Origin of the sequence: Streptomyces sp. NPDC007971, from assembly GCF_042958635.1 — a bacterium.
In the GTDB taxonomy this organism is placed as follows: domain Bacteria; phylum Actinomycetota; class Actinomycetes; order Streptomycetales; family Streptomycetaceae; genus Streptomyces.
In genome coordinates, this window is the sequence record NZ_JBIBJK010000030.1 from 1 (window position 1) to 55,625 (window position 55,625).

Annotated in this window: 51 protein-coding genes and 1 pseudogene (1 of these 52 running past the window's edge); 25 read left to right on the forward strand and 27 right to left on the reverse strand. The window is 70.2% G+C overall.

Annotated elements, in window-relative coordinates; genetic code table 11:
• Positions 1-91: 91 nt before the first annotated feature.
• Positions 92-637, reverse strand: coding sequence for a DoxX family protein (locus ACFZCP_RS41020; RefSeq protein WP_362679274.1), 546 nt, complete (start codon positions 635-637; stop codon positions 92-94).
• Between the two features lie 173 nt (positions 638-810).
• Here ACFZCP_RS41020 and ACFZCP_RS41025 point away from each other — a divergent pair, with 173 nt between their 5' ends.
• The 3 genes from ACFZCP_RS41025 (at position 811) to ACFZCP_RS41035 (ending at position 3,964) form a co-directional block, all read left to right on the forward strand.
• Positions 811-1,137 carry a nuclear transport factor 2 family protein gene (locus tag ACFZCP_RS41025; RefSeq protein ID WP_391441085.1) on the forward strand — a complete coding sequence of 109 codons (327 nt, stop codon included), beginning with the start codon at positions 811-813 and terminating at the stop codon, positions 1,135-1,137.
• A gap of 201 nt (positions 1,138-1,338) precedes the next feature.
• Positions 1,339-2,334 (forward strand): aldo/keto reductase, encoded by a 996-nt coding sequence (locus ACFZCP_RS41030; protein ID WP_391441310.1) that lies wholly within the window; start codon positions 1,339-1,341, stop codon positions 2,332-2,334.
• 382 nt (positions 2,335-2,716) lie between these two features.
• Complete coding sequence (locus ACFZCP_RS41035; protein ID WP_391441088.1) at positions 2,717-3,964, forward strand: serine hydrolase; 1,248 nt, start codon at positions 2,717-2,719, stop codon at positions 3,962-3,964.
• Between the two features lie 333 nt (positions 3,965-4,297).
• Here ACFZCP_RS41035 and ACFZCP_RS41040 read toward each other — a convergent pair whose 3' ends face one another.
• On the reverse strand, positions 4,298-5,056 hold the full coding sequence (locus ACFZCP_RS41040; protein WP_391441090.1) for an SDR family NAD(P)-dependent oxidoreductase: 759 nt from the start codon (positions 5,054-5,056) through the stop codon (positions 4,298-4,300).
• Positions 5,057-5,254: 198 nt separating this feature from the next.
• Between ACFZCP_RS41040 and ACFZCP_RS41045 the strand changes: the two genes are divergently transcribed.
• The 5 genes from ACFZCP_RS41045 to ACFZCP_RS41065 all read left to right on the forward strand — a co-directional run bounded on the left by ACFZCP_RS41045 (position 5,255) and on the right by ACFZCP_RS41065 (position 10,779).
• Positions 5,255-6,550: a multidrug effflux MFS transporter gene (locus ACFZCP_RS41045; RefSeq protein ID WP_362679286.1), complete on the forward strand. Its 1,296-nt coding sequence runs from the start codon at positions 5,255-5,257 to the stop codon at positions 6,548-6,550.
• Entirely contained in the window at positions 6,487-7,677 is a 1,191-nt protein-coding gene (locus tag ACFZCP_RS41050) for a serine hydrolase (protein ID WP_391441095.1), read from the forward strand. Before ACFZCP_RS41045 ends, ACFZCP_RS41050 begins: the two co-directional genes overlap by 64 nt.
• 198 nt (positions 7,678-7,875) lie before the next feature.
• Positions 7,876-8,886 carry a small ribosomal subunit Rsm22 family protein gene (locus ACFZCP_RS41055; protein ID WP_391441097.1) on the forward strand — a complete coding sequence of 337 codons (1,011 nt, stop codon included), beginning with the start codon at positions 7,876-7,878 and terminating at the stop codon, positions 8,884-8,886.
• A gap of 20 nt (positions 8,887-8,906) precedes the next feature.
• Positions 8,907-9,521 (forward strand): TetR/AcrR family transcriptional regulator C-terminal ligand-binding domain-containing protein, encoded by a 615-nt coding sequence (locus tag ACFZCP_RS41060; RefSeq protein WP_391441101.1) that lies wholly within the window; start codon positions 8,907-8,909, stop codon positions 9,519-9,521.
• Positions 9,522-10,035: 514 nt separating this feature from the next.
• A complete protein-coding gene (locus ACFZCP_RS41065; protein WP_391441103.1) occupies positions 10,036-10,779 on the forward strand; it encodes a bifunctional DNA primase/polymerase in 744 nt (247 codons plus the stop codon).
• Between the two features lie 95 nt (positions 10,780-10,874).
• Here ACFZCP_RS41065 and ACFZCP_RS41070 read toward each other — a convergent pair whose 3' ends face one another.
• From ACFZCP_RS41070 to efeO, 4 genes are read right to left on the reverse strand one after another with little or no spacing between them, the layout of a single operon-like run.
• Positions 10,875-11,867, reverse strand: coding sequence for a hypothetical protein (locus ACFZCP_RS41070; RefSeq protein ID WP_391441106.1), 993 nt, complete (start codon positions 11,865-11,867; stop codon positions 10,875-10,877).
• Positions 11,827-12,699: an iron uptake transporter permease EfeU gene (gene efeU / locus ACFZCP_RS41075; RefSeq protein WP_391441111.1), complete on the reverse strand. Its 873-nt coding sequence runs from the start codon at positions 12,697-12,699 to the stop codon at positions 11,827-11,829. The genes ACFZCP_RS41070 and efeU overlap by 41 nt, the downstream gene beginning before the upstream one ends.
• A gap of 3 nt (positions 12,700-12,702) precedes the next feature.
• On the reverse strand, positions 12,703-13,956 hold the full coding sequence (efeB, locus tag ACFZCP_RS41080) for an iron uptake transporter deferrochelatase/peroxidase subunit (RefSeq protein WP_391441119.1): 1,254 nt from the start codon (positions 13,954-13,956) through the stop codon (positions 12,703-12,705).
• A 16-nt stretch (positions 13,957-13,972) separates the two neighbouring features.
• Positions 13,973-15,109 (reverse strand): iron uptake system protein EfeO, encoded by a 1,137-nt coding sequence (gene efeO / locus ACFZCP_RS41085; protein WP_391441123.1) that lies wholly within the window; start codon positions 15,107-15,109, stop codon positions 13,973-13,975.
• A gap of 399 nt (positions 15,110-15,508) precedes the next feature.
• On the opposite strand from efeO, the gene ACFZCP_RS41090 reads away from it, so the two are divergent.
• Together ACFZCP_RS41090 and ACFZCP_RS41095 are read left to right on the forward strand one after the other, a co-directional pair.
• Positions 15,509-16,399, forward strand: a complete 891-nt coding sequence (locus ACFZCP_RS41090; protein WP_391441126.1) for a hypothetical protein — start codon at positions 15,509-15,511, stop codon at positions 16,397-16,399.
• Complete coding sequence (locus ACFZCP_RS41095) at positions 16,392-17,036, forward strand: PhzF family phenazine biosynthesis protein (RefSeq protein WP_391441130.1); 645 nt, start codon at positions 16,392-16,394, stop codon at positions 17,034-17,036. The genes ACFZCP_RS41090 and ACFZCP_RS41095 overlap by 8 nt, the downstream gene beginning before the upstream one ends.
• 110 nt (positions 17,037-17,146) lie before the next feature.
• On the opposite strand, the gene ACFZCP_RS41100 is transcribed toward ACFZCP_RS41095, so the two are convergent.
• Positions 17,147-17,794 (reverse strand): biliverdin-producing heme oxygenase, encoded by a 648-nt coding sequence (locus ACFZCP_RS41100; protein WP_391441133.1) that lies wholly within the window; start codon positions 17,792-17,794, stop codon positions 17,147-17,149.
• A 134-nt stretch (positions 17,795-17,928) separates the two neighbouring features.
• The gene (gene map, locus ACFZCP_RS41105) at positions 17,929-18,786 is read right to left on the reverse strand and encodes a type I methionyl aminopeptidase (RefSeq protein ID WP_391441137.1); all 858 of its coding nucleotides are present in this window, start codon (positions 18,784-18,786) and stop codon (positions 17,929-17,931) included.
• Positions 18,787-18,844: 58 nt separating this feature from the next.
• On the opposite strand from map, the gene ACFZCP_RS41110 reads away from it, so the two are divergent.
• Positions 18,845-19,084, forward strand: a complete 240-nt coding sequence (locus tag ACFZCP_RS41110; protein ID WP_391441140.1) for a hypothetical protein — start codon at positions 18,845-18,847, stop codon at positions 19,082-19,084.
• Here ACFZCP_RS41110 and ACFZCP_RS41115 read toward each other — a convergent pair whose 3' ends face one another.
• Positions 19,085-20,362 carry an MFS transporter gene (locus ACFZCP_RS41115; protein ID WP_391441146.1) on the reverse strand — a complete coding sequence of 426 codons (1,278 nt, stop codon included), beginning with the start codon at positions 20,360-20,362 and terminating at the stop codon, positions 19,085-19,087.
• 617 nt (positions 20,363-20,979) lie between these two features.
• Positions 20,980-21,576 carry a hypothetical protein gene (locus ACFZCP_RS41120; protein ID WP_362679331.1) on the reverse strand — a complete coding sequence of 199 codons (597 nt, stop codon included), beginning with the start codon at positions 21,574-21,576 and terminating at the stop codon, positions 20,980-20,982.
• 235 nt (positions 21,577-21,811) lie between these two features.
• On the opposite strand from ACFZCP_RS41120, the gene ACFZCP_RS41125 reads away from it, so the two are divergent.
• From ACFZCP_RS41125 to ACFZCP_RS41135, 3 genes are read left to right on the forward strand one after another with little or no spacing between them, the layout of a single operon-like run.
• The gene (locus tag ACFZCP_RS41125; RefSeq protein ID WP_391441151.1) at positions 21,812-22,921 is read left to right on the forward strand and encodes an exo-alpha-sialidase; all 1,110 of its coding nucleotides are present in this window, start codon (positions 21,812-21,814) and stop codon (positions 22,919-22,921) included.
• Between the two features lie 38 nt (positions 22,922-22,959).
• Complete coding sequence (npdG, locus tag ACFZCP_RS41130; protein ID WP_391441154.1) at positions 22,960-23,673, forward strand: NADPH-dependent F420 reductase; 714 nt, start codon at positions 22,960-22,962, stop codon at positions 23,671-23,673.
• Between the two features lie 25 nt (positions 23,674-23,698).
• Positions 23,699-23,968 carry a hypothetical protein gene (locus tag ACFZCP_RS41135; RefSeq protein ID WP_391441156.1) on the forward strand — a complete coding sequence of 90 codons (270 nt, stop codon included), beginning with the start codon at positions 23,699-23,701 and terminating at the stop codon, positions 23,966-23,968.
• Here ACFZCP_RS41135 and ACFZCP_RS41140 read toward each other — a convergent pair.
• Positions 23,958-24,758, reverse strand: a complete 801-nt coding sequence (locus tag ACFZCP_RS41140) for a site-2 protease family protein (RefSeq protein WP_391441158.1) — start codon at positions 24,756-24,758, stop codon at positions 23,958-23,960. The genes ACFZCP_RS41135 and ACFZCP_RS41140 overlap by 11 nt on opposite strands.
• A gap of 108 nt (positions 24,759-24,866) precedes the next feature.
• Between ACFZCP_RS41140 and ACFZCP_RS41145 the strand changes: the two genes are divergently transcribed.
• Positions 24,867-25,328, forward strand: a complete 462-nt coding sequence (locus ACFZCP_RS41145; RefSeq protein ID WP_391441162.1) for a DUF6578 domain-containing protein — start codon at positions 24,867-24,869, stop codon at positions 25,326-25,328.
• 14 nt (positions 25,329-25,342) lie between these two features.
• Positions 25,343-28,714: a BTAD domain-containing putative transcriptional regulator gene (locus ACFZCP_RS41150; RefSeq protein ID WP_391441164.1), complete on the forward strand. Its 3,372-nt coding sequence runs from the start codon at positions 25,343-25,345 to the stop codon at positions 28,712-28,714.
• An 11-nt stretch (positions 28,715-28,725) separates the two neighbouring features.
• On the opposite strand, the gene ACFZCP_RS41155 is transcribed toward ACFZCP_RS41150, so the two are convergent.
• The 3 genes from ACFZCP_RS41155 to panB form a co-directional block, all read right to left on the reverse strand.
• Positions 28,726-29,553: an ABC transporter permease gene (locus ACFZCP_RS41155; RefSeq protein WP_391441168.1), complete on the reverse strand. Its 828-nt coding sequence runs from the start codon at positions 29,551-29,553 to the stop codon at positions 28,726-28,728.
• Complete coding sequence (locus ACFZCP_RS41160; protein ID WP_391441173.1) at positions 29,550-30,575, reverse strand: ATP-binding cassette domain-containing protein; 1,026 nt, start codon at positions 30,573-30,575, stop codon at positions 29,550-29,552. The genes ACFZCP_RS41155 and ACFZCP_RS41160 overlap by 4 nt, the downstream gene beginning before the upstream one ends.
• A gap of 548 nt (positions 30,576-31,123) precedes the next feature.
• The gene (panB, locus tag ACFZCP_RS41165) at positions 31,124-31,990 is read right to left on the reverse strand and encodes a 3-methyl-2-oxobutanoate hydroxymethyltransferase (RefSeq protein WP_362679359.1); all 867 of its coding nucleotides are present in this window, start codon (positions 31,988-31,990) and stop codon (positions 31,124-31,126) included.
• A 195-nt stretch (positions 31,991-32,185) separates the two neighbouring features.
• Between panB and ACFZCP_RS41170 the strand changes: the two genes are divergently transcribed.
• The 4 genes from ACFZCP_RS41170 (at position 32,186) to ACFZCP_RS41185 (ending at position 37,026) form a co-directional block, all read left to right on the forward strand.
• A complete protein-coding gene (locus ACFZCP_RS41170) occupies positions 32,186-33,772 on the forward strand; it encodes a DHA2 family efflux MFS transporter permease subunit (RefSeq protein WP_391441179.1) in 1,587 nt (528 codons plus the stop codon).
• Positions 33,773-33,846: 74 nt separating this feature from the next.
• Positions 33,847-34,476 (forward strand): TetR/AcrR family transcriptional regulator, encoded by a 630-nt coding sequence (locus tag ACFZCP_RS41175; protein ID WP_362679366.1) that lies wholly within the window; start codon positions 33,847-33,849, stop codon positions 34,474-34,476.
• A gap of 268 nt (positions 34,477-34,744) precedes the next feature.
• Positions 34,745-35,713: an endonuclease/exonuclease/phosphatase family protein gene (locus tag ACFZCP_RS41180; RefSeq protein WP_391441314.1), complete on the forward strand. Its 969-nt coding sequence runs from the start codon at positions 34,745-34,747 to the stop codon at positions 35,711-35,713.
• 92 nt (positions 35,714-35,805) lie between these two features.
• Positions 35,806-37,026 (forward strand): MFS transporter, encoded by a 1,221-nt coding sequence (locus ACFZCP_RS41185; RefSeq protein WP_362679372.1) that lies wholly within the window; start codon positions 35,806-35,808, stop codon positions 37,024-37,026.
• 85 nt (positions 37,027-37,111) lie between these two features.
• Here ACFZCP_RS41185 and ACFZCP_RS41190 read toward each other — a convergent pair whose 3' ends face one another.
• Entirely contained in the window at positions 37,112-38,152 is a 1,041-nt protein-coding gene (locus tag ACFZCP_RS41190) for an FAD-dependent monooxygenase (RefSeq protein ID WP_391441186.1), read from the reverse strand.
• 107 nt (positions 38,153-38,259) lie between these two features.
• Positions 38,260-38,703, reverse strand: coding sequence for an Rrf2 family transcriptional regulator (locus ACFZCP_RS41195; protein ID WP_391441191.1), 444 nt, complete (start codon positions 38,701-38,703; stop codon positions 38,260-38,262).
• Positions 38,704-38,842: 139 nt separating this feature from the next.
• On the opposite strand from ACFZCP_RS41195, the gene ACFZCP_RS41200 reads away from it, so the two are divergent.
• The 3 genes from ACFZCP_RS41200 to ACFZCP_RS41210 all read left to right on the forward strand — a co-directional run bounded on the left by ACFZCP_RS41200 (position 38,843) and on the right by ACFZCP_RS41210 (position 42,302).
• Positions 38,843-39,520 carry a DUF3105 domain-containing protein gene (locus tag ACFZCP_RS41200; RefSeq protein ID WP_391441195.1) on the forward strand — a complete coding sequence of 226 codons (678 nt, stop codon included), beginning with the start codon at positions 38,843-38,845 and terminating at the stop codon, positions 39,518-39,520.
• Positions 39,517-40,149: a DUF305 domain-containing protein gene (locus ACFZCP_RS41205; protein WP_391441198.1), complete on the forward strand. Its 633-nt coding sequence runs from the start codon at positions 39,517-39,519 to the stop codon at positions 40,147-40,149. The genes ACFZCP_RS41200 and ACFZCP_RS41205 overlap by 4 nt, the downstream gene beginning before the upstream one ends.
• 209 nt (positions 40,150-40,358) lie before the next feature.
• Positions 40,359-42,302: a protease pro-enzyme activation domain-containing protein gene (locus ACFZCP_RS41210; protein WP_391441200.1), complete on the forward strand. Its 1,944-nt coding sequence runs from the start codon at positions 40,359-40,361 to the stop codon at positions 42,300-42,302.
• Between the two features lie 100 nt (positions 42,303-42,402).
• Here the strand turns inward: ACFZCP_RS41210 and ACFZCP_RS41215 are convergent, their stop codons facing one another.
• The gene (locus ACFZCP_RS41215) at positions 42,403-43,206 is read right to left on the reverse strand and encodes a HEAT repeat domain-containing protein (RefSeq protein WP_391441204.1); all 804 of its coding nucleotides are present in this window, start codon (positions 43,204-43,206) and stop codon (positions 42,403-42,405) included.
• Positions 43,207-43,401: 195 nt separating this feature from the next.
• Positions 43,402-44,586 carry a globin domain-containing protein gene (locus ACFZCP_RS41220; protein WP_391441208.1) on the reverse strand — a complete coding sequence of 395 codons (1,185 nt, stop codon included), beginning with the start codon at positions 44,584-44,586 and terminating at the stop codon, positions 43,402-43,404.
• Positions 44,587-44,892: 306 nt separating this feature from the next.
• On the opposite strand from ACFZCP_RS41220, the gene ACFZCP_RS41225 reads away from it, so the two are divergent.
• Entirely contained in the window at positions 44,893-46,254 is a 1,362-nt protein-coding gene (locus tag ACFZCP_RS41225) for a glutamine synthetase beta-grasp domain-containing protein (protein ID WP_391441318.1), read from the forward strand.
• A gap of 287 nt (positions 46,255-46,541) precedes the next feature.
• On the opposite strand, the gene ACFZCP_RS41230 is transcribed toward ACFZCP_RS41225, so the two are convergent.
• From ACFZCP_RS41230 to ACFZCP_RS41270, 9 genes and pseudogenes are all read right to left on the reverse strand, one after another.
• Entirely contained in the window at positions 46,542-46,781 is a 240-nt protein-coding gene (locus ACFZCP_RS41230; RefSeq protein WP_391441211.1) for a hypothetical protein, read from the reverse strand.
• 89 nt (positions 46,782-46,870) lie between these two features.
• Positions 46,871-47,704, reverse strand: coding sequence for a zeta toxin family protein (locus ACFZCP_RS41235; protein WP_391441216.1), 834 nt, complete (start codon positions 47,702-47,704; stop codon positions 46,871-46,873).
• A 118-nt stretch (positions 47,705-47,822) separates the two neighbouring features.
• Positions 47,823-48,152 carry a tyrosine-type recombinase/integrase gene (locus tag ACFZCP_RS41240; RefSeq protein ID WP_391441222.1) on the reverse strand — a complete coding sequence of 110 codons (330 nt, stop codon included), beginning with the start codon at positions 48,150-48,152 and terminating at the stop codon, positions 47,823-47,825.
• Positions 48,046-49,107 (reverse strand): tyrosine-type recombinase/integrase, encoded by a 1,062-nt coding sequence (locus ACFZCP_RS41245; RefSeq protein ID WP_391441225.1) that lies wholly within the window; start codon positions 49,105-49,107, stop codon positions 48,046-48,048. Before ACFZCP_RS41245 ends, ACFZCP_RS41240 begins: the two co-directional genes overlap by 107 nt.
• Before the next feature lie 80 nt (positions 49,108-49,187).
• Positions 49,188-49,436 carry a helix-turn-helix domain-containing protein gene (locus ACFZCP_RS41250; protein ID WP_391441229.1) on the reverse strand — a complete coding sequence of 83 codons (249 nt, stop codon included), beginning with the start codon at positions 49,434-49,436 and terminating at the stop codon, positions 49,188-49,190.
• Between the two features lie 600 nt (positions 49,437-50,036).
• A pseudogene (locus ACFZCP_RS41255) lies at positions 50,037-50,993 on the reverse strand (ATP-binding protein); the annotation flags it as partial.
• A 296-nt stretch (positions 50,994-51,289) separates the two neighbouring features.
• Positions 51,290-52,186, reverse strand: a complete 897-nt coding sequence (locus tag ACFZCP_RS41260) for a DUF4231 domain-containing protein (protein WP_391441232.1) — start codon at positions 52,184-52,186, stop codon at positions 51,290-51,292.
• Positions 52,187-52,188: 2 nt separating this feature from the next.
• Positions 52,189-52,719: a TIR domain-containing protein gene (locus ACFZCP_RS41265; RefSeq protein WP_391441321.1), complete on the reverse strand. Its 531-nt coding sequence runs from the start codon at positions 52,717-52,719 to the stop codon at positions 52,189-52,191.
• A gap of 244 nt (positions 52,720-52,963) precedes the next feature.
• Positions 52,964-54,100 carry a hypothetical protein gene (locus ACFZCP_RS41270; RefSeq protein ID WP_391441235.1) on the reverse strand — a complete coding sequence of 379 codons (1,137 nt, stop codon included), beginning with the start codon at positions 54,098-54,100 and terminating at the stop codon, positions 52,964-52,966.
• 452 nt (positions 54,101-54,552) lie between these two features.
• Here ACFZCP_RS41270 and ACFZCP_RS41275 point away from each other — a divergent pair, with 452 nt between their 5' ends.
• A protein-coding gene (locus tag ACFZCP_RS41275; RefSeq protein ID WP_391441237.1) for a hypothetical protein crosses the window boundary here: on the forward strand, positions 54,553-55,625 show its start. It continues 1,429 nt past the right edge of the window; the window shows 1,073 of its 2,502 coding nt (coding positions 1-1,073); its start codon is at positions 54,553-54,555; its stop codon lies off the right edge, out of view.

The window sequence follows — 55,625 nt, forward strand, 5'->3', positions numbered from 1 at the left end:
ATGTCGCAATCCACACCAGGCCAGAGGGCCCTCACCCATTTCAAGATCACACGTCAGTGATCGCTGTCACCAACCTCCATGGACAGAACACCTAGTCCTCGAACAGGACCTCCTGTTGCCCCTCCGTCTTCTCCCGCACCCGCCTGTTCCGTGCGCCCACCACGACCGCCGTCGCCACCGCCGTCACCCCCAGCGCCACCGGAACCATCCAGCCGCGGTCGAAGACATGGCCCGAGGCGTGGTCGAGGGAGAGACGGCCGGGGCCCGCGACGGCGAGGCCGGCCGCGGCCAGGCCCAGGGTCGCCGCGTGCTCGTAGCCACCCTCCTGGGCGAAGAAACCGTTGGGTTTGTGGACCGCCGAGGCCCCGGCCATCGCGCCGGCCGCCGCCGCGCCCGCCGCCGGGGTCGCGAGGCCGAGCGCCAGCAGTGTGCCGCCGCCCGCCTCCGCGAGGCCCGCCATGGTCGCGCTGGCCCTGCCGGGCGTATAGCCGACGGACTCCATGAACTGGCCGGTGCCCTCCAGGCCGTACCCGCCGAACCAGCCGAACAGCTTCTGTGCGCCGTGCGCCACCAGCACCCCGCCGGTTCCCAGCCGGAGCAGCAGCAGGCCCAGATCACGTCGGTCGTAACAGGTCACGGTTACTCCCCATCAGCAGGTCGTCGGCAGGTCAACAGAGCCGGGCGCGAGTCAGGTCGTCAGCGTTACGGGGTCCCTCTACGGTTTCCACCGTCGCACCCCGCCCCGGCGCGGGCCCGTCCTGGATGCCGTTCGGGTGGCGGGTCCCAGTAAGCGGTGTGAGTCTGGCTGGCATGGCGATTCAGACCTCCAAACTCAGTGACCCGGCCGTCCGCGCCTTCGTCACCGCCGTCAACGCGCACGACCGCGACGGCTTCCTGCACCTGCTGACGCCCGACGCGACCATGGCGGACGACGGCGCGGACCGCGATCTCGCCGAGTGGATCGACAACGAGATCTTCTCCTCCCACGGTCACATGGACGTCGCCGCCGAGTCCGACGGCGGCCGCGCCCTCATCGCCCAGTACCGCAACGACACCTGGGGCGAGATGCGTACGGCCTGGCGCTTCACCGTCACCCCGGACGGTCACATCTCCCGCTTCGAGACCGGGCAGGCGTAAGCCCGGAAGAATGCCGTGCCCGAGGTCTTGTCCTCGCGTGCGCTCCAACTCCTAGCCTCCACGGCCATGGACACAGGAGGCACGGACGCGGGCGGCACCGACACGGGCAGCACGGACGCGGGCGGCACCGACACGGGCAGCACGGACGCAGGCGCAGAGACAGCCATGGGTGCAGGCGTGGGTGCCGGCGTCGGTACAGGCATGGGTGCAGGCGCGGGGACCGCCACCAGGACACTGGGGCGCAGCGGTATCGACGTGAGTGCCCTCGGGTTCGGTTGCTGGGCCATCGGCGGCGAGTGGCAGTCCGCGGACGGGCAGCCCCTCGGCTGGGGGAAGGTCGACGACGAGGAATCCGTACGGGCCGTCCGCCGCGCTCTCGATCTCGGCGTCACCTTCTTCGACACCGCCGACACCTACGGCGCCGGACACAGCGAGCGCGTCCTGGGCCGCGCCCTCGGCAGGCGCCGCGCCGACGTCGTCCTCGCCACCAAGTGGGGCAACGTCTTCGACGAGCGGACCCGCACCCTCACCGGCGCCGACGACTCCCCGGCCTACGCCCGCCGCGCCCTGACCGCGTCCCTGCGGCGCCTGGGCACCGACCACATCGACCTCTACCAGCTGCACCTCTCCGACGCGGCGCCGGAGAAGGCGGCTCAACTCCGCGACGTGTGCGAGCAGTTCGTCGCCGAAGGGCTCGTGCGCGCCTACGCCTGGAGCACGGACGACCCCGACCGCGCCGCCGTCTTCGCCGAGGGGGAGCACTGCGCCGCCGTGCAGCACGCGCTCAACGTGCTCCAGGACGCTCCCGGCATGCTGGCGCTGTGCGAGGAGGCAGGGCTCGCCAGTGTCAACCGCAGTCCGCTCGCGATGGGCCTGCTGACCGGCAAGCGGCGCGGGTCGATGGAGGCCGGGGACGTCCGGAGCAGGCCGCCCGCGTGGTTGCAGGGGTTCGGGGACGGCTCCGGGGCCGATCCGCTGTGGGTCGCCCGGGTCGAGGCGCTGCGGGAGGTGCTGACCAGTGACGGCCGTACGCTCGCCCAGGGTGCCCTGGCCTGGCTGTGGGCGCGCAGCCCGCGCACGATCCCGATCCCCGGGTTCCGTTCGGTCGCCCAGGCCGAACAAAACGCGGGCGCCCTCGCCAAGGGGCCGCTCACCGCGGCGCAGTCGGCCGAGATCGACGGCCTGCTCGGGCGCTGAGCAGCCCCCGGGTACGCCGTACGACGACAGAGGCGTACCGCCGCCCTGCCGATGCTGTGTCCAGGGTCCGGTCGCTGACGTCGACGCCGGCCACGGAGCAGCTGTTGACGTCGACGTCCACGCCGTCGCCCCGCACCTGCACCCGCACCTGACCTGCACCTGCGGCTGCCCGCTGCCGCCCGGGCCTCCCTGCCGGCCGCTGCCGGAGGACGACAGGGCCTTGCTCCGGGCGAGGAAGGAACCTTTGCGACGCACTGGGTGAAGGTGGCGCCGGAACTGAGAAAGCAAGGTAAGTGAACGGATTTTCATAAGACTGTAAATTCCTGGGTCGCGGAGGGGTCCGTTCCGCGAAACTGCTGCTGGGTGCATGTACGGTCCCGGGATGCGCGATTGTTCCCGGCTCAGCCGACGTGCCGTCCTCGGGTTGACGGCCGCCGCCCTCCCCCTGTCCCCGGCAACCGACGCTTTTGCGGCCGAAGCACCCGTCATCGGTGGTGAGCGGCTGGCCCGCGACGGTGTCCAGGTGCAGGGCGCCGCCGGACTCCCCGAGAAGCTCACCGCCCGCTCGTGGCTCGTCGCCGACTGGGAGACCGGAGAGGTGCTCGCCTCGTTCAACGCGCACCAGCGCCTCGCGCCCGCGTCCACGCTGAAGATGCTGTTCGCGGACACCCTGCTGAAGAAGTTCGACCGCACCGCGCGGTACAGGGTCACCGACGCCGACCTCGCCGACATCCCCTCCGGATCCAGCCTCGTCGGCGTCAAGCCCGGCCTCACCTACAGCGTCGAGCAACTGTGGCAGGGGGTGTTCCTGCGCTCCGGCAACGACGCGGTGCACGTGCTCGCGCACATGAACGGCGGTGTCGCGAAGACGGTCGCCGAGATGCAGGCCAGGGCCGAGGATCTGCAGGCCCTGGACACCCATGTGGTCAGCCCCGACGGCTTCGACCACAAGGGCCAGGTCTCCTCGGCGTACGACCTCACGCTGTTCGCCCGGCACGGCCTCAAGGACGCCGACTTCCGCGGCTACTGCGGCACGCGGACCGCCGACTTCCCGGCGGGCGGCAAGAAGACCTTCCAGATCCAGAACACCGACCGTCTGCTGACCGGGGCGTGGGGGCTGCCGACGTACCGGGGGCTCCTCGGGGTGAAGAACGGCTACACCAGCCATGCCGGCAACACCTTCACCGGCGCGGCCACCCGGGGCGGGCGGACTCTGCTGGTCACCGTGATGCATCCGGCCACCGGCAGCAACGCCGTCTACGAGCAGACCGCCGCGCTGCTCGACTGGGGTTTCGGGCGCGGGCGTTCCGCGCAGCCGGTGGGCATGATGGTCGAGGCGCTGAGCGAGGGCGGGTCGCGCGCGACCCCCGCGCCCGTGCGGAAGGCGGCCGGGGCCGCGGCAGGCGCCCCCGGCTCGTCGTCCAGGAGCCCCTCGACATGGCGGCTGCTGGAAGGCGCCGCGGGAACGGCGGCCCTGCTCGGGGCGGGCGCCTGGGCGCTGCGCCGCAAGGTCAAGGCCGGCAGGGCCGAGGCGGTGACCGCCGCGGGGGAGGCGGAACCGGCTGCGGCTCCGGACCCGGAGGCCGAGGTGCGGGCGAAGGCGGAGTCCGGCGGGCGGCACCGGCGCTGAGTCCGCCGGCGCCGACACCGGCAGGCTCAGTGCCTTCGCCGCACCGGCCCTTCGCCCTGGTTGCCGGCGAGCCGCCGGAGACGTACGCGGCAGCCGTTCCACCCACCGGTGCGTACCCCGTGGTGCGAAGCGGGGTCCACCCCCAAACCCGGTGCGGTGGAACGGCTGCCGACTCCCCCCTCGGTGTGGCTACGGAACCTCCGTGCTCCAAATGTGAAGCTCTGGTGGAGGAAAGTTGAGCATATGTCCTCGACCGGCCGCAATACCGCGGATGTTCAAATTCCGCTTGTGTAAGTAAGGGAGTTGGGGCACCCCCCGTCCCGGGGCCCGCCCTCAGCCTCGCCCGATGTACGGCATCGCCGTCGCCAGTACCGTCGCGAACTGCACGTTCGCCTCCAGCGGCAGCTCGGCCATGTGCCGCACGGTCCGCGCCACGTCGGCCACGTCCATCACCGGTTCCGGGACCACCTCTCCATCGGCCTGGAGCGCGCCGGTCCGCATCCGGGCCGTCATGTCGGTGGCCGCGTTGCCGATGTCGATCTGCCCGACCGCGATGCGGTACGGCCGCCCGTCCAGCGACAGCGACTTGGTCAGGCCGGTCAGCGCGTGCTTGGTCGCGGTGTAGGCGACCGAGAGGGGCCGGGGCGTGTGCGCCGAAATGGAGCCGTTGTTGATGATCCGGCCGCCCAGCGGGTCCTGCTCCTTCATCTGCCGGTACGCCGCTTGCGCGCACAGGAACGCCCCGTTGAGGTTGGTGTCCACCACGTGCCGCCAGGCGTCGTAGGGCAGGTCCTCCACGGGCACCCCGCCGGGGCCGAACGTCCCCGCGTTGTTGAAGAGCAGGTCGACGCGCCCGAACAGCTCCACGGCCGCCGCGAACAGGGCCTCCACGTCCTCGGGCCGGGACACGTCGGTGCGCAGGGCGAGCGAGGGCGTCCCCGGCGCCAGCGCCGCCGTCTCCTCCAGCGTTTCGATGTGCCGGCCGGCCAGCGCCACCGACCAGCCGGCGTGCAGCAGCTCCACGGCGACGGCCCGCCCGATGCCGGAGCCGGCGCCGGTCACCACCGCGATCTTCGTTTGCCTGTCAGTCATGGCTCCGCAGCGTAGGCGGGAAGTCCGCCATGCGGAATCAGGTGTCCGCCATACGGCTAAAGGGTGACCGTGGCGGCTTCCAGGGCCGTCGCCTTCCCCGACCGCCGCCTCGGCCGCCCCACCCTCGCTCACGTGTGCCTCGGCAGTGTGTGCGAACTGAGAGCATGGGTGCCGGCTGTTTCACAGAGGGAGGGACGCATGACCGAGCATGCGGCGGCACCGACACCGCAGACGGAGCACCCGTCCACGACCGCGTCGCCCGCGTCCGCGGCCACCCGTCGCACCGGCCTGCTCGTCGTCCTCGTCCTCGGCGGCCTCACCGCCACACCCCCGCTCGCGATGGACATGTACCTCCCGTCGCTGCCGGAGGTCACCCGCTCCCTGCACGCCCCGGCCGCCACCGTCCAGCTCACCCTCACCGCGTGTCTGGCCGGCATGGCCCTCGGCCAGCTGGTCGTCGGCCCGATGAGCGACCGCTGGGGCCGCCGCCGCCCGCTGCTGACCGGCCTCGCCGTCTACCTCCTCGCCACCGCCCTGTGCGCGGTGGCGCCGAACGTCGAGACCCTGGTCGCCTTCCGGCTGGCGCAGGGCCTCGCGGGCGCGGCCGGCATCGTCATCGCACGGGCCGTCGTACGCGACCTCTACGACGGCGACGCCATGGCCCGCTTCTTCTCCACCCTGATGCTGATCTCCGGGCTCGCACCGATCGTCGCGCCGCTGATCGGCGGGCAGATCCTCAGGGTGACGGACTGGCGTGGCGTCTTCGTCGTCCTCACCGCCGTCGGGGCCGCGCTCGCCGTGCTCGTCCGGCTGCGGCTGCCCGAGACGCTGCCGCCCGCCGAACGCAGTGACGGGGGAGCCGGGCAGGCCCTGCGCGCGATGCGCGGCCTCCTCGCCGACCTGCCCTTCACCGGCTACATGCTCGCCGGCGGCTTCGCCTTCGCCGCGCTGTTCGCCTACATCAGCGCCTCGCCGTTCGTCGTCCAGGAGATCTACGGCGCCTCCCCGCAGACCTTCAGTCTGCTCTTCGGCCTCAACTCCGTCGGGCTGATGATCGCCGGACAGGTCAACGGCAAACTGCTGGTGGGCCGGGTCAGCCTGGACAAGGTGCTCGCCACCGGCCTCGCCGTGATCGTGGCCGCCGCGACCGCCCTGCTGCTGATGACCTCGGGTGTCCTCGGCGAGGTGGGCCTGGCGCCGATCGCCGCCGCCCTGTTCGTCCTCATGTCCGCGATGGGCCTCACCCTGCCCAACGCCCAGACCCTGGCCCTGCTGCGCACCCGGCACGCTGCCGGCTCCGCCTCCGCGCTGCTCGGCACCTCCTCCTTCCTCGTCGGAGCGGTCGCCTCCCCGCTCGTCGGGGTCGCCGGAGAGCACACCGCCGTGCCCATGGCGCTCGTCCAACTGGTGGGTGCGCTGGTCGCGGCGGCATGTTTCATGGGAATGTGCCGTCCTTGGAACGCATGTGCGGGGTCGGAGGGAGACCAGAACTGAGCGCACCGAGACTGCGCGCCGGCACACCCGGACGAGCCGGGCTCGACCCCACCGAACTCGGGCACCTGACCGGCGAGGTGCACGCCCTGACCACCGGAGCCCGCCCCTGGGCGGCCGGTGCCGTCGTGCTGGCCGGCCGCGGCCCCGTGATCGCCGTGGCCGAGGCCGCGGGCTGGGCGGTGCGCTACGCCTCCTGCGACCCCGAGACCGGCACCGGCCTCGAACTGCCGCCCGCCGCCCGGGTCCCGGTCACCGTCGACACCCCCTTCGACCTGGCCTCCCTGACCAAACTCTTCACGTCCGTCGCCGCCGTGCAGCAGATCGAGCGCGGCACCCTCGGCATGGACGCCAGGGTCGGCGCCTACCTGCCCGAGTTCGCCGGGGCCGCCGCCCACCACGTCACCGTGCGGCAGCTGCTCACCCACACCTCCGGGCTGCGCCCCGAACTCCCCCTGTACGACTGCGTCGACGACCGGGCCCGCCTCGCCCTGCTCCGCACCGAGGCGCCCACGTCCGAGCCCGGCACGTACCTCTACTCGGACCTGAACATGCTCCTGCTCCAGTTCCTCCTGGAGCGGATCACCGGCCGTGCCCTCGACGTCCTGATCGAGGACGGCATCACCCGCCCGCTCGGGATGACCTCGACCTCCTTCGGGCCCTGCCCCGGCGCGGCCGCCACCGAGGACCAGCGCCGCCCCTGGGCCAAGGCGGACCGCGGGATGCTGCGGGGCGTCGTCCACGACGAGAACGCCTGGGCGCTGGGCGGTGTCGCCGGCCACGCGGGCCTGTTCTCCACCGCCCACGACCTCGCGGTCTTCTGCCGGGCCCTGCTCGCGGGCGGCGCGTACGGCCCCGCACGCATCCTCGGCCCCGACTTCGTGGAACTCCTGCTCACCCCGCCGGGGCTGGGCTTCGCCGTGGACCAGCCCTGGTTCATGGGCGAGCTGGCGGGCAAGGGAGCGGCCGGCCACACCGGGTTCACCGGAACCTCCCTGGTCCTCGATCCGGCGACGGACACCTTCCTCGTCCTGCTGGCCAACACCGTGCACCCGCGCAGACGGCCGCCGGACAGCCGGCCGAGGGCGGCCGCGGCCACGCGTCTGGCCCGAGCGGTACGCGGAGCCTGAGCAGGCGGCCCGAGCGGTACGCGGAGCCTGAGCAGGCGGCCCGAGCGGTATGCGGAGCCTGAGCAGGCGGCCCGAGCGGTATGCGGAGCCTGAGCAGGCGGCCCGAGCGGTACGCGGAGCCTGAGCAGGCGGCCCGAGCGGTACGCGGAGCCTGAGCAGGCGGCCCGAGCCCTGCCGGGCACCTGCGAGAATCACCAGGTGAACGCTCCCGCCGACCCGGCCGACACCCTGCGCGCATCCCTGGCCGCGCTGCTGGACGGACTTCCGCCCAAGTCCGCCGCCGGCGCCGTGGAACGGCTGATCGCCAACTACCGCGGCGCCACCCCGACCGACGCCCCGATCCTGCGCGACCGCGCCGACGTGGCCGCCTACGCCGCCTACCGGATGCCCGCCACCTTCGAGGCGGTGCGCTCGGCGCTGGAGGCGCTCGCGGACGCCGTGCCCGGATGGACGCCCGGCAGCCATGTGGACGTCGGCGGCGGCACCGGGGCGGCCACCTGGGCGGTCACCGCCACCTGGGACGGCACCCGTCCGGTGACCGTGCTGGACTGGGCCGAGCCCGCCCTCGCCCTCGGCAAGGAGATCGCCGCCGCCAACCCGGCGCTGCGCGAGGCCCGCTGGCAGCGCGCCCGCATCGGATCCGCGCTCACCCTGGAGAGCACCGACCTGGTCACGGTGTCCTACGTCCTCAACGAACTCGCCGAGGCCGACCGCGCCGCCCTCGTGGACGCGGCCGCGGCCGCCGCACAGACCGTCGTGATCGTGGAGGCGGGCACGCCCGCCGGCTACGACCGGGTCATCGAGGCCCGCGACCGCCTGGTCCGCGCAGGGTTCCGGGTGGCCGCCCCCTGCCCGCACAGCGCCGCCTGCCCCATCGTCCCCGGCACGGACTGGTGCCACTTCTCGGCCCGGGTCAGCCGCTCCTCCCTGCACCGCCAGGTCAAGGGCGGCTCCCTGGCGTACGAGGACGAGAAGTTCAGTTACGTCGCCGCGACCCGGCTGCCCGCCCGCCCGCCCGCCGCGCGGGTGGTACGGCGTCCGCAGATCCGCAAGGGACAGGTGCTGCTCGATCTGTGCGAGGCGGAGGAGCAGCTGCGCCGTACGACGGTCACCAAGCGCCACGGAGACCTGTACAAGGCCGCCCGGGACGCCGACTGGGGGGATGCGTGGCCGCCGGAGAGCGGGGAGCGCGTGGACCCGGTGTCGTAGCGGCTTGTTAGCTTCGACCCATGGCCAACAAGCCCGCCCCCGACGCCACCCGCCGCAGCGAGAAGTCCCGCCGGGCGATCTACGCCGCAGCCCTCGCCCTGGTCGGCGAGGTCGGATACCCGAAGACCACCGTCGAGGGGATCGCCGCCCGGGCCGGGGTCGGCAAGCAGACGATCTACCGGTGGTGGGGTTCGAAGGCGGACGTGCTGATGGAGGCGTTCCTGGACCTCGGCGAGCAGGCGGCCTTGGCGGCCGGCCACGAGCCGTACGCGATCCCGGACACCGGCGATCTCGCCGCCGACCTCAAGGCGGTGCTGCGGGCCACGGTCGACGAACTCCTCGACCCCCGCTTCGAGGTGCCCGCCCGTGCGCTGACCGCCGAGGGCGTGGTCAACGAGCAGCTGGGCCGCGAGTTCGTCACCAAGATGCTCGAACCCCAGCTCCAGCTGTACGTGGACCGGCTGCGCTCGGCCCAGGAGAGCGGTGCGGTACGCCCCGGGATCGACCCGCGCATCGCCCTCGAACTCTTCGTCTCGCCCCTGGCCCAGCGCTGGCTGCAGCGCACGGGGCCGATCTCCTACGACTACACGGACACCCTGATCGACTACGCCCTGCACGGCCTGACCCCCCGCTGAATCCGCCCACCCGCCCGTCCGACACGGCCGGATCCCTGCCCCGGCAGCCGCGACGGCGGCCGGGAGTCGGGAGTCGGGAGAGGGCGGCCGGGGGCCGACAGGCGGGAGAGGGGGCCGGGGGCGGGAAGCGGTGAGCGGCTCCGGGCGGGTGTCCCTCCCCACCCCGACCGGGCGGATACGGGCCTGCGGCGGTCTCGGCGTGCTCGCCGCAGGCGCCACCGGCCTGTACGCGATGCGCCGCGGGGAGGGGCACGGAGGCGTCCTGACCGGCCTGGACCATCCAAGGGATGCGGCCGCAGCCGGGCGTTTGCGGCGGCAGCCGCGGGCTCGGGTGGGCGTTTGCGGCGGCTGTCATGGATTGATCGGGTTTGTCGGCTTGAGGCGCTTTTCTAGGCGTCGCCCGTGTGAGCCGTGTCTCGTCCGCTTCCTCCGGATCCGCCCCGCGGAACCCCGAAGCGCATGAAGGTGGGACGATGAGGCATGCTGTCCGCACACCAGCGAGGCGAGGGGATAGATGAGCGCGACGTTCGGCGGCCGGTCGGCCCGACAGAGCAAACTCTCCCAGTGGCTGCGCGGACGCCGCCCGAAGGAAGCCGCCGACGACGGCGGCCGTGAGGCTCTGCTGCTCGCCTCCGCCGCAGCGGGACTGCCGCTGGCCCCCGCCGCGCACCCCGTGTCCGGCTACCGCTGTTCCTGCGACCGCGTGGGCTGTCCCATCCCGGGCCGGCACCCGGTGTCGTTCGCCTGGCAGACGCAGTCCACGACCGACCGCGGGCAGATCGAGCGCTGGGCCCGGCACCAGCCGGACGCGAACTTCATCACGGCGACCGGCATGATGCACGACGTCCTGGACGTGCCCGTCCAGGCCGGTCGGGAGGCGCTGGAGCGGCTGCTCGGCAACGGCGTCGAGGTCGGGCCGGTCGCCGAGAGCGACGACGGCCGCATGCTGTTCTTCACCCTCACCCGGGGCACCCCCGAGGACGAGGACGAGTGGTGGCCCTGCGAGTTGGACTGCCGCCCCGAGACCATGGACGAGCACCCGGGGCTGCGCTGGCACTGCCGCGGCTCCTATGTCCTCGTACCGCCTGCCCGGCTGCCCGGCGACGACGACGAGCGGATGCGCTGGGTGCGCGGCCCCGAGCACGCGCTTCCCGACCCGCTGAGCCTGCTGGAGGTGCTCACGGACGCCTGTGCCCGCCATGCCGAGGCCGAAGCCGAGGCGGAGCACGCGGGCACCACCTGGCCCCCGCGCCACTGAGGCCCGACCCGCGCCACCGAGGCCCGACCCGCGCCACCGAGGCCGGCCCCCGTGCCACCGGGTCCGTCCGTCGGGCGCGAGGGCGTCCGGCGGGTCTACTCGCCCTGGGCGGCCGTCAGGCCCTGCACCCGCCCCAGCACCGACACCGGACCGCTGCCGGCGGGGTCCAGGGCGACCTCGTTGGAGATGTACTCCAGCGTCAGCGACTGCTTGACCTCGCCCTTGGTCAGGGCCTGCACGTCCTTGTTCGGGACGGGCACCGTGGTGCCCGGGGCGCCGGTCCGCTTCTCGTAGTGGTGCGTCGTGAAGAACACCAGCGCCCCGCCGTCCGCGGTGCGCAGCGCGAGCGGCGCGTAATCGCCGTGCGTGAGCGGCTGGTCGATGTACTGCCGCACCAGGCCCGGCTTGCTGGCCTGCGCCTTGCGGTCCGCGCGCCAGCCGCTGGTGTTGCGGCCGTCCGCGAAGGTCTTCCCGCCGTTCTTCAGGTAGACCGCGTAGTCCTTGCCGAGATCGCCCGGCGGGACGGCCAGTTGCGCGGAACCGGCGGGCACGGCCTCGCCGAACCCGTCCGCGTCCTTCTTGAACTCCGGTACCTCACGGGGCAGGACCAGCGTCAGATACGCCGCCTGCCACGGCTCGCCCAGGCCGCTGCGCGTGAAGACCAGCAGCCAGCGGTAGTCGCCGCCCTTGTTGCCCTTGGCGTCGGCAACGAACCAGCGGGGCCAGCCGGCCTTCTTGGGGATGGTGAACTTCGCGTCCGTCAGCGTCAGCGGGGTGTGACTCGCGTTGCCGCCGGGGTTGTTGGCGTGCCCGGCCTTCAGCCGGGCGGAGTCGATGTCGGCGAGGGCGCCGGTGACGTGGTCCTCGTCCAGGGAGCTGTCGTAGGCCTTGTCGGCTTTGTTGTACGCGTCCGTGAACTGCGTGAGGGCCTTCGCGGCCTCGGCGCGGGTGGCGGCGGGGAGCATCGCGCGCTCCCCGTGCACCACCACACATCCGCTCGCGGTCAACGACAAAGCGGTCAGTGAGGCCGCTATGAGTGCGTTCCGGTCACGCCTGCGGAGCCTTCGACGGCTGCGTTCCCTGGTCATGAGGTGCCTTCACCCTCCCCTTCCCGGAGGCGAACCCTACCGGGGCGAAGAAGATCGCGAGTGTCGGGATCAGGTACAGCAGCCACACCGTGACCTGGACCACGGTCGGGTCGGGCTGGAAGTTGAACACGCCCTTCAGCAGCGTGCCGTACCAGCTGTCCGGCGCGATGGTGTCGCTGATGTCGAAGGCCAGGTCGGAGATGCCCGGGATCCAGTTGGCCTCCTGCAGGTCGTGGAAGCCGTACGCCAGCACGCCCGCCGCGACCACGACCAGCATGCCGCCGGTCCAGGTGAAGAACTTGGCCAGGTTGATCTTCAGGGCGCCCCGGTAGAACAGCCAGCCGAGGAGGACGGCCGTGGCGAGACCGAGGGCCACGCCGATCAGCGGACGCGGGGTGCCGTCGCTCGCCGCGTGCACCGAGGCCCACACGAACAGGGCGGTCTCCAGACCTTCCCGGCCGACGGCCAGGAAGGCGGTGGCGACCAGCGCGCCGGTGCCCATGGCGAGGGCCGCGTCCAGCTTGCCGTGCAGTTCGGACTTCAGGTGCCGGGCGGTGCGCCGCATCCAGAACACCATCCAGGTCACCAGGCCGACCGCGACGACCGACAGCGAGCCGCCGAGCGCCTCCTGCGCCTCGAACGTCATCTCCTGCGAGCCGAATTCGAGGGCGCAGCCGAAGCCCATGGCGATGGCGACCGCGACGCCGACGCCGATCCAGATCGGCTTCAGGGCGTCCCTGCGGTCCGTCTTGACCAGATAGGCGATCAGGATGCAGACGACGAGCGACGCCTCAAGCCCCTCGCGCAGGCCGATCAGGTAGTTGGAGAACACGGGCTACGCCTCCTTCGTGAACAGCGTGCGGCCCCACCAGTCGTCCTTGTCCCGGACGCCGGGCGGCACGGCGAAGACCGCCGAACCCACGTGCTGGATGTACTCGTTGAGTGCGTCCTGCGCCGACAGCTTGCGCTGCAGCGGGATGAACCCCTTGCGCACGTCACGCTGGTAGGCCAGGAAGAACAGGCCCGCGTCGAGACGGCCGAGCCCGTCGCTGCCGTCGGTGAAGGAGTAGCCCCGGCGCAGGATCGTGATCCCGTTGTTGGAGTCCGGGTGGGCGAGCCGGACGTGCGCGTCGGGCTTCATCGCCTTCAGGAACGGCTTGTCCCGCTCCTTGGCCCTGCCGACCGGAGCGCCCTCGCCCTTGTCCCGGCCGAAGACGTCCTCCTGCTCCTGCAGCGAGGTCCGGTCCCAGGTCTCGATGTTCATCCGGATGCGCCGGGCGACCAGGTACGACCCGCCCTCCATCCAGCCGGGACCGTCGCCGTCGCCGACCCACACGAACTTCTTCAGCCGGTCCGGCTCGGTGCCCGCGATGTTGCGGGTACCGTCCTTGAACCCCATGAGGTTGCGGGGCGTCTGGGCGTCCGGGGTCGTGGACGAGGTCTTGCCGAAGCCGAGCTGGGACCAGCGGATGGCGACCTTGCCGAAGCCGATGCGGGCCAGGTTGCGGATCGCGTGCACGGCCACCTGCGGGTCGTCCGCGCAGGCCTGGATGCACAGGTCGCCGCCGGTACGCGCCCGGTCCAGGTTGTCGCCCGGGAACTGCGGCAGGTCGACCAGGGCCTCGGGCCGCCGGCCGGCCAGGCCGAACTTCTCGAAGAGGGACGGGCCGAAACCGATCGTCAGCGTCAGCCGCGACGGCTTGAGCCCGAGGGCCTCGCCGGTGTCGTCCGGCGGCGCCTCGGCCAGCCCGCCGTACGCGCCCTCGCCGACCGCCTTCCCGGCGGTCATCCGGCGCGCGGCCGCCGTCCAGTCCTTCAGCATCTGCACGAACTCGTCGCGGTCGTCGGTCTTCACGTCGAACGCGGCGAAGTGCAGCCGGTCCTGCACGGGGGTGGCGATGCCGGCCTGGTGGGCGCCGTGGAACTCCACCGCGCCGCCCGCCTCGGCGGCCGTCGGATCCACGTCGTTGCCCGCCCTGGCCGCGGCCACCGCGCCGCCTGCCGCGGCGGCACCGAGCGCGAGCCCGGCACCGCCCCAGCCGATCAGCGCGCGACGGGAGGGGGAGGAGCTGCCCTGGGTCTCGGTCATGCCCGTCTGCTCCTTCTTACTTCGCAACCGCGGCGGCGAGCTTGGACAGCGGCTCCGCGAGGGCGTTGACCGCGTCCGACAGCTCCTTGCGCTGGTCCTTGGTGACCTTGTCGTACGAGATGAAGTCGTACGTGTTCTTGTCCGAGCGGTACTTGTCGAGCAGCGTGTTCAGCGCGGCGAACTGCTTGTCCAGCTCGGTGGTCAGGGCCTTGTCGTTCTGCCGGGCGACCGGCTTCAGCAGCTCGTACGCCTTCTGCGCGCCCTCGACGTTGCCCTTGAAGTCGACCAGGTCGGTGTGCGAGTAGCGGTCCTCCTCGCCGGTGACCTTGCCGGTGGCGACCTCGTCCAGCAGCTCCTTGGCACCGTTGGCCATGGAGGTCGGGGTGATCTCGGCCTTGCCGACCCGCTTCTGCCAGTCCTTCAGGTCGGTCACCAGCTGGTCGGCGAGGGTCTTCTCCTCGGCGCCGATCTTCTTGTCCTGCCAGAGGGCCTTCTCCAGGCGGTGCCAGCCGGTCCACTTCTGGCCGGCCTCCAGGCCGTCGGCGCGCGTGTCGGTCTTGGGGTCGATGTCACCGAAGGACTCGGCGATCGGCTCGGTGCGCTCCCAGCCGAGGCGTGAGGGGGAGTACGCCTTCTTCGCCGCCTCCATGCCGCCGGCCTTGATCGCCTTCGCGAAGGTCTCGGCGAGCGGCACGGTGGCGTCGGCCTGCTCCTGGGCGTATTCGCGGTAGTCGGCGACGGCCTTGTCCAGCTTCGGGTCGCGCTTGGCGGCCGTGCCGGAGCCGCTGACGGTGAGCTTCTGACGGACGCCGCGGCCCTTCATGCCGGGGCGGCAGGCGATCTCGTAGGAGCCGGCCTTCACCTCGGCGGTCAGCGTGTACTTCGTGCCCGGGCCGATGTTCTCCTTCTCGGAGACGATCCGGTCGTCCGGGAACAGGATCTCGACCTCGGTGGCCTTGGAGCCCTTGTTCTCGATCTTCAGGGTGACCTGGCCGGCCGGGACAGACTTGGCGGAGGTCTCGCACTTGGAGTCGGCGGCGGTCACCTGGATCGCGTCGCCGTCCTTGGCGTCGCTCTTCGCCGTGCAGGCCGTGATGGCGGTCAGGGCAGCCACGGTGGCGGCTGCGGTGACGGTGAGTCGGACGGCTCGCATGCAGGCTCCAAGCGGGGATGGTGTGGTGAGGCTGGCCTAACTTACATGAGGCTTACCTCACCTCTACCCGCCCGGGTGGCGATTCAGCTCTCACGAAAATCTCACAGGCACGGCTTGATCTCGACGGCTCAAAGTGCACCCCAAGGGAAAGTAAAGAGAAGGTCAAGGGGTGATGGGAGGGGCTGTCGGGGCCGCCCCCCCCGTGCGGGGGTGTGGGAGCGCCTCGACCGGCTGGTCGTAGACCTCCCCGGGCAGTCGTCCGGCGAGGACCTCGGCAGGAGGGCCGTAGGCCGGGCGTGCGGGCGTGCGGGCCTGCGGGCGTGCGGTGTGCGGGTGTGCGGGCCTGCGGGGTGTAATCCGGTTGCCGGGCCGGGGTGCGGCTCGCCGACAATGCCTTGCATGACCGGCGCACCCAGGGAACTGCTCGGCCCGCACCGTCTGGTCCTGGACGTTGGGGACCGGCCCGGCCCGGCCCCGTTGCGCTTCGAGAGCACCGACGACGGGCGCCTGAGGGTGCTCAGGCAGGCCGGGCGGCCCGTGCTGCTGGGCGGGCTCACCGGTGAGGGCTGCTGCCACGACCTGCACCTGCACCGCCTGGACGGCTACCGCTCGCCCCTGCCGCCCATCGGCTCGGCGGAGATGCGCACAGGTGTCAACTGGGTGCACCGGTACGCCCGTTGGCTGGAGGACGCCCACGAGACCCCGCTCTACGACGGCCGCTGGCAGATCTCGGTGCGCACCGCCTTCGCCCTGCCGATCTGGACCGCCGACTTCGTGACCGACTGGCCCGGCGGCACCCTGGAGCTGTACTGCGGCGGCGGCTGGCACGGCGTCCTGCCCCTGCGCGAGCTGTCCGCCCCCGACGCCGGCCGCGTGAAGGCGTACCGCAAACACGTCCGCGACGGCACCCTCGCCCCTGTCCTGCTGTGGTGGGTGCCCGCCCTCGACGGCTGGCTCATCCTCGACGGCCACGACCGCGCAGTGGCCGCCCTCACGGAAGGGCGCACCCCGCAGTGCGTCGTCCTGACCCGGCTGCGCGACGAGGACCTCTGGCGCCGCGACGCCGAAGCCGTCGCCGAGAGTCACCGGCACACCATGGGACGACTGGCGGCGCGCCCGGCCACCCCCGCGACCGAACGGCAGCGAGCCGTCATGGAGCGGAACCACGGCGACGTCATGGCCGACCTCCCGTACGAACCGTCGGGCCTGTGCACCTTGCCGCTCCCCGGCGGCGCCCCCGCCTGGCAGGCGCTCGCCGCCGCCGCGATGTTTCAATTCCCAAGTGACTGACTACGACGTACTCCGCGTCTTCTGCGGACCGGGCGGCGGCTACGGCAACGAACTCGGTGTCGTCCGCGACGGCTCGGTCCTGCCCGAGCGCAGCGACCGGCAGGCCCTGGCGGCCAAACTGGGCTTCAGCGAGACCGTGTTCGTGGACGACCCCGAGCGCGGCGTGATCGACATCTACACCCCCACCCTGCGCCTGCCCTTCGCCGGTCACCCCTGCGTCGGCACCGCCTGGCTGCTGGACGTGCCCGAACTGGTCACCCCCGCCGGGGTCGTCGGGGCCCGCCTGGACGGCGAGTTCAGCTGGATCGAGGCCCGCGCGGAGTGGGCCCCGCCGCGCACCCTGCGCCGGTACGCGACCGCGGCCGAGGTCGACGCGCTGGAGGTGCCGCCGCCCGGCGAGTGGATCTACGCCTGGGCATGGGAGGAGGAGGCGGCCGGCCGGATCCGCGCCCGCGCCTTCCCCGGCCGCGACGACGGCATCCAGGAGGACGAGGCGACGGGTGCGGCGGCGCTGCTGCTCACCGACCAACTGGGCCGCGCCCTGAACATCACGCAGGGCAGGGGGTCCCAGATCCTGACCGCGCCGCAGCCGCACGGCTGGGTGGAGGTCGGCGGCCGGGTGTTCCTGGAACGCTGACCGCGCCGCCGGTCCCCACGCGGCCCGCCACGGCCGCAGCCCCCGCACCCCCACCGGAAGACCGGGTCCGGACTCGGACCGGGGAGCCAAGTCCCGCGCGGTGAAGAGGGTCAGGCGGTCAGCGGGAACTCCTCGCCCAGGGCCCGGAAGACCGCGGTGTTCAGGGCGAAGGCCTTCTTGCACTCCGTCACGATCCGCTGCTGCTCCAGCTCGTCGGCGGCGACTCCGTCCAGCCGTTCCCGGTAGTCCCGCTTGAACGCGGCCGGGTTGGGGATCTCCTCGAACACGTAGAACCGGACCCCGTCGCCCTTCCTGGCGAAGCCCCAGGCCCTCTCCGCCCTGTCCCGGATGATCTGCCCGCCGGAGAGATCGCCGAGATAGCGCGTGTAGTGGTGGGCGACGTACCCGCCTGGCCAGCGCTCGGCGCACTCCCGGATCCGGTCCGCGTACGCCCGGGTCGCGGGCAGGGCGGACAGGCCCGACCGCCAGTCGGGGCCCCGCAGGTGCGCCAGATCCCGCTCCAGCGCGGGCAGGCGCAGCAGCTCCGGCCGGATGAACGGCCCGGCCACCGCGTCCGCGGCCAGGTGCCCGGATGAGGCCTCCAGCGCCTCGTACACGAACCACAGTTGCTCGGTGTAGCGGGCGTAGGCGGCCACGCCCAGCCGGCCGCCCACCAGGTCGCTCATGAACGTCGAGGTCTCCGCCTCCACGTGCTGCTCGTGCGACGCGGTGCGGATGAGAGCCGAGAAGGAGTCCATGAATCAGATCCTCTAAGGTAAGGCTTGCCTAAGTCAATGCCTTGCCGACGCCCCGTCGGGAAAGTTACCGACAGTGTGTCGGTAAAAGCGTACAAGAGAAAGCCCGCCCCCGTCAGGGGCGGGCTCGGCGGCGGTCAGGGCAGCGTCAGGATCTCCGCGCCCGTGTCCGTCACGACCAGCGTGTGCTCGAACTGGGCCGTTCGCTTGCGGTCCTTGGTCACGACGGTCCAGCCGTCGTCCCACATGTCGTACTCGTGCGTGCCCAGCGTCAGCATCGGCTCGATCGTGAAGGTCATGCCGGGCTGCATGACGGTGTTCGCGTGCGGGCTGTCGTAGTGCGGGATGATCAGGCCGGAGTGGAACGACGAGTTGATGCCGTGCCCGGTGAAGTCGCGCACGACGCCGTAGCCGAAGCGCTTGGCGTACGACTCGATGACCCGGCCGATGATGTTGATCTGCCGGCCCGGCCTGACCGCCTTGATCGCGCGGGCGAGGGACTCGCGCGTCCGCTCCACCAGCAGCCGCGACTCCTCGTCCACCTCCCCGACGAGGTAGGTGGCGTTGTTGTCGCCGTGCACCCCGCCGATGTACGCCGTCACGTCCAGGTTGACGATGTCGCCGTCCCTGAGGACCGTCGAGTCCGGGATGCCGTGGCAGATGACCTCGTTGACCGAGGTGCACAGCGACTTCGGGAAGCCGCGGTAGCCGAGCGTGGACGGGTAGGCGCCGTGGTCGCACATGTACGCGTGGGCGACCCTGTCCAGCTCGTCGGTGGTCACGCCCGGCGCGATGATCTTCGCGGCCTCCTCCATCGCCTGCGCGGCGATCCGGCCGGCGACACGCATCGCCTCGATGGTCTGCGGGGTCTGCACCTCCGGGCCGGTGTACGGCGTCGGCGCGGGCTTGCCGACGTACTCGGGGCGACGGATGTTCCCGGGGACCGGACGGGTGGGAGAGAGCTCCCCTGGTACGAGCAGCGACTGGCCAGACATGCCAGCGAGTCTAACCAGCGGGCATGGGGGAACATGTCCGTGGCGAGAGGAGCTGTCCATGCCCCTGTTCAAGAAGCGCACCGTCGGCAAGCCGGGCGAGTGGTACTACTGCCTGGAGCACAAGAAGGTCGAGGAGGGTCCGGACTGCCCGGGCAAGGACCGCTTCGGGCCGTACACCAGCCCGCAGGAGGCGCAGCACGCGATGGAGACCGCGGCCGAGCGCAACCTCCAGTGGGAGACCGACCCGCGCTGGCACGACGCCTCCGCGGGCGGTGACAAGGACGCCGACGAGGACTGATCACACCTGCGTGGGTGCGGCGGCGGTGCGCAGCTCGCGCAGCCGCACCGCGTGCTCGTTGGTCCGTGCGTCGTAGGCCATCAGCCCCGGCAGAGAGAGGGCCAGCAGCCCCATCGCGCCCGCGCACAGCAGCCCGCCCGACCACACGGACGTCCGCACGCCCGTCCACGCGGCGACCCCGCCCGAGCGGACCTGGCCCAGCTGCGGACCCACCGAGTACGACAGCAGCTCGATGCCGGCGAGGCGGCCCCGCAGCTCGTCGGGGATCGTCTGGTTCCACATCGCGGCCCGGAAGACCCCGCTCACCATGTCGCAGCCGCCGGCGACGGTCAGAAGCAGCAGCACCAGCCATACGTTGCCGACGAGCCCGGCGGCCGTGACCGCCAGGCCCCACAGCGCGGCCGACAGCACCACCATCCGGCCGTGCCGGTGGATCCGTGAGGCCCAGCCACTGGTCAGGCCCACCAGCAGCGCACCCAGCGGAAACGTCGCATACATCAGACCCAGCGACCAGGCCGCATGCAGTTCGTCGGCGAGGAAGGGCAGGACGGCCATCGGCATGGCCAGGAACATCGCGGCGAGATCCACGGCGTACGTGCCGAGAAGCTCCTTGCGGCTCCAGGCGTAGCGGGCACCCTCGGCGATGGCCCGCAGGTCCGGTCCGGTCGCCTCGTGGACGGCGGGGGAGGGGGCGATGCGCACGACGAACGCCAGCGACACGACGAAGGTCAGCAGGTCGGCGGCGTACGCCCAGCCGAGACCGGCGTAGGCGACGACCACGCCCGCGACGGCCGGGCCGGCCACACCGCCGACCGTCCAGCGCAGCGAGTTCAGGGAGGCCGCGGCGGGGAGGTCGTCGTGGGCGACGATCCGGGGGAGCAGGGAGTCCAGGGCGGGGCGCTGCACGGAGACCAGGGCGGAGGACAGGGCGGCGATCAGGTAGAGCGGCCATACGGCGGGGTGCGGGAGCAGGGCGTTGACCAGCAGGGCGGCGCTGAGCAGGCCCTGGCCGGCCTCGGTCCGCACGATCAGGCCGCGCTTGTCGAGGGCGTCGGCGAGGGCGCCGCCGTACAGGCCGAAGACGATCAGCGGGAGCAGCTCCACCGCCCCGATCGCGCCCACGGCCGCCGCCGAGCCGGTGAGGTTCTTCAGCTGGACCGGGAGGGCGACGAACGTGAGGAAGCTGCCGAAGGTGCTGATCAGGCCTGAGGCCCACAGGCGGCGGAAGTCGGCGGAGGTCTTCCAGGGGGTCAGGTCGGGGAGGAGAGCTTGGGCCACCGGGGAATGCTCTGCTCGGCCGGAGTCGGACAGCAACTGCTTTTCCCGGCAGATGGGGGGGCGCCAAACCCCGTTTCCCACCCACCCACCCGACTCGGCCTGCTGAAAAGAGCCCACCCCGCCCGTCCGGCCCGCCACCCACCCGACTCGGTCTGCTGGAGGGAGCCCGGTCCGGCTGCCCGGCCCGCCACCCACCCGGCTCGGTCTGCTGGAAAGAGTTCTGGCCCGTACGTTCGGCCCGCCGCCCGCCCGGCTCGGTCTGCTGAAAAGAGCCCACCCCGCCCGTCCGGCCTGCCACCCGCCCGACTCGGCCTGCTGGAGGGAGCCCGGTCCGGCTGCCCGGCCCGCCACCCACCCGACTCGGTCTGCTGGAAAGGGTTCTGGCCCGCCCGTCCGGCCCGCCACCCACCCGACTCGGTCTGCTGGAGGGAGCCCGGTCCGGCTGTTCGGCTCTCCGCCCGGTCAGCTCGGTCTTGCTGGAAAGGGTTCGGTCCGGATCGTTGGCTCGGGATTGGCGGGTCGGGATGGAGAGGTCGGGGCTGTCGGTGTGGGGTTGTTGGGGCGGGGTTTTGGCGGGGCACTTTTGGTTGGCCGAGGCGGGTGGGTGGGTGGGCTGGTCACCAAGGGGCAGCCGGCGGTGCCGTCAGGATCTCGGCCAGCCTCGACAGGCGGTCGCGGAAACCCCGTCGCCCCCTGGAAGCACCCCCGTTCTCTCCCGCCGCCGCGCTCACCAGGTGCTGCACGCTGTCCAGGTCCAGCTCCGCCCCCTCGGGCACGGCCAGCGTGTCATGGGCCATCGCGGACAGCTCGCCCCCGCCCGCCCCCAGTGCCAGCACCGTCACCCCGGCCCGCCGCGCCGCATGCACCCGCTCCAGCAGCTGCGCCGGCTCCTCGGGCGCGACCACCAGCAGCGTCTCACCCCGGCGCGCCTCCTCGATCCGGCCCGGTCCGACGGCCAGGTGTGCGGGGTCGGAGGGGCGCGCGTGGTGCCGTACCAGCGTGGGAGCCAGCTCCGGCGTGCCCGACCAGGCCGCCTCGTCCACCAGGTGCGCGGCCAGGTGCCAGGGCTCGTACTCGGGCGTGCCCACCAGCAGGAGCCCGCCGCCGTGCCCCACCACCGAGCCGCGCAGCACCCCCGCGAACCGTCGCGTGGCCCCCAACCACTCGGTTCCGGTGAGCACTTCGCGCAACAACGCGACCCGTACGGCGTCCATACGACCGCATCCTGCCGCAACCGGTCACTTCTGACGTGGAGTTCACCCCGGATTAGCCCGACCTGGGGATGGCCACGAGCCCTCCTCGTCCCCGTCAATGGTCGTGTACTCCGGTGTCCTTCGTTCTTCGTTCTTCGCCCCGCGCGTCGTGTCCCGCGTCCCGTGAGTCGCATTGCCAGTTCCCAGTTCCCAGTTCCCAGTCCCCAGTTCCCAGTTCCGTGTGAGGAGCCTGCCGATGACCGACGTGTCCGTTCCCTTCCGTGCGGGGCATGAGGGGTACGCCAGTTTCCGCATCCCGGCCGTCGTGGCCACCCGCCCCCCGTCCGGGCTTCGCTCGGCCGTGGCCACTCCCACGAGCACGCTGCTCGCCTTCTGCGAAGGGCGGGCCGACTCCGCCGCCGACCACGGGCGCATCGACATCGTGCTGAAGAGGTCCACGGACGGCGGCCGCACCTGGGGTCCGCTGAAGGTCGCCGCGCGCAACGGGAAGAACCTGGCCGGCAATCCCGCCCCCGTCGTCCTGGACACCGGCCGCATCCTGCTGGTGCACGTCCGCGCCGCGGCCACCGCCACCGAGGACGCCATCCTGCGCGGCCGGGTCAAGGACGCCGACGGCCGGCGGGTGTGGGTGCAGCACAGCGACGACGACGGGGCGACATGGTCCGGGCCGAGAGAGATCACCCAGCAGGTGAAGAAGCCGGGCTGGCGCTGGTACGCCACCACCCCCGGCCACGCCCTCCAGCTCGGCTCGGGGCGCGTGCTCGTCCCCGGCAACCACACCGTGCCGCCCACCGGCACCGACACCGGCGCCGAGGCCAAGTACAACGGCGGCCACTGCCTGCTCAGCGACGACCGCGGCGAGACCTGGTACCTCGGCTACCTCGACGACAACACCGACGGCTACATCAACGCGAACGAGACCACCGCCGCCGAACTCCCCGACGGCCGCGTCTACTTCAACACCCGCAACGACTCGCCCTCACCCGGCAACCGCGCCGACGCCCACTCCAAGGACGGCGGGAAGACACTGGTCAGACCCTTCCGCCCGCAGGCCGGGCTCACCGCCCCGGTCTGCGAGGCCAGCGTTCTGCAACTCCGCGATCCCGACCTGCTCCTCCTCTCCGCCCCGGCCGACCCCGCCTTCCGCGCCCTGATGACCGTCCGCGCCTCCGGCGACGGCGGCACCACCTGGCGCACGGCCTTCACGGTCGACGGCCTGCCCGCCGCCTACTCCGACCTGGTCCGCATCGACCACGACACCGTCGGACTCCTGTACGAGACAGGGGACTTCAGCGCCTACGAGACGATCACTTTCCGCCGGGTGCCCGTGACGCGGCTCACCTGAACCGGGTGCCGCCCGCGCCACGGACGTAGAGTCGGCGCATGACCTCTACCGACAGCGCACAGACTCCCGCGAAGGCCCCCGTCAAGGACCCCTGGGACCTGCCCGACGTCTCCGGGCTGGTCGTCGGCGTGCTCGGCGGCACCGGCCCGCAGGGCAAGGGCCTCGCCTACCGCCTCGCCCGGGCCGGCCAGAAGGTGATCATCGGCTCCCGGGCCGCCGAGCGCGCCCAGGCCGCCGCCGACGAGCTGGGGTACGGCGTGGAGGGCGCCGACAACGCCGAGACCGCGCGCCGCAGCGACATCGTGATCGTCGCCGTACCGTGGGAGGGCCACGGCAAGACGCTGGAGTCCCTGCGCGCGGAGCTGGCCGGCAAGCTCGTCGTCGACTGTGTGAACCCGCTCGGCTTCGACAAGCAGGGTGCCTACGCGCTCAAGCCGGAGGAGGGCAGCGCCGCCGAGCAGGCCGCCGCCCTGCTGCCGGACTCCCGGGTCACCGCCGCCTTCCACCACCTGTCGGCCGTCCTGCTCCAGGACCCGGAGATCGAGCAGATCGACACCGATGTGATGGTGCTCGGCGAGGTGCGTGCCGACGTGGAGATCGTGCAGGCGCTGGCCGGGCGCATCCCCGGTATGCGCGGCGTCTTCGCCGGCCGGCTGCGCAACGCCCACCAGGTCGAGTCCCTGGTCGCCAACCTGATCTCCGTCAACCGCCGCTACAAGGCACACGCCGGGCTCCGCGTCACCGACGTGTGAGCCGACGTACGAGGTGCAGGGACCGATGGGGGACACTGGTCGTCGTAGCAGTGTCCCCCGCAAGGAGCCGACCCCCATGAGCCTCTCGCCCCCGCCCACCCGGACCCGGCGACTCGCCCTGTACACGCTCGTCGTCTGCGTCCTCGCCGTCGCCGCGGCGGTCGTCTCGTTCGTCCAGGGCAGCTGGCTGGGGATCGTCTGGGTGCTGCTGGCGGGTCTGTCGTCCAACATGACCTGGTACTACATCAAGCGCGGCCGGTCCGCCGGGGGGCCGGGCAAGTCCGTCACGGGCTGATCGTGCAGATCTCCGGGGTATCGCGCCAGAAGCGGTAGAGCTCGTAGCCGCAGGCGCGGGAGAAGTCGTCGACGCCCAGGCCGCGCAGGATCGCGTCGATCGCATCGAAGAACACGGCGTTGATCGACGGCACCCACAGCAGCGCGAACACGAACAGCAGCCCGAACGGCGCGAACGGCTCCACCTGCCGCTTCACGTTGTACGACAGCCACGGCTCGATCACGCCGTAGCCGTCCAGGCCCGGCACCGGCAGGAAGTTCAGGATCGCCGCCGTCACCTGGAGCAGGGCGAGGAACCCCAGCGCGTACCGGAAGTCGCGGGGCACGCCGTCCAGGGCGTGCAGCCAGAAGGGCGCCGTGCACACCGCCGCGAACAGGACGTTCGTCAGCGGGCCCGCCGCCGAGATCAGGCTGTGCCGCCAGCGGCCCCGGATGCGGCTGCGCTCGATGAACACCGCGCCGCCCGGCAGACCGATCCCGCCCATGATCACGAACAGCACCGGCAGCACGATGCTCAGCAGCGCGTGCGTGTACTTCAGCGGGTTGAGCGTGAGGTAGCCCTTCGCGCCGACCGTGATGTCGCCGCTGTGCAGGGCGGTGCGCGCGTGCGCGTACTCGTGCAGGCACAGGGAGACGATCCAGGCCGCCGTGACGAACAGGAACACCGCGATGCCGGGCTGTGCGGCGAACCCCGTCCAGGTGGCCCAGCCGGTCACCGCCGTCACGGCGAGGATCCCGGCGAAGACGGGGCTGACCCGCCGTTCGCCGCGGCGGGTGGTGGCGGTGGTCATGGGCGCGCTCCTGTGGGGCGTGGACGGTCGGCGAGCCCGACCGTACCCGGCACAGGCCCGCCGGGAAAACGTCTCGCGGTCGGCCGGGGGTTCCCGGAAGCTGGGGGGATGCCGACGATGAGGGTGTTCTACGAGGACTGGCAGATGGAGTGCTGCGGCAGACCGTTCTCGGTGGGGGACGAGATCTGCTGGCGGCTGGCCGAACTCGACGAGGAGCAGCTCCGGGAGGGCCGGTACCACGGCGCACGGGCGTGGGTGCAGAACCACGGCGACGTCCCCAGGCACAAGACCGTGGGCCGCGTCCGCTCCATCGACGTGGTGCACCAGGACTACGCAGAGAAGCAGCAGGGGTCCCACACCCTCGAACCGGTCCCCGGCACCGTGTCCCTGGAACCCGTCGGCACCTGCCCGAAGTGGTTCCGGTACGAGGAGTCCGAGGCGGACAACGGCCTGCGCCGCGCCCGCCGCACCGACGGAGTCCTCGTCACCCTGGAGCTTCCGGGTTCGCCCGGCGCATCGCTCCCGGAGCTTCCCGGCGGCGCACCGGGCGAACCCGGTGACCGGCCCTGACCGCTCCAGGGAGAATGGACCCCGTGCGTTATCGCCTGCTCGGTCCCACACAGGCGCTCCGCCCCGACGGCACGGCCGTCCCGGTCGGCGGAGCGCGGCTGCGTGCCCTGCTCACGGTCCTCGCGCTGCGCGCCGGGCGGAGCGTGCCGGTGGGCCTGCTGGTGGACGAGGTGTGGGGCGCCGACCCGCCCGCCGACACGGCCGGAGCCCTGCAGGCGCTGGTCGGCCGGCTGCGCCGGACCCTCGGCGCCGACGCCGTCGCCTCCGCCGAGGGCGGCTACCGCCTCACGGCCACCTCCGACGACATCGACCTGCACCGGTTCGACCGACTGACCGGCGAGGGCCTGCGCGCCCTGCGCGACGGCGACCCGGACAAGGCGGCCACCGTCCTGGACGACGCGCTCGCCCTGTGGCACGGACCCGTCCTCGCCGATCTGCCCGACCGCACCGCCGAGGCGGCCCGCTGGGAGACCCGTCGGCTGGACGCGCTGCGCGCCCGGCACAGCGCCGCCCTCGCCCTCGGCCACGCCGGGCAGGCCCTGCCCGAGCTGACCGCCCTGTGCGACGGCCACCCCCTGGACGAGCCGCTCCAGACCCTGCGGCTGCGAGCCCTGCGCGACGCCGGCCGGCCCGCCGAGGCGCTGGCCGCCTACGAGGACGTACGACAACACCTCGCGAACCGGCTCGGCTCCGACCCGGGGCCCGAACTGCGCGCCCTGCACGCCGAGTTGCTGACCGAGACCGCCGAGCCGCCGGCGCCCCGGCCCACGGCGGTGCCCGGCAACCTGCCCGCCCGGCTGACCTCCTTCGTCGGCCGCGAGGCCGACATCGCGGCCATCGGCGCCGATCTCGCGGCGGCCCGGCTGGTCACCCTGCTCGGGCCCGGCGGAGCCGGCAAGACCCGGCTGTCCCAGGAGGCCGCCGAGGCGGTGCGGCACACCGTGCGGGACGGCGTGTGGCTGGCCGAGCTGGCGCCCGTGGACGACCCGGACGCCGTACCGCAGGCCGTGCTGACCGCGATCGGCGCCCGCGAGACCGTGCTGCACGGCGCCGGCGTCGAGACCATCCGCGCGGCCACCGACCGGGGCGGCGACCCGGTCGACCGGCTCGTGGAGCACTGCGCCCGGCGCCGGATGCTGATCGTCCTCGACAACTGCGAACACGTCGTCGAAGCCGCCGCCCGGCTGGCACAGCGCCTGCTGGCCCGCTGCCCGGAGCTGACCGTGCTGGCCACCAGCCGCGAACCCCTCGGGGTGCCCGGGGAACTGGTACGGCCCGTGGACCCGCTGCCCGAGCCGGTCGCGCTGCGGCTGCTCACCGATCGTGGCGCGGCGGCTCGCCCAGGATTCCGGGCCGCGGACGACCCCGAGGCGTGCGCCGAGATCTGCCGCCGCCTCGACGGACTGCCTCTCGCGATCGAGCTGGCGGCCGCCCGGCTGCGCGTGCTCACACCCCGCCAGATAGCCGACCGGCTGGACGACCGCTTCCGGCTGCTGAGCAACGGCAGCCGCACCGTGCTGCCCCGCCAGCAGACCCTGCGCGCCGTCGTGGACTGGTCCTGGGACCTGCTGGACGAGGAGGAACGGGACGTCCTGTCGCGTCTGTCGGTCTTCGCGGGCGGCTGCGACCTGGCCGCCGCCGAGGCCGTGTGCGGTCCGGCCGCCCTGGAGGCGCTCGCCTCCCTGGTCGACAAGTCCCTGGTCGTGGCCGCGCCGCCACCCGGCACAGGGGCCGAGGGCGGCATGCGCTACCGGCTGCTGGAGACCGTCGCCGAGTACGCGGCCGAACGGCTGGCCGAGACCGGGTGCCGGGCCGACGCCGAGCGCGCCCACCTGACGTACTACCGCGAACTCGCCCGCACCACCGACCCCTTGCTGCGCGGCCGCGCACAGCGCGCCGCCATCGACCGGCTCCAGCTGGAGTACGAGAACCTGCGCACCGCCTTCCGGCACGCCGTCGCCGTCGGCGACGAGCAGGAGGGGCTGAGCCTGGTGCTGTCCCTGGTCTGGTTCTGGCAGATGCGCGACCAGCGCATCGAGGCCCGCACCTGGTGCCAGGAGGTCATGGCGCTCGGCCCCGACCCGTTCACCGAGCCGGTGCGCCCCGCCCGCCCGGTGTGGCAGCGCTGCACCGACGTTCCGCCCCCGTTCACCGGCGAACTCCTCGCCGAGGCCCGGCGCGGCGTCCACCTCGCCCATCTCGCCTGCATGGACACCGAGATGGAGGCCTGGCAGACCCCCGGGGCGCAGGCCAAGCTGCGGGTCATCACCCAGGTCTACGAGCCCGGCCTGCCCCAGGCCTGCCGGGCCCCGGGCATGCTGTGGTTCTACGCCGAGATGCTGACCGGCGGCGTGGAGCGGCTGAGTACGATCGTCGACGCCACCGTCCAGACCTGCCGGGACACCCCGGGCTACGAGTGGGAGCTGGCCGGCGCCCTCCAGACGCGCGCCAACCTCCGTGCCAACCGCACCGTCTGGGCGGGGGACGCGGTCCGCGACGCCGAGGAGGCCCTGGAGATCTACCGGCGCCTCGGCGACGACTGGGGCATCGCGGAGGCGCTGTCCGCCCGCGGCGAGGCCCACGAGCGCACGGGCTCCTACGAACAGGCCGCCACCGACTACACGGCGGCCATCGAACACGCCGAACTCCTCGGGGCCCACGCCCAGACGGCCGTGCTCAACGCCCGGCTGGGCAGCGTGCTCATGGAGGCCGGCGACCTCGAACGCGGCGAGCGGCTGCTGCGCGATGTCATCGCCGGCCAGGACGGCTCCCACAACGAGGCGATGCCCGCCGCCCGGCTCTTCCTCGCCTGCTGGCTCGGCCTCACCGACCGCACCGACGAGGCACGCGAGCAGCTCCGGCTGCTGCGCGAGGAGTTCAAGATCGCGCACTTCGTCGTCTTCGACGTCATGATCCTCACCCAGGACGCCTGGCTGGACGCCCTCGACCGCCGCGGCGAGAGGGCCCTGGGCAGAATCCGCCGGGCCCTGCGGCTCGCCGCCGATCCGCTGTCCCAGGCCATCACCCCGCACATGGAATCCATCTGCCTCACCGTGGCGGCCATGGCCCTGGCCGACCACGACGGCGGCACCGACACCGACCACGACCGCGACGACGGCACCGGCACTGGAGCCGGCACCGGCACCAGAGCTGACACCGGCACCGGCACTGGAGCCGGCACTGGAGCCGACGCCGTGGACGCCGCCCGCTGCCTGGGTGCCGCCGACGCCCTGATGCCGATCGGCCACGTCCCCTCCAGCATGGAGCGGCGGGTGCACCGCATGACCGAGGCCCGGATCCGGGAGAGGCTCGACGGACCCGCGTACGAGGCCGCGTACGCCGAAGGCGGTGGCCTCTCCCGCTCGGAGGCCACCGCCCTGGTCTGAGCCGCAGTCCCTCAGGACTTGGTGCGGAACTTGTGGATCGCGACCGGCGCCATCACGGCGGTGATCGCGACGGACCAGGCCAGCGTCACCCACAGGGGATGGGCGACCGGGCCGCCGGTCGTCAGGCCGCGCGCCGCGTCGGCGAGCGTGGACAGCGGGTTGTAGTCGGTGAAGTGCTGCAGCCAGGTCGGCATCGACTTGGTCGGGGCGAAGATCGACGAGCCGAACTGGAGCGGGAACAGCACCAGGAAGCCCATCGCCTGCACCGACTGGGCGTTCTTCAGGACGACGCCCAGGGTGAGGAACACCCACATGATCGACGAGGCGAACAGCGTGGACAGGCCCACGGCCGCGAACAGGCCGGGCCAGTTGGTGATGTCGAAACCGACCAGGACGGCGACGACCATCAGGATGGCCGTGGCGAACAGCATCCGGGCCAGCTCCACCGCGAGCTTCGCGAACAACACCGAGCCGCGCCCGATCGGCAGGGACCGGAAGCGGTCCATGACACCGCTGTTGAAGTCCTGGCTGAAGCCGGTGCCGACCCCCTGCGACATCGTCATGCTCATCATCGCCAGCATGCCCGGGATGACGTACTGCACGTACTTGTCCTGACCGCCGCCCAGGGCCTGCCCGATCGAGCCGCCGAAGACGTAGACGAACAGCAGCGTGAAGACGACCGGCATCAGCAGGGCGTCGAACATCGACTCGGGGTCCTGGCGGATCCACAGCAGATTGCGGCGGATCAGTGCGCCGGTGTGCCGCAGATGCCCGCGCAGCGGGATACGGCCGTCGGCGGCGCCGGTGGAGGTGGAGGTGGTGACGGTGACGGCGCTCATACGGCGACTTCCTCGCGGGACTCGACGGGCGGGGTGTCCTGCTCGGAACCGGCGCGGTGGCCCGTGAGGGACAGGAACACCTCGTCCAGGCTGGGCAGTTCGGTGGTGATGGAGGAGATCGTGATGCCGCGCGCGGTGACCGCGCCGACCACGGCGGTCAGCTGCTCGTCGCTCAGGATCGGTACCAGCAGGGTGCCCGTCCGGCGGTCGACGGTGGTGGTCGCGAGGCCGGTGATGCCCAGCTCGTCGAGCATCTCGGCGAGCGGTGACAGCTGGAGCGCGTCCACCGGCCGGACCCGCAGCGTGCGCCCGCCGACCTTGGCCTTCAGCTCTTCGATGGCGCCGTTGGCGATGACCTTGCCGCGGTCCACGACGGTCAGCTCGGAGGCGAGCTGCTCGGCCTCCTCCATGTACTGGGTGGTGAGCAGCACGGTGACCCCCTCCCCGACCATCGTCTTGACCTCGTCCCACACCTCGTTGCGGGTGCGCGGGTCGAGTCCCGTGGTCGGCTCGTCGAGGAACAGGACCGCCGGGCGGCCGATCATCGAGGCGGCGAGGTCGAGCCGGCGCCGCATGCCGCCGGAGTAGGTGCTCGCCGGGCGCCGGGCGGCCTCCGTCAGCGAGAAGCGCTCCAGCAGTTCGTCGGCGCGGGTGCGGGCGTCCTTGCGGGACAGATCCAGCAGCCGGCCGATCATGTACAGGTTCTCCCAGCCGGGCAGCTTCTCGTCCACCGAGGCGTACTGCCCGGTGAGGCCTATCACGCGGCGCAGCTGCCGGGGCTGGCGCACCACGTCGTACCCGGCCACGGTGGCCTGCCCGGCGTCCGGGGCGATCAAGGTGGACAGGATCCGTACGAGAGTGGTCTTGCCGGCGCCGTTCGGCCCGAGCACCCCCATCACGGTGCCCTCCCGTACGTCGAGGTCGACACCGTCCAGTGCTTTGGTCTCGCCGTAGTGCTTGACCAGCCCCCGTACGGTCACGGCGGCATGCCCGCCGGCGGGGTTGTCGTCGATTCGCGTCATGCCGAGGACGGTGTCAGGGGCGACCGACAAACGACCGACAAACGGCCTACAGGCAGCCGACATGCAGGGTGCTGGTGTCTTGGGCGCCGTTTCCCGCCCACCCGCCCACCCGACTCGGTCCGCCGAGAAGGGACCGCCGGAGGAACGCGTTCGGCCCGTGTGCCGCGGTTCCGGTCGGTCGGTTCTGCCCAACCGCCCGCCCGACTCGGTTCGCTGAGAAGGGACCGCCGGAGGAACGCGTTCGGCCTGTGTGCCGGCGTCCCGGTCGGTCGAATCTGGTCGCTCGCTCGCTCGCCCACTCACCCGCCCGCCCGCCCGTACGCCCGCCTGACCCGGTTCGCCGAGGTGGGAGTGGTGGAAGGCAGCGGTCGTCCCGGCGGCTCGGCGAAGGGGGAGGGGGCGTCGGAAGGAGCCGGTGGTTGGGGCGGTGCGTTCTTCGGCGGGTGGTGTCGGGTGGGTGGGCCGTTCGGGGATGTCGGAGTCCGTGACGTGGGGCAGCCCGCCGATGGGGGACGATCGGCGGGCTGCCCGGGTGTTGCCGCTGTGGACTAGTGGACGGAGTGCTCCTCCAGCGGGAACGTCCCGCCGACGACGTCCTGAGCGAACTCCTTCACCGCGTTCCCCATGACCTCACGCAGGTTCGCGTACTTCTTGACGAACTTCGGTACCCGGCCCGAGGTCAGCCCCAGCATGTCCGTCCAGACCAGGACCTGCGCGTCGGTCTCGGGACCCGCGCCGATACCGACCGTGGGGATGTGCAGCACGCGAGTCACCTCGGCCGCCAGCTCCGCAGGAACCAGCTCCAGCACGACCGCGAACGCCCCCGCGTCCTGTACCGCTTTCGCGTCACGCAGCAGCTGCTGCGCCGCCTCCTCGCCGCGCCCCTGCACGCGGTAGCCCATCGCGTTGACGGACTGCGGGGTCAGCCCGATGTGGGCCATGACCGGGATGCCGGACTCCACCAGCAGCCGGATCTGCTCGTGCGACCGCTCGCCGCCCTCCAGCTTGACCGCGCCGACCCCGGCCTCCTTCACCAGCCGGGTCGCCGAGCGCAGCGCCTGCACCGGCCCCTCCTGGTAGGAGCCGAAGGGCAGGTCGCCGACGATCAGGGAGCGCCGGGTGCCGCGGACGACGGCCGCGGACAGCATGCTCATCTCGTCGAGGGTGACGGGCACGGTCGTCTCGTACCCGAGGTGGCAGTTGCCCGCCGAGTCGCCGACCAGGATCACCGGGATCCCGGCCTCGTCGAAGACGGACGCGGTCATCGCGTCGTAGGCGGTGAGCATGGGCCACTTCTCGCCCCGCTCCTTGGCGAGGGCGATGTCGCGGACGGTGATGCGGCGGGTGCCCTTCCCTCCGTACAGCGCCTTGCTGCCGTCGGAAGGCTGGTTCTGGGCAGCCGAAAGCTGCGTCATGGCAACGGCTCCTTCAGTCATCTCGAGGCGCCCTGACGGCGTCCCCGGACCGTCTCCATGGTGGCACCTCGTGCCAGCCAGGGCCAGGGGACCCCGTGTGATCCCCACGGTGCTGTCGCTCCGCTGTGTAAGGTCTCGGTAAAGGAATTCAGATACGAGACGGTACCGTATTGGAATGACAATAGGCTCGTATGCATGACAACTTCCGTCCCTGCCTCCCGGATACCCGAGGCGGTGCACCGCCGCCGCTGGGCGATCCTCGGCGTTCTGATGCTCAGCCTGATCATCGTCGTGCTCGACAACTCGATCCTGAACGTCGCCATCAAGACCATCTCCAGCCCGGCGCCCACCGGTCTCGGCGCCACGCAGAGCCAGATCGAGTGGGCGATCAACGCCTACACCCTCGTCTTCGCCGGTCTGCTGTTCACCGCAGGTCTGGTGGGTGACCGCCTGGGCCGCAAGAAGGTGCTGCTCGGCGGCATCGTCGTGTTCGGCATCGGCTCGGCACTGGCCGCCGAGTCCGGCAGCCCGGACCAGCTGATCGCCTTCCGGGCCCTGATGGCCCTCGGTGCCGCGTTCGTGATGCCCGCCACGCTCGCGGTGCTGATGAACGTCTTCGAGCGCAACGAGCAGCCCAAGGCCATCGGCATCTGGGCCGGCGGCGTCGGCCTCGCCATCGCGATCGGCCCGATCACCGGCGGCGCGCTCCTGGACCACTTCTGGTGGGGCTCGGTCTTCCTGATCAACGTGCCGATCGTGCTCATCGCGCTCGCGCTGATGGTGTGGCTGGTGCCCGACTCGCGCGACCCCAGGCCCGGTCGCCTCGACCCGGTCGGCGTCGTCCTGTCCGTCGTCGGTCTCGTCCTGCTGGTCTACGGCATCATCAAGGGCGGTGAGCTGGCCGACTTCACCGACCCCAAGGTGCTCGCGACCATCGGCGCCGGTCTGGTCGTCCTGGCCGGCTTCGTGATCTTCGAGAAGCGCAGCGACCACCCGTCCCTGGACGTGACCTACTTCAAGAACAAGGTCTTCTCGGCCGCCATGGCCGCCATCGCGCTGGTCTTCTTCGCGCTGATGGGCGTCACCTTCTTCTCGGTCTTCTACACCCAGAGCGTGCGCGGCTACTCCCCGCTGCAGTCCGGCCTGCTGATGCTGCCGCTGGCCGCGGCGCAGATGATCTTCGCGCCGCGAGCCCGGCTGGTGGTGGAGCGCTTCGGCAACAAGGCCACGACCACGGCGGGCCTGGTGCTGATCGCGGCGACGCTCGCCGCCTTCGCCACCTTCGAAGCCGACACGCCGATCTGGCTGCTGGAGGTCGTCTTCTTCCTGATGGGCACCGGCATGGCGCACATCATGACGCCGACCTCCGTCGTGATCATGCAGGCGCTGCCGCGCGAGAAGGCCGGCTCCGCCTCGGCGCTCAGCAACACCTTCCGTCAGGTCGGCGGCGCCCTCGGCATCGCCGTCCTCGGATCGGTGCTCTCCACCGCGTACCGCAACGGCATCGAGGGCAAGCTCGGCCTGCTGCCGCTCGGTCTCAGGGGCACGGCCGGCGAGTCCATCGAGGCCACCCTCGGTGTCGCCGAGAAGCTCGGCGCGCCGGGCAAGGCGCTCATCGACCCCGCCAACGACGCCTTCCTGCACGCCATGCACGTCACCGCCCTGTGCGGTACGGGCGTCGCGCTGATCGGCGCCGTGGTGACGGCCCTGTTCCTGCCGGGCCGGCAGCCGGTCGACCAGGAGGGCCAGAAGGAACCGGAGTTGGTGGCGGCCGCGGACTGAAAGCGATCGGTGGATCCACGGGGGAAGGAGGCTGTTGCGGGAGAATTCCCGCAGCACAGTGAAAGGACGGACGAGTGAGCCTTGCCGACAGCCGGCCGCGGCCGGACGGTCCCGTCAGGGGCCGCCCGCGCAGCGAGGCCGTGGAACGCGCCATTCTGGAGGGCGTGATGAAGCTCCTGGAGGAGGGGGTACCCCTTGCGGAGCTCTCCATCGAACGCGTCGCGCGCACGGCCGGAGTGGGCAAGGCCACCATCTACCGCCGCTGGAGCGGCAAGGAGGAGCTGTTCGTCGACGTCCTGCGCGCCGCGGAGCCTCCAGACCCGGTACTGCCCGGCACCTCCATGCGCGACGACCTCGTCGTCCTGCTCGAATCCCTGCGTCAGCGGGGCCTGCTCAGCCGTTCCTCGGCGATCCTGCACAACGTGTACGCCCAGATGAAGAGCAGCCCCAAGATCTGGACGGCGTACCACGCCAACGTCATACAGCCCCGGCGCAACCTCGGCCTCGAAGTGCTGCGCCGCGGACAGTTGAACGGTGAACTGCGGGTCGGCATCGATCTGGAGCTGGCCAACGACATGTTCGTCGGCCCCATGCTCGTCCGCTCCGTCATGCGTCCCGAGGCCGATCTGCCCGAGGGGCTGGCCGAGGAGATCGTCGACACAGTGCTGAAAGGCCTACGACCCGTCAGCTCGACATCCTCGTAGCACTCATGTGCACGTTTCGTCACAGACCGGGCCTGTCCGGGGGCCACCGGAACCCGGGGCACCGTCGAGTTCGTCCTCGTCTTCCGTACGGCCGTCATGGGACGGCAGGAACGGGACCCATCATCCCCTAGGGTCGGTAGAACACGGGGGGACGACGGTGTGCACGGCAGGCAGTGAGGCAGACGGTATGGCGCAGCAGGCGTACATGACGGAGACGGACAACGGCGGCTCGGAGCCCGAGCGACCGGGATCCCGGCTTCGGCGCCTGATGCACCGCCTGATCGACGGCTGGCGCGGTGATCCGCGCATCTGGCGCCGGGGCATCGTCCTCGCCGCCGTCGCGCTGCTGCTGGCCCTGGTGATGCTGATCCACTCGCGCATGCCCAACCGGATCGGCAACCTCGGCTCCCTCACCGAGACGTTCCTGCCCTGGCTGGGCCTGCTCATCCCGGTGCTGCTGGTCCTCGGCCTGATCCGCAGGTCGGCCACCGCCCTGATCGCCGTGATCCTCCCGGCCATCGTGTGGCTGAACCTCTTCGGCGGGCTGCTCACCGACAAGACGGGCAGCGGCGGCGACCTGATGGTGGCCACCCACAACGTCAACGCGGACAATCCCGACCCGTCCGCGACCGCCCGCGACGTCGCCTCCTCCGGCGCGGACGTGCTGGCCCTGGAGGAGCTGCCCGGGTCCGCCGTGCCGGTGTACGAGAAGGCGCTCGCGCCGACCTACCCGTACCACGCGGTCGTCGGCACGGTCGGCCTGTGGAGCAAGTACCCGATGACCGGCGTGAGGGCCGTCGACATCAAGCTCGGCTGGGAGCGTGCGATGCGCGCGACCGTGGCGACCCCCAAGGGCCCCCTCGCGGTCTACGTCGCCCACATGCCCTCGGTGCGGGTGAAGGTGGAGGCGGGGTTCACGGCCCGGCAGCGGGACAAGAGCGCCGACGCCCTCGGTGAGGCGATCGCCGACGAGCCGCTGAAGCGCATCGTGCTGCTCGGCGACCTGAACGGCACGATGAACGACCGCTCGCTCAACGCCGTCACCTCGCAGATGCGCTCCACTCAGGGCGCGGCGGGCAGTGGCTTCGGGTTCAGCTGGCCCGCGGCGTTCCCCATGGCGAGGATCGACCAGATCATGGTGAAGGGTGTCGAGCCGGAGAGCTCGTGGACCCTGCCGCGCACCAACAGCGACCATCTGCCGGTGGCCGCCCGTGTGAAGCTGGACACGTCCTCGTAACCACCCGGAATACTGGGCCTGGGAGACTTTGTTCCGTAGATGAACATAAACTGGACGGAACTCACCTCTCCCCTGAAAGGCACAGGCCCTTCATGCCCCTGGCCCTGCTCGCCCTGGCCGTCGGCGCTTTCGGTATCGGTACGACCGAGTTCGTGATGATGGGCCTGCTGCCCGACGTCGCGGACGACCTGCACATCTCCATCCCCACCGCCGGGCACCTGGTCTCGGCTTACGCGCTGGGCGTCGTCATCGGCGCCCCGCTGCTGGCCGCCGTCACCGCGCGGATGTCCCGCCGCACGGTCCTGATCGGCCTGATGGTCCTGTTCGTGGTGGGCAACGCGCTCTCCGCGCTGGCCCCCGGCTACGACTCGCTGCTGGCCGCCCGCTTCCTCAGCGGCCTGCCGCACGGCGCCTTCTTCGGCGTCGGCGCGGTCGTCGCCACGAACATGGTCGCGCCGGAGCGCAAGGCACGCTCCGTGTCCCTGATGTTCCTCGGGCTGACCGTCGCCAACATCGCCGGCGTCCCGGTCGCCACGCTGATGGGCCAGCACCTCGGCTGGCGGGCCACCTTCCTCGGCGTCAGCGCCATCGGCCTGGCCGCGATAGCCTCCCTCGCCCTCCTGATCCCGCACGACCACGACAGCGCCCCCGCCGTCGGCCTGCGCGGCGAACTGGCCGCCCTGCGGTCCCTGCCGGTCTGGCTGGCCCTGGGGACGACGGTGGCGGGCTTCGGCGCCCTCTTCGCCGCCTACAGCTACGTCACCCCGATGCTGACGGACTCCGCGGGCTTCGCCGAGTCCAGCGTGACCCTGCTGCTCGCCCTGTTCGGCGTCGGCGCGACCGCGGGCAACCTGCTGGGCGGACGGCTGGCCGACCACTCGATGCGGGGCACCCTCTTCGGCGGACTGGCCTCGCTGGGGGTCGTCCTGCTGTTCTTCCCCCTCCTGATGAGCGCCGGGTGGAGCGCGGCCCTGGCGGTGGCCCTGCTCGGCATGGCGGCGTTCGTCACCGGCTCCCCGCTCCAGCTGATGGTCATGGAGAAGGCCTCCGCGGCCCCCTCCCTGGCCTCCTCGGCGAACCAGGCGGCGTTCAACCTGGCGAACGCCGGCGGCGCCTGGATCGGCGGACTGGCACTGGCCGCGGGCTTCGGTGTGACGTCGCCCGCGGTGGCCGGAGCGGCACTGGCCGTGCTGGGCCTCGGGGTGGCGGGCGTGGCGTACGGGGTGGACCGGCGGCGTCAGGCTCCGGTGGCGGGCCGGGAGCGCATCGTCGCCACGCACGTACCCGAGCAGTCCGGGGCGCTGCACCACTGACCCGGGGACCGGCGCCCCCTGGCCCCCGGCGTTCCTCGCAGGCGAACCGGAGCCGAGACGGGGTGGACCGGTCCCGGAAGGGCGCTCACGCACCGAAGCGGCGTGCCCCCTCGCGGCCGATCCGCTGGTTCTCGCTCACGTACGGGCGCAGTTCCTGCTCGTAGGCCGCGAAGGCCTTGTCGTGGTCGTAGTAGGCGGCGAGATGCCGGGCGAGGCTGTGGGCGCCGATCAGGGCCTGGGAGGTGCCCATGCCCGAGGTCGGGGCGGCGCAGTACCCTGCGTCGCCCACCAGGACCACGCGGCCCTCGGACCAGCGGTCCAGGTGCACCTGGCAGGCCGAGGAGAAGAAGAAGTCGGTCGCGGCGGACATGTCCTGAAGGAGACGCGGGACGAGCCATCCGGCCCCGGCCAGCCGCTCGCGGGTCACGCGCTCCTGCTCGGCGCGGTCCAGCAGGTCGAGCGCGGGGGAGTCGCTGGCGAAGGACAGGTTGACGAACACCCGCTGGGGGTCTCCCGCGTTCAGCATGTAGACCGCCCGCCCGGGGGTCTGCCACAGCGCTCCCCGGTGGTCCAGGCCGAGATGGTTGGCCGTGCTGAAGCCGGCGCCCGACAGGCCGAGGTGCCGGATTACCTCGGAGTGCGGGGCGAAGACCAGGCGGCGTACCACGGAGTAGATGCCGTCGGCGCCGACCACCAGGTCGTAGGTGTCCGGCTCGGCCCGCTCGAAGCCGACCCGGACGCCGCTCGCGTCCTGGTCGATGCGGTCGACGGAGTCGCCGAAGACGTAGCGCACCGTCCGTGCCGTGTGCTCGTGGAGGATGCGGGTCAGCGCCCGCTTGGGGACCTCCAGCTCGCCGGCGAAGACCTCGGCCGGCAGCTCGCCGGTACGGTTGCCGTCGGGATCCAGGAGATCGGTGCCGGTCGTCCCGGTCGCGCTCGCGCGGACCCGGGCCAGGACACCGAGCTCCTGAAGCACCTCGAAGGCAGGTCCCCGGAAGTCGATGGCGTAGCCGCCGTCGCGCAGGGCCGGGGCGCGTTCGACGACGGTCACGTCATGGCCGTCGCGGTCCAGGAACCATGCCAGGGCGGGCCCGGCGACGCTCGCGCCGGAGATCAGGATCTTCATGCGTACCCCCGTTGTCCAGCCGGGCGGAGGTCTTCCAGCCTTCAGGAGCGCGTCGGCGTCGATCAAGGACGTTTTGGGACAGACGGCCGCACGCCGGGAAGAGGCCCTCAGCCGTCCTGCGGTCCCCTGGAGATGCCCAGCAGCAGGGGGCCCGTCGGATCCGCCACGATCTCCCGCACCGTCAGCGGGTCCAGCGTCGCGAAGAACGCCTCCTGGGCCCGGCGCAGCGCGCCCCGCAGCCGGCAGGCCGAGTTCAGGGGGCAGGGGGTCGTGCCCTCGCACTCCACCACGTCGCCCTCGCCCTCGAAGGTGCGGACGATCGCTCCCACGGACGCGTCACGGCCCCGTTCGCTGAGGGAGAGGCCGCCGCCCCGGCCGCGGCGGGCGTCGACCAGGCCGAGGTGCTGGAGTTCCGCGACGACCTTCGCGGCGTGCGTGTAGGGCACGCCCATGTCCTCGGCGACCTGGCGGGTCGTGGGGCTGGCGGAGCCGGCGACGGAAAGCCGCATCAGGACCCTCAGGGCCAGATCGGTGGAGCGCAGCAGCCGCATACCGCGAGGGTAGGTAATGCGCATCCGTGGTTCAAAACCGTCCCGGCTGTGACGCCCTCCCTACGGCACAGGACACCGTGCCCACTACGATCAGCGGGCCCCACCCTTCATGTCCCTTTTCCCCAGAAGGACTGGCCTCATGGGTTCCGCGAAGAACAGCAGCAGCGCCGAGCGCAAGGCGCGCATAGAAGAGATGCGGCGCACCGAGCGCGCCCGCGAGCGCCGCAACCGGGTGCTCGTCGTCGCGGCCAGCGTCGTGGTCGTCGCCGGTCTCGTCGTCGGCGGTGTGGTCCTGGTGAACTCCCAGTCGGACAAGAAGGACTCGACGGTGAGCGGCGACGCCAAGAGCGCCGGGGACTCAGGGCACTTCACCACCGGCAAGGACGGGGTGAAGACCTGGTCCGGCAAGCTGGCGCGGACCCATGTGACGACCAGGGTGTCGTACCCGATGCACCCGCCGGTGGGCGGCAACCACAACCCGGTGTGGCTCAACTGCAACGGCGACGTCTACGCCGAGCCGGTGCAGGACGAGAACGCCGTGCACGCGCTGGAGCACGGCGCGGTCTGGGTGACGTACACCGGCAAGGCGGCCAAGGCGGACATCGACGCGCTCGCGGCCAAGGTGAAGAAGACCCCGTACTCGCTGATGAGCCCCTACGAGAACCAGGACGCCCCGCTGATCCTGTCGGCCTGGGGCCATCAGGTGGCCGTGAAGAGCGCGAGCGACCCCGAGGTGAACAAGTTCTTCGCGACCTATGTGCAGGGGCAGCAGACGCCCGAGCCGGGCGCCTCGTGCACCGGCGGGGCGATGAAGTGAGGCGGCAGCACATCGGCTGGGTGGCGGGCGCCGCGGCGGCGGCGCTCGTCGCGGCCGGGGCGATCACGTACGCGGTCGCCGAGGAGGGCGGCGGATCGGGCCCGAAGACGCCCACGGCCGAGTCGGCCGACGCCGGGTTCGCGCGGGACATGGCCGTCCATCACCAGCAGGCCGTCGAGATGTCGTACATCGTGCGGGACCGTACGAAGAACGAGGAGGTCCGGCGCCTCGCCTACGACATCGCGCAGACGCAGGCCAACCAGCGCGGGATGCTGATCGGCTGGCTGGATCTGTGGGGGCTGCCGAAGGTGTCGGCCGATCCGCCGATGACCTGGATGGGCATGGGCGACATGGCCTCCGGCAAGGACGGCGCGCTGATGCCGGGCATGGCGACCGACACCGAGATGAAGAAGCTCGGCACGCTGAACGGCAAGCAGGCGGAGATCTTCTATCTCCAGCTGATGACGGACCATCACAAGGGCGGCATCCACATGGCCGAGGGGTGTGCCGCCAAGTGCACCGTCGGCGTGGAGAAGAGGCTCGCGCAGGGCATGGTGGACGCGCAGCAGTCGGAGATCGAGCTGATGGCCGGCATGCTCAAGGAACGCGGCGCGCAGGCCCGTTCCTGACGCCTCGCACGGACGAAAGCGTCAAAACCCCTCACCTGAACGTTCCTTGGGTTTCTCTTGACCTTTGCGTTCCCCTGGCATGAACGGTTCATCGAGAGAGTGGCCCCCATCTTGTGATCCATTCGCGGGTCGACGCCGCCGCGGGCCCGCGCCCGGATCCATGACGTACCGACCACTACATGCATGCGAACCGCATCGCAGGGGGTTCTATGAGATCCAACCGTGCCAAGGCGCGCGCCGGTGTGAGCATGGCAGCAACTCTGCCCATGATCGCCGGTGCTCTGGCGCTCGGCATACCCGCGGCGCACGCCGCGGACACCCCGGCCCGTGACGCGCTGGCGGGCACCAAGCCCGCGTGGGCCACGGCCAAGGCGGACAAGGGTTCCACCGCCGACGCCGCCCGGGTGAACGCCCGGGTCTACCTGGCCGGCCGGGACCGGGCCGGACTCGCCGCCTACGCCAAGGCCGTGTCCGACCCCAGCTCGCCGTCGTACGGCAAGTACCTGAGCCCCAAGAAGGCCCAGGCCCGCTTCGGTGCCACCAAGGCCCAGGTGGCGGCGGTCAAGTCCTGGCTGAAGTCGGCCGGACTGCAGGTCACCGAGGTCACCGAGCACTACGTCGCCGTCTCCGGTGACGTGGCCGCCGCCGAGAAGGCGTTCGGCACCCAGCTGCACAACTTCACCAAGGGCGGGAAGACCTACCGCGCTCCCGCGAAGACCGCGTCCGCACCGGCCGGTCTGAAGGGCGCCGTCCTCACCGTCACCGGCCTGGACAGCGCGCCGCACAAGTCGAACCACGACGACCAGCTGCCGCCGCCGGACGCCGTGTTCAAGAACGCCGGGCCGTTCTCCTCGTACTACGGCTCGAAGACCGCCACCACCCTCCCGGACGCCTACGGCCAGAAGATCCCGTACGCGGTCAAGGGGTACACCGGCAAGCAGCTGCGCTCCGTCTACGGCGCCGGCAAGTACACCGGCAAGCACGTCCGCGTCGCCATCACGGACGCGTACGCCTCGCCGACCATCGCCTTCGACGCGGGCAAGTACGCGCTGAAGAACGGTGACGCGGCCTGGAAGACCGGCCAGCTGCACCAGGCGCTGCCGAACACCTACACCAAGACCAAGGAGTGCGGCGCGGCCGGCTGGTACGGCGAGGAGACCCTCGACGTCGAGGCCGTGCACGCCGTCGCGCCGGACGCCGATGTCACCTACGTGGGCGCCGCGTCCTGCTACGACGACGATCTGCTCGACTCGCTCAGCAAGGTCGTCGACAACCACCTGGCCGACATCGTCTCCAACTCGTGGGGCGACATCGAGGCCAACCAGACGCCGGATCTCGCGGCCGCCTACGACCAGGTCTTCCAGCTGGGCGCGGTCCAGGGCATCGGCTTCTACTTCTCCTCCGGCGACGACGGCGACCAGGTCGCCAAGTCCGGGACGAAGCAGGTCGACACCCCGGCCAACTCGGCGTGGGTGACGGCGGTCGGTGGTACCTCGCTGGCCGTCGGCGAGGGCGACAAGTACCAGTGGGAGACCGGCTGGGGCACCGAGAAGGCGACCCTGTCGGCCGACGGCAAGAGCTGGCAGGGCTTCCCCGGCGCCTTCACCTCGGGCGCGGGCGGCGGCACCAGCAAGAACGTCCCGCAGCCGTACTACCAGAAGGGCGTCGTGCCGAAGGCGCTGGCCACGGCCAACAACGCCGCCGGCAACCGCGTCGTCCCGGACATCGCGGCCATCGCCGACCCGAACACCGGCTTCCTGGTGGGTCAGACCCAGACCTTCCCGGACGGCTCCGAGCAGTACAGCGAGTACCGCATCGGCGGCACCTCGCTGGCCGCCCCGGTGATCGCGGCGGTCCAGGCGCTGGCCCAGGAGGCGGGCGGCGGCAAGGCGATCGGTTTCGCCAACCCGACGATCTACTCCAAGTACGGCAAGAAGGGCGTGTTCCACGACGTCACGGACAACCCGACCGGCTCCGGCCTGGCGGTGGCCCGTATCGACTTCGTGAACGGCCTGGACGCCACCGGTGGCCTTGCGACCTCGGTCCGCAGCCTCGGCAAGGACAGCTCGCTGTCCGCGGTCAAGGGCTACGACGACGTCACCGGCGTGGGCTCGCCCGCGGACGGCTACGTCCAGTCGTACCGCGGCCACTGATCACAGCGCACGGCCAGGGGGCGCGGGGTGCTCAGCACCCCGCGCCCTCCCCTTTGCCCTCCCCTTCGAGCAGCTCCGGCCCGACGGGGAGCGACCTGAGTCAGGGATCGCTGCGGACCGTCTCCACCGCCTCGCGGACGTCCGGATGCGGGTCGTCGGCGAGGCTCTCCAGCAGCTCGGCGACGCCCGGGGTGGACCAGCGGCCGACGGCCCACACCAGGTTCTCCCGCACCCCGGGGTCGGGATGGCCGGCGAGGCGGCCCAGCGGGGCGAGCGGGCCCCGGCGCCGCATGCCGAACCAGTGCAGTGCCTCCCGCAGGGCGGCGGGATCACCCGGATCCCCGGCCGCCGCGACCCGCGCGAGCAGCACCCTCACCGGCGGCGGTGGACCGTCCAGCGGATGCGGCAGCCGCTCGCGCAGACGCCGCGAGCCGTACTCACCGCGCACCCGGCACCCCAGGCAGGTGCAGGGCCGCACGCCGTGCGCGTCCGGCCAGTAGCGCCATCCCGCGACCTGCGGCGCGGTGCGGATCCGGTGGACCTCGCGCGGCCCGATCGCCCGGGGCACGAAGACCTCCCAGCCGCGCGGATCCTCCAGCGCCCCGATCCGGCGCACCGCCTCGGCCGCGGTGACGGCCGCCTGGGCGCCCCGCGCCCGATCCCCGTAGCGCCCGACCAGTACGTCCTGGCCGTCGTCCAGCCGCACCTGGACCGCCACCAGCCCGCCCCGGCTGCCGGAGCGCGCCAGTTCACGCAGCCACTGGTGGGTGAGGGTGTACGACGGCAGCACCGGGAAGCAGAACACCCCGCGCACACCGCCCTGTCCGTGACTGACGGCACGGATGCCGGACCGCCGGACACGGGGTGCGTTCGCCGCCGAGGTCAGGTGCACGAACATCGCCATGGGGGGCATGTTAGGCCGCCCGGCCTGCGACCCGGGCGGCCTGGTCCGTGACCCGGGCGGGCGGCCTGCGACCTGGGGCGGCCTGGTCTGTGACCCGGGCGGTTCGGTCTGTGACCCGGGCGGGCGGCCGTTCGGCCCTGGCCTCGGTCCCTGTGCTCGGTTCCCGCGCTCGGTTCCTGTGCTCGGTTCCCGCGCTCAGTCCTGGGCCAGCCAGAGGTCCGGCCCGAAGACCTCGTAGTGGATGTCGGCCGCAGCCACACCCTTCCCGATCAGCTGGGTGCGCACCGCGCGCATGAAGGGCAGCGGGCCGCACAGGTACGCGCGCGTGCCGGGGTGCACGGCGATGCCGGTGAGGTCGACCAGGCCGGTGCGGGTGCCGGGCTCCGCGGCGTTTTCGTAGAAGAAGTGCACGCGGGCGTCCGGGAGTTCGGCGGCATACGTCTCGTGGTCGGTGCGCAGGGCGTGGTCGGCGGGGGAGCGGTCGCCGTGGACGACCGTGACCGGCGCGCGGTGGCCGTCGGCCGCGAGAGCGGCGAGCATCGCGACCATCGGGGTCACGCCGATGCCCGCGGAGGCGAGCAGGAGGGGCCGGTCGCCGGCGTCGCCGAGCACCAGTTCGCCGTACGGCTCGGACAGCTCCAGGACGTCGCCCTCGCGCACGCGCGCGTGGAGGTGGTGGGAGACCTCGCCGTCGGGCGCCGCGGTGCCGAGCACGCGCTTGACGCTGATCTGCCTGAGTGCCGGAGCCGGGGCCCCGGAGAGGCTGTACTGCCGTATCTGCCGGACCCCGTCGGGCAGGGCGGCGGCGACGGAGACGTACTGGCCGGCGCGGAAGCCGGCCACCGGGCCCCCGTCGGCCGGCCGCAGCCGGAAGGTGACGACGTCCGCGGTCTCGGGGATGCGCTCGACGACCTCCCACGGGCGCAGGCCGCGGCCGCCGCTCTCCTCGTACAGCCGCTTCTCGATGGCGATCAGGGCGTTCGCCATCAGCCAGTACACCTCGTCCCAGGCGGCTGCCACCTCGGGCGTGACGGCCTCGCCGAGGACCTCGGCGAGGGCGGCGAAGAGGTGCTCGTGGACCACGGGGTACTGCTCGGGTGCCACCCCGAGGGAGGCGTGCTTGTGCGCGATGCGGGCGAGCAGGGCGTCGGGCCGCCGGTCCGGGCGCTCCAGCAGCTGGGTGGCGAAGGCGGCGATGGAGCCGGCGAGGGCCTGCTTCTGGGCACCGGAGGCCTGGTTGCCGCGGTTGAAGAGGCCGCGCAGCAGTTCGGGGTGGGCGGCGAAGAGGCGGGCGTAGAAGCGCTCGGTGATCTCGCCGATCGCTGCGCCGACGGCCGGAAGGCTGGCGCGGACGGTGACTGCGGACTGCTCGGACAGCATCGGGGCTCCTCATGGCTCGACTGATCGGCACCGTATGAAAAGTTGCATCTTAGATGCAAATTAAATCGGGGTGGTCTCGCTCACGCAGGAAGCGGACCGGCCATTACGGATGTCGCTGCGAGCAGGCAAGATGGGCGACAGAGCAGTACACCTGTAGGACGCAAGGCGTTCAGGTCGAGGTCGGCCGGGCGATCAAGGTCCGCAACGCGCCCGAAACGGTGTTGTGGTGTGATGCTCAGGTGCCCGACCGCTTCCGGGGACACCCGGGGAATGGCGGCCTGACCAGCAAGGATGGGGAAGCTGAAGATGGACAAGCAGCAGGAGTTCGTGCTCCGCACCCTGGAGGAGCGCGACATCCGGTTCGTACGCCTCTGGTTCACGGACGTGCTGGGCTTCCTCAAGTCCGTCGCCGTGGCCCCCGCCGAACTGGAGCAGGCCTTCGACGAGGGCATCGGCTTCGACGGCTCCGCCATCGAGGGCTTCGCCCGTGTATACGAGTCCGACATGATCGCCAAGCCGGACCCGTCCACCTTCCAGGTCCTGCCGTGGCGCGCGGAGACCCCCGGCACCGCCCGCATGTTCTGCGACATCCTCATGCCGGACGGCTCCCCGTCCTTCGCGGACCCGCGCTACGTCCTCAAGCGCGCCCTGGCCCGCACCTCCGACCTGGGCTTCACCTTCTACACCCACCCCGAGATCGAGTTCTTCCTGCTGAAGGACCGCCCGCTGGACGGCACCCGCCCCACCCCGGCCGACAACTCGGGCTACTTCGACCACACCCCGACCAACGTCGGCATGGACTTCCGCCGCCAGGCGATCACCATGCTGGAGTCGATGGGCATCTCGGTCGAGTTCTCCCACCACGAGGGCGCCCCCGGCCAGCAGGAGATCGACCTCCGCTACGCCGACGCGCTCTCCACCGCGGACAACATCATGACGTTCCGCCTGGTCATGAAGCAGGTGGCCCTGGAGCAGGGCGTGCACGCGACGTTCATGCCGAAGCCTTTCTCCGAGCACCCGGGCTCCGGCATGCACACCCACCTCTCCCTCTTCGAGGGCGACCGCAACGCGTTCTACGAGTCCGGCGCGGAGTACCAGCTCTCCAAGGTCGGCCGCTCCTTCATCGCCGGCCTGCTCAAGCACGCGGCGGAGATCTCCGCGGTCACCAACCAGTGGGTGAACTCCTACAAGCGCATCTGGGGCGGCTCCGAGCGCACCGCGGGCGCCGGCGGCGAGGCCCCCTCCTACATCTGCTGGGGCCACAACAACCGCTCGGCCCTCGTCCGGGTCCCCATGTACAAGCCCGGCAAGACCGGCTCCGCGCGAGTGGAGGTCCGCTCCCTGGACTCCGGCGCGAACCCGTACCTGGCCTACGCCCTCCTGCTCGCCTCGGGCCTGAAGGGCATCGAGGAGGGCTACGAACTCCCGCCGGGAGCCGAGGACGACGTCTGGGCCCTCTCGGACGCCGAGCGCCGTGCGATGGGCATCGAGCCCCTGCCGCAGAACCTCGGCGAGGCCCTGACCCTGATGGAACGCAGCGACCTGGTCGCCGATACCCTCGGCGAGCACGTCTTCGACTTCTTCCTGCGCAACAAGCGCGCCGAGTGGCACGAGTACCGCTCGGAGGTCACGGCGTTCGAACTGCGGAAGAACCTGCCGGTGCTGTAGGGGCAGGTGAGAGGGGTTTCGGCTGAGACGAGCTGCTGAATCGTCGGGGCTAGCCATTTCCCGCGTCTGCCTCTTCGCGTCCGTCCTGGGCCGTGCCTGGGCCGTCGGGGACGGGAGGGTGGAAGCTTGCCGACGGCGGGCGCGAGACGCCGCCGTCGGCCCGGCTTTGGAGAGCCCGGGTAACCAAGTGTCCGCGCTGCGTGCGTCGCGGGCACCAAGTTGCAGGTTCATTTAAGCCGCAACAAAAGGCCCCTCCTGGCTGAGCGGGAGGGGCCTGTGGAGCTGTGTCAGAACACCTCGTGTGTCGTGCGGCGCTCCTTTGCCAGCTCGGCGCGCTTCGCCTCGATCTCAGGGCGCCTCGCCTCGCAAGCTAGCTTGACCTCATTGCGCTTGTCGCGCAGCGCAGCGCGCCAGGCCTTGCGGGCTTCCCGCTTTTCTTCATCGGTTCCGTGCGCGAGGGCGGCGGCGAGATCGTCATCGGCCTCTCGCAGCTTGATCTCGGCCTTGATCAGACTCTCTGGCAACATCTGCCGCCTCCTTCCGATCTGGTCACCCTACTGAATTCAACGATCGCTGTGTGATGCTTTATGCCACACGCGGGCGATTCTTGTCGAGGCTACGGGGCGAATGCCCAGTCGTCAGTCCTCGCAACCGTGCTGAGCTCGCCGTCGCTGCTTGTGTCCACGATGATCCAGGAAGGTACATCCCAGTTACCGTCCTTGATCGCGTCAACTACGGTCTGTACATCCACAGCGGCGGACTCGATGACCCTCTGTGGAACCCGTCGGCCGGTCTCGATGGCGCGCCGCTTCATGCGATCGATCGCGACGTCGACATTGCAGACCGCGACTAGCATATGGACCTTCCGGCCGACGGCGGACCAGTCCCTTATGTAATCAGCCATGTGAGCGGGTCGACCAATACTGTCGATCGCGACGTCGGCTGTGCACTTCCTTGCGCGTGGATGGTCGCCCTCGTAAGTGATGTAGCAGGCTTCTTCGTGAACAACCGATGCACCCAAGCCTGAGGCGTACTCAGGCAGCGCTGCGCCAACGTCGTCTGCGCAGAGGGTCACAAGACTGTATTGCGAAGTTCCGTGCGCCGTTTGGTACTTGCGAGCGAGTGGAACGAGTTGGGATGTTTTGCCGGCACCTGGAATGCCTGAAAGTATGAAGACGCTCGCTTGCTGGCTGCGGGCCTTGGGGTCAGGGAGCCTGACTCGTGCTGACGTTTGGTCAGGGAGTCTATCGTCGTGCCAGATTTCCTCGTGCCTGTAGACATCTTCCGTTCCCACGATGTCAGGTTCGGTAATTGATTCTAGCTTTGCGTGGAGACCCGGGATGAGGTCGCACATCTTCGCCACTCGGGGCTCGTTCTGCCACCAAGTCTGCTCGTATTCTTCGATGTCCTGCTCAAGGATCAGATAGAGCAGCTCGTCGTTTTCGTTCATGCTGCTCCCCTGCGCTTCTCGGGCCCCCTACCCTCCTACATGTCAATGGTCACGCGGCTGAGTAGAGGCTGCCACTCGACTCCGCCCGCGTCGCAGACGGCGTCCGTTTCGTCGAGCTCTACGCTTCCGAGCGCTGGTCAGCGTCGCCCAACTGAAGGGGCCCGTTGTCGGCTCCCGTGCTCTGGTACAAGCGGTCTGCGGCCTTCCTTGCCCGCGCGTCGCTGTTTGGCATCAGATGGGTGTAAATCCGCAAAGTGAACCCCGGATCGCTGTGTCCGAGGTACTGACTCAGTGCCTTGACGTTCTCGCCGGCGTCCAGCAGTACCGAGGCGTAAAAGTGCCTAAGAGCGTGCATGCCGTGTTCGCGGGCGGCCTGGTGGCGCTTCCCAGGCCTCGGCTGGGGGATCACCCCCAGCTGCGACGAGGGCGGGTTTCCATGCGCGGTCATTGAAGTCGGTCCGCCGCACCGCACCCGCGCCATCGAGACGGGTGAACAGCAGCCGCTTCGTGACAGGCGGACCGCCTACCCGGAGCCATGGCAGGGTGATCTCTACCGGGGGGAACGCTTCCATGTGCTGCTTGAGGGCGTGCGCCACGCGGTCCGGCAAGGGGACGTCGCGGACCTTGCTCCGCTTCGGTGGGGCGAATACGAGCCCCTCCTTCGTCACCTTCACCTGATTCATGATGTGTAGCCATCCGGAGTCGAAGGCGATCTCATCGACGGGAAGCCCGAAAATCTCTCCTTGCCGGAGTCCGCATCCGCCTCCGAGGCCGACGGTCGCGCGGAAGCGCTCTGGCAGCGCTGCCCGTACGGCGAAGACCCGCTCTGCACTCCACGGCACAACGCGACCAGTGCCCGCAGCAGGCGGACGCACCGATTGTGCGTGGCATGGGTTCTTCGACAGGTGACCGTCGTCGACAGCCGCATTGAGGACCGTCGATACGTTGTTGTAGATCACGCGCCGGTACGACGACGCAGGTACAGCCCGTTCCAGGGCGCTGAGCCAGTCCCGGATGTGTTCGGGCTTGAACGAGCCGAGCGGTCGCGGTCCCAGGTAGGGGATCACGTGGCCGCGAATCGCGGACTCCACGGACTCTCGCGTGGTCATGTCGGTGGTCTGCGTGCTCAGCCACTTCTCGGCGTACTGACGGAAGGTCACCTTGCTGGCGGCAGGGTCCATGTACTGCCCCCGAGACATGTCCGCCTCGATGTGGACGAGCCACTGGTCAGCCAGCCGCTTCTGTCCGTCAGGGAATGACTTGCTCTTCTCGGTTCCGTCCGGGCCGATGTAGCGGGCTCGGTAGCGCAGGCCCGTTCCGTGGCGCTCGGTTCGTACGCGGCGGGGCTTGCTGTTGGCATCGGTTTCGGTCTTGTACCAGCGATCTTGGATGTGGCCAGCCATGCGGCGGCGGTCCTCTCTCGACATGCAGCAGGGAGAGCCGTCGCCAACGGCTCTCCCTGCTGTCTCTGGCGGGTGTTCAGCTACGCGGCGTTTCGGTCGGCGTCCTTGCGCTGGGTGACGTAGGCATGCACGTCGGCTGGGTCGTAGCGGAGGTGCTTGCCGATGCGGAAGCCGGGCGGGCCGGTCCGCTTCTTGCGCCACTGGTAGACGGTTTCGAGGGGCACCTCGAACGTCTCGGCGATGTCGTCGGGGGTGAGGTACCGGTCCGGGAGACCACCGCGGAGGATGGCGCGGGGGTCGGTCTCCTCAAGGACATGGGGCGGCGTCACTGTGTCCTCCGGGAGTTGGAGTCACATTGCTCTGAGTTCGGACTTATCGCGACTTAGAGCGGGTGGGAGGGGGTTTGAGTCGCGATGAGTCACGACTCAGACGAGTGTGATTCGAAGTGGTTGAGGGTGGTGCCGTTGTAGGTGGCCACCTGCCAGCCGTAGGGGTCGAAGGGCCCGCGTCTGTCCGAGGTGCGGGATTCTGCGTCATCGCGTCACGCACGTCATTTGTGGTTCTGACCTGCTGCTATGCGGTGACGCGGGCCGGTCGGGGCGTGTCACAGGGCGGGGCGGGGTTCTGTCACCCGCGACGCGGGTGACGCGGGATGACGTAGGTGTCGGCCGTCTGCGTCACCGATCTAGCCACAGGTCAGGGGCCGTTTTCTGGTCCGTGGTGACGCGGGTGACGCAGCGTCTCTTCTCTTAGGAAAAAGAAGAGGGGGGTGGTGTCTGTGGTGGTGCGGTTCGGCTCAGGACGTGAAGAAGGAGCCGCCTTGCGGCGCGACTTGTGCAGCGGCGGCAAGCCGCCGGAGCAGCAAGAGGAGCACGCGGGGCGGGGGGTGCTCCTCTTGCTTGTTCGGTGCGGCGCCGTGGTGGCGCGGGTCAGAACGCCGCTTCCTGCTCGTTCGCTGGCGGGAGGGGCGGGCGGGTCATCTCGATGTAGCGGGCGGAGCTGGTGCGGCCCCAGTCGATGAGGACGCCGCGTGCGGCGAGGGTCGGCTGTAGCCGCTTGAGCCGGTCGGAGAGGACCTTGCCCGTGGTGGGCCAGCCCTTGGGCAGGGGACGGCACTCCTCACCGCTGTAGAGGATGGTGAGGCAGTGCAGCCACTCCGATGACGTCATACGGACTTCCGCGCCCGCGTCGAGCCCGGCAGCGTGCTGCAGGACCGTCTGCGCCAGCAGGTCACCTTCGATGACGTCGTCGTTGAGGTCATCGAGGCTGGCCCGGTACGTGGCCAGCGAGCCGAAGCCGGTAGCCGCATCGAGCTGGGCGCACAGGTGGGCGAAGTCGGCCATCCGCAGGTCGGTGGGGGTGTCCGCCTGGGCGGCCCGCACCTTCACCGTCAGGTCCAGCAGGGAGCCGAGAACGACCGGCAGGATCTCCACGTACTCCGCCCACAGTTCCGCCTCGGTCCGCCGTACCCGGGGCCGCACGAGACGGAGCGGGAGGAGGCGTTCGGCGAGGTCGGGGCGGATGACGCCGACATCGATGCCGGTCAGGAGCATGGGGCGCCGGTAGCGGGAGCGGACGACGTCGCCGTCGGTGAACAGCGCGCGCTTGATGCTCTCGGCGCCGGTGACGATGCAGCACATGAGGTCGGACAGGTCCGGGGGCAGGTGGGAGAGGTTGTCCAGGGCGGTGACCCACCCGGCGGCGACGGCCGTGATCATGTTCTCCTCGTCCTTCGGCGCCCGCCGCAGGTCACCGCTCATCCCCTCGATGATCCGCACCAGCATCCGGCCGCCGGTGGACTTGCCCGCCCCCTGCGGGCCGGTGAGGAACGGTGCGGGGACGGGTACGGACGGTTCCAGGCAGCCGATGAGCCAGGCGATGGTCAGGCGCGGCCCGGCCCCCGGCCGGGCCTGCGCTCCTGTCTCCGCCCCGCTCCAGCCCGGCCGGCGCCCGTGCCGCGCGCACAGCAATCAGCCGCTTGACGCCAGAGAAGAAGGGGGCACGTCGTGGCTGGGGCGGTCGGCTCCGCGGCTTTACGGAGCCACTTTGGCGCGAGCCTCGAAGATCATGGCCCCAACGTCGTGCTTTACCGGGCAGGTCCACTACCTGCCCGACGCGCCGGAAGCTTACGGGCCATGATCACTCGCGCCAAAGCCGCTACACCGACCGATTGGCGTCTGCATCAAGTGGGTAGCGCTCCACGCGATGCCCGCCACATTGTGTGCTCTCGGCTAATCGCTTCCTCAGCATCTGAAGATTCGCGTGCCCAGACATCTTCCTCTTCGATGCTTTGGAGTCTGGCATACACTGTACTCAAATCGTTCGCGGCAAACTTATAAGCTCGAGCTAGCGCTTCGTACTGGCGAACCGCAAACCATGCTGAGCCTGCCCCCAGTAGTGCCGCTAGAACTCCAGGGAGATCAAAGTTAATGACGCCGCTCGCTTTAAGTAGAGCGGCTATGATCCCTGTTCCTTCGATCGAGATCAACGCTAAACGCCAACCGCGAGCTCGACTCGAATTGAACTTTGCCTTACTCGAGTACCATTTGAGTTGATCCTGAATGCGAGATTCAAGGTACACGCGCTTACGGAGCGGTAAATCCTTCTTCCTGAGAGCGCGCATGTGCTCGGTAACTCGCACAGGGTCTGATATCACTATGGAGTCCGCCGGAGCTTCATCGATGAGCTTTTGCACTTCCTGAATAAAACGCCTTTCAGTCTCCATGTCGGGAGAGGTGGAGATAAATGGTGCAGCCCCAACCGAGTAGCGCCAAGATAGCGTCTTAATCGATTCCGCCAAGGCTCGGCCGTCGTACCAGTCGCGTTCCGGGTTACGAGTAAGCAGCCAAAATTCCACCATCAGGGTCGCAATGAATGCGCTGGCGACGACGAGTGCCGCAAGATCCCATCTATCGCCGATCCCTATCCTGATAGTGGCAAACGCCGCTGCGGCAACAGCTAAGGTTAGCCTGATTTTTGTTGCCCTAATATAAACCCGCTGCCCCTGGATTGACACAGCATCAGCAGTACGAAAAAGTTCCGGAAGTTCGCTGTCTGTGAGTCGCGGTTCGGAGGTCACGGCTATACGCAAGTCCGGTTATGCGAGAACAGCAGGCGCTTATTATTTGGCATCACAGATTCTCGGGCAGAATAGGCAGTCTCGATCATTTCACTCAGTTGACTCACATCCCGCGGATAGTGATACCAGTGAGCATACGTGCGCCCGCCATAACCATCGGCAAGATTATCTGAAAGGCGGGGAGGCGCGGTTGGGGCCGCTGAAGCAGAAGGGAGAACGATGCCCATAAGGCCGCTTCGAGTGTTGCGGGCATCGTTACGGAGAGTTGATGCGATCTCCCAGTCGACGTAACGCCTCGCCCAAGTACATCTTCCGATCATCACGATAGTAACAGTGCTATCGCGAAGATACGATTCCCGCACTCGACGCATAATGTAATCACGATCAGTGCTTTGAATCACGTCGCCGGGCATTCCAGCGCCGATACCCCGCGCGATAAAACTGTCGCGAGCGTGGTCGAATCCTTGGATGAAACGAAGAACCTCGGATTCATCATTATGGTGGTACGAGATGAAGCATTTTCTGCGAGGCATCTGTCTACCCACCCCTAGAAAGACAGCACGTTTGCGTCCAGCGTAGAAGAGACTGGCAAGTTATGGGTGCCCTTGGGGGATCTTGGCGCCGAACAGGCGAACGATTTGCTAAATATGGCCACGTTCGCCCACTTATGGTTGAAGAGAGGCAAGGGAGGGGAGGGCGCCCCTTGCCCCTCGTCGGCGCTCCTGGCGCGTGCACGCGGATGCTCCAACAGGAAGAGCTCCAACCCGAAACCGGCGGCTACTTGGAAGCTTGTCTGAGAATCTTTAGGAACGTCTGAGCGGTGTCGCGATTTTCCCAAGCGGCCATTACGTGAGCCTCGATCTTCGGTATATCTTTAGCCACTGTACTGGTCCATAGATTGGGGTTGTATTCTTCTACACGCAGCATGTTGTCGACGTCGAATATCGGCCCCGTTCCCTTGGCGCGCACCAACACTACCGGCTTGTCCTCGGCCATTCGCATGCCAAGTTCGAAGAGCACATTCGGGTTATGCTCCGTCAGATCGGCAAGGACCAAGTCGGCATCCAGAAGTTCCGTCACAATCGTGGAATGAATGATGTCAGAACCCTGGCGGCGGGCAGTCGTGATCTCAAAACCGGCATTCGTTACGGCCGGCTTGAACAGTGCCTCGAATACTTCGTCGAAGAAACCAACGGCATGTGAATCATCTCGCTCCGAGAACGGCATGATTACGAAGCACGTTGGCGGATTTTCGGTATCGCCGACAGGAGGTGTAGCCGTGCCGGGTGTCTTGGATGCGGATTCTTCCAGAGTCGCTTGCAGCGTTTGACCGGATCCTCGTGCGCCTATTTCGAAGTCTGAACCGACTCCAATGAAGCGACAGTTCTTTTCAAACAAGTCGAGAAACTCGCTGTGGATTTCGGGTGGGAGGCCGAAACTCGTCTGAAGCGTGTTTGTGAGGAACCGCTCTTCGGGAAGTTTGGATCCGTTGAAGTGATCTACGATCCGGTGGAATATCTCTACTGAGAAGAATGCTTTGTACAAAGATTCACGTTCGTCCTCATGTGAGGACGGGTAAACGGCTTGCCTTCCCAGAGCGCTGAGCGTGATTTGTGGGCTGTCACGTGTACCGGAAGTTAGGCCGAAATCCCGCGAGGCTGCGGTTAGATAGAAGAAATTGCTACTTCCTTTGCCGACTCCAAGTGCCTTAGCGACTTGTTCCGGCGGCCATGGATTACCCCCGTTGTACTCTTTAAGTGCCTGAGGGACTCTAAGCGCTTCCTCTAGCGTCCTGCGCGGGTAGGGGCGGTTGATAGCCGCACTACGCGTCCTCTTGGGTTTCGTCTCGGAGCTGTCTCCCCCCGACAACCCGGTCTCTTGATCGATCTTTTCCTGCTCAGGTGCCTCACTCACAGATCCCCCCGGGGCGCGCCGTAACGGTTCCATTCTTGTAGCACCTACCTGCAGGTCGTGTCGCCCCGCCGAGCAAAGATGCTGGTCAATTGTCTGACCATGCCACGCAAAAACGAACTAGTGTTTGATTTCTTCAGGATCGCCCTCTTGAATGATACGTCAAATCCAAACTAATGTTTGATTTTGCATTATGGATTGGTTCCCTCCGAGGTGTCGCCACAGGGTCTTTCTCCGTGGCCTGATCGCGTCTCTTGCTCGCGCTTCGTGCACGTGTCACATATTCGGTTCGGGGGAGCAGGAAAGAGCTGTCGGCAAGATCCGCAAGAAGCGCCAGCGGTGCACCTTATGGCCGGCGCCACAGCGGTCGTGCGCCCCAAAGGTGCCCAAATGTGCCTGCTTCGGCTGGAGTTCAGCCTATTGCCCGGGCACCTCGTATCTGCGGTAATGACCGGATGGCGAAGTCTCGGGACGGCCGTGGCCGCTCCTCCCCCGCCCGGCACGCCGGGCTGTTCACCATGCTCAGCGCCGTGTCGGGGCTCACCACCGGAATCTTCCTCCCGCTGTTCCTGTACCTCATCGGCAGGACCCTGGAGGACAAATGGCCCCTTTGGTGCGTGGCCCTGCTCGCCCTCGGGGGCCTCGTCTGCCTGGTGTGGATGTTCAACTCAATGAGGACAAGCGCGCAAAACTCGCTGGTCCGACGGCTGGTCGGCCGGGACGTCAGGGAGGAGATGAAGGACGGCCAGTACGTCCTCTACCTCCGGCCCTTCGCCGTCGACGACATGCTGTCCGAGGCGGACCCGGCGGGCGGCGCCAATACCTGGACATCCTTGGCGTACCACTTCGGCTACGGCGATCTGGGCGTCCTTTATGACACCTGGGAGGCCCGGCTCACGCGGCTGTTCGGTCATTTCGGCACCGTGATCGCGGTGGGCCGCCCCTGGGAGTCCTTCCCTCCGCAGGGAGCCGGGCGTTTGTACGTCTCCGGGGCGGGGGATGCCTGGCAGCAGGAGGTCACCGAGGCGATCCACCGGGCCCGACTCGTGGTCCTCGTCGCCGGCATCGAACGGGACGCGGGCGGCGCCGAGGGCACGCTGTGGGAGTACACCGAGGCTGTGCGCCTGGTACCCCCGTCCCGCCTTGTGCTGCTTGTCTGCGGCGAGCCCAACGGCTATGAACGTTTCCGGGTGGCGGCCACCGAGTACTTCGCCAGGCGGGCTGAGGAACTTCGCGCGACCGGGACGGAGTTGCCGTCTCCACCCATCCTGCCCCCGTGCCCGCCGCTGCGACGTCCGTTGAAGGCGACCTCGGGGCTGCCTCTGCGCGGCGTGGTCCGCTTCGACACCGACTGGACGGCCGAGTTCGCGCCTCTCGACCCCACCGCCGAACGCGGCATGACCCAGCACACCCGGTGGCGGACGACTGTCCGCCACCAGGTCTATCCTCTGCTGAGCCGAGTCGAACGCGGGCTGCCGGGCAGGGCCGTGTTCCCCTGGACCTTCCGCTGGCACTGGCACGTCGTCGC

Excerpts from the sequence above, each read along its gene's own strand:
- efeB (WP_391441119.1), bottom strand. The coding sequence starts at position 13,956 with ATGACCGAGACCCAGGGCAGCTCCTCCCCCTCCCGTCGCGCGCTGATC.
- panB (WP_362679359.1), bottom strand. The coding sequence starts at position 31,990 with ATGACGCAGCTTTCGGCTGCCCAGAACCAGCCTTCCGACGGCAGCAAG.
- ACFZCP_RS41035 (WP_391441088.1), top strand. The coding sequence starts at position 2,717 with ATGCGCGATTGTTCCCGGCTCAGCCGACGTGCCGTCCTCGGGTTGACG.
- ACFZCP_RS41220 (WP_391441208.1), bottom strand. The coding sequence starts at position 44,586 with ATGCTGTCCGAGCAGTCCGCAGTCACCGTCCGCGCCAGCCTTCCGGCC.
- ACFZCP_RS41040 (WP_391441090.1), bottom strand. The coding sequence starts at position 5,056 with ATGACTGACAGGCAAACGAAGATCGCGGTGGTGACCGGCGCCGGCTCC.
- ACFZCP_RS41180 (WP_391441314.1), top strand. The coding sequence starts at position 34,745 with ATGCACCGCCTGATCGACGGCTGGCGCGGTGATCCGCGCATCTGGCGC.
- ACFZCP_RS41090 (WP_391441126.1), top strand. The coding sequence starts at position 15,509 with ATGACCGGCGCACCCAGGGAACTGCTCGGCCCGCACCGTCTGGTCCTG.
- ACFZCP_RS41070 (WP_391441106.1), bottom strand. The coding sequence starts at position 11,867 with ATGACCAGGGAACGCAGCCGTCGAAGGCTCCGCAGGCGTGACCGGAAC.
- ACFZCP_RS41110 (WP_391441140.1), top strand. The coding sequence starts at position 18,845 with ATGCCCCTGTTCAAGAAGCGCACCGTCGGCAAGCCGGGCGAGTGGTAC.
- ACFZCP_RS41030 (WP_391441310.1), top strand. The coding sequence starts at position 1,339 with ATGGGTGCAGGCGCGGGGACCGCCACCAGGACACTGGGGCGCAGCGGT.
- ACFZCP_RS41160 (WP_391441173.1), bottom strand. The coding sequence starts at position 30,575 with ATGACGCGAATCGACGACAACCCCGCCGGCGGGCATGCCGCCGTGACC.
- ACFZCP_RS41120 (WP_362679331.1), bottom strand. The coding sequence starts at position 21,576 with ATGGACGCCGTACGGGTCGCGTTGTTGCGCGAAGTGCTCACCGGAACC.
- ACFZCP_RS41225 (WP_391441318.1), top strand. The coding sequence starts at position 44,893 with ATGGACAAGCAGCAGGAGTTCGTGCTCCGCACCCTGGAGGAGCGCGAC.
- ACFZCP_RS41195 (WP_391441191.1), bottom strand. The coding sequence starts at position 38,703 with ATGCGGCTGCTGCGCTCCACCGATCTGGCCCTGAGGGTCCTGATGCGG.
- ACFZCP_RS41150 (WP_391441164.1), top strand. The coding sequence starts at position 25,343 with ATGGACCCCGTGCGTTATCGCCTGCTCGGTCCCACACAGGCGCTCCGC.
- ACFZCP_RS41190 (WP_391441186.1), bottom strand. The coding sequence starts at position 38,152 with ATGAAGATCCTGATCTCCGGCGCGAGCGTCGCCGGGCCCGCCCTGGCA.
- ACFZCP_RS41025 (WP_391441085.1), top strand. The coding sequence starts at position 811 with ATGGCGATTCAGACCTCCAAACTCAGTGACCCGGCCGTCCGCGCCTTC.
- ACFZCP_RS41100 (WP_391441133.1), bottom strand. The coding sequence starts at position 17,794 with ATGGACTCCTTCTCGGCTCTCATCCGCACCGCGTCGCACGAGCAGCAC.
- ACFZCP_RS41155 (WP_391441168.1), bottom strand. The coding sequence starts at position 29,553 with ATGAGCGCCGTCACCGTCACCACCTCCACCTCCACCGGCGCCGCCGAC.
- ACFZCP_RS41045 (WP_362679286.1), top strand. The coding sequence starts at position 5,255 with ATGACCGAGCATGCGGCGGCACCGACACCGCAGACGGAGCACCCGTCC.
- ACFZCP_RS41215 (WP_391441204.1), bottom strand. The coding sequence starts at position 43,206 with ATGGCGATGTTCGTGCACCTGACCTCGGCGGCGAACGCACCCCGTGTC.
- npdG (WP_391441154.1), top strand. The coding sequence starts at position 22,960 with ATGACCTCTACCGACAGCGCACAGACTCCCGCGAAGGCCCCCGTCAAG.
- ACFZCP_RS41135 (WP_391441156.1), top strand. The coding sequence starts at position 23,699 with ATGGGGGACACTGGTCGTCGTAGCAGTGTCCCCCGCAAGGAGCCGACC.
- ACFZCP_RS41240 (WP_391441222.1), bottom strand. The coding sequence starts at position 48,152 with ATGACCGCGCATGGAAACCCGCCCTCGTCGCAGCTGGGGGTGATCCCC.
- ACFZCP_RS41145 (WP_391441162.1), top strand. The coding sequence starts at position 24,867 with ATGCCGACGATGAGGGTGTTCTACGAGGACTGGCAGATGGAGTGCTGC.
- ACFZCP_RS41265 (WP_391441321.1), bottom strand. The coding sequence starts at position 52,719 with ATGCCTCGCAGAAAATGCTTCATCTCGTACCACCATAATGATGAATCC.
- ACFZCP_RS41060 (WP_391441101.1), top strand. The coding sequence starts at position 8,907 with ATGGCCAACAAGCCCGCCCCCGACGCCACCCGCCGCAGCGAGAAGTCC.
- ACFZCP_RS41170 (WP_391441179.1), top strand. The coding sequence starts at position 32,186 with ATGACAACTTCCGTCCCTGCCTCCCGGATACCCGAGGCGGTGCACCGC.
- ACFZCP_RS41050 (WP_391441095.1), top strand. The coding sequence starts at position 6,487 with ATGTTTCATGGGAATGTGCCGTCCTTGGAACGCATGTGCGGGGTCGGA.
- ACFZCP_RS41125 (WP_391441151.1), top strand. The coding sequence starts at position 21,812 with ATGACCGACGTGTCCGTTCCCTTCCGTGCGGGGCATGAGGGGTACGCC.
- ACFZCP_RS41140 (WP_391441158.1), bottom strand. The coding sequence starts at position 24,758 with ATGACCACCGCCACCACCCGCCGCGGCGAACGGCGGGTCAGCCCCGTC.
- ACFZCP_RS41245 (WP_391441225.1), bottom strand. The coding sequence starts at position 49,107 with ATGGCTGGCCACATCCAAGATCGCTGGTACAAGACCGAAACCGATGCC.
- ACFZCP_RS41065 (WP_391441103.1), top strand. The coding sequence starts at position 10,036 with ATGAGCGCGACGTTCGGCGGCCGGTCGGCCCGACAGAGCAAACTCTCC.
- ACFZCP_RS41210 (WP_391441200.1), top strand. The coding sequence starts at position 40,359 with ATGAGATCCAACCGTGCCAAGGCGCGCGCCGGTGTGAGCATGGCAGCA.
- ACFZCP_RS41185 (WP_362679372.1), top strand. The coding sequence starts at position 35,806 with ATGCCCCTGGCCCTGCTCGCCCTGGCCGTCGGCGCTTTCGGTATCGGT.
- ACFZCP_RS41200 (WP_391441195.1), top strand. The coding sequence starts at position 38,843 with ATGGGTTCCGCGAAGAACAGCAGCAGCGCCGAGCGCAAGGCGCGCATA.
- ACFZCP_RS41235 (WP_391441216.1), bottom strand. The coding sequence starts at position 47,704 with ATGAACGAAAACGACGAGCTGCTCTATCTGATCCTTGAGCAGGACATC.
- efeO (WP_391441123.1), bottom strand. The coding sequence starts at position 15,109 with ATGCGAGCCGTCCGACTCACCGTCACCGCAGCCGCCACCGTGGCTGCC.
- ACFZCP_RS41230 (WP_391441211.1), bottom strand. The coding sequence starts at position 46,781 with ATGTTGCCAGAGAGTCTGATCAAGGCCGAGATCAAGCTGCGAGAGGCC.
- map (WP_391441137.1), bottom strand. The coding sequence starts at position 18,786 with ATGTCTGGCCAGTCGCTGCTCGTACCAGGGGAGCTCTCTCCCACCCGT.